This is a genomic window from Streptomyces sp. NPDC059850, from assembly GCF_042731515.1.
GTDB lineage: Bacteria > Actinomycetota > Actinomycetes > Streptomycetales > Streptomycetaceae > Streptomyces.
Genome location: NZ_JBHWJI010000017.1, coordinates 55,691 through 113,361, shown reverse-complemented (window position 1 = coordinate 113,361; position 57,671 = coordinate 55,691). Strand labels below are relative to the sequence as shown.

The window sequence follows — 57,671 nt, the reverse complement described above, 5'->3', positions numbered from 1 at the left end:
CTGGACAAGGAGCGCGTCGCGCTCGGTTCGGCCTCGCGGACCTCCGTACGCCTGGCCCAGCTGCTGCTCGCCGAGCGGTACGGGATCGAACCCGACTACTACACCTGCCCGCCCGACCTCAGCCTGATGATGCAGGAGGCCGACGCGGGGGTGCTGATCGGCGACGCCGCGCTGCGGGCCAACCTCCACCACGCCCCGAAGCTGGGCCTCCAGGTCCATGACCTGGGGCAGATGTGGAAGGAGTGGACCGGGCTCCCGTTCGTCTTCGCCGTCTGGGCCGCCCGCCGTGAGTACCTGGAGCGCGAGCCGGAGATCGTGCGCGAGGTGCACCGGGCGTTCCTGGAGTCCCGGAACCTGTCCCTTGAGGAGGCGGGCAAGGTCGCCGAGCACGCCGCGCGCTGGGAGGACCTGGAGGCGTCGGTGCTGGAGCGCTACTTCACCACCCTCGACTTCTCGCTGGGGGCGAAGCAGCTGGCGGGTATCGCCGAGTTCGCCCGGCTGACCGGCCCGACGACCGGCTTCCCGGCGGACGTCCGGGTGGATCTGCTGGACGCCCCCACGGTGAACGGCTAGCCGGACCGGACCGGACCGGCTAGCGGACCGGACAGGGCCTAAGCTGGGGCGGCGCAGTCGAGGGGGAGGCACATGCAGCCGCTGGGAGCGGAGGACCCGCAGGTCATCGGGGCGTACCGGCTACTCGGACGGCTTGGTTCCGGCGGCATGGGTGTGGTGTATCTGGGCCGCAGCGCGGGCGGGCGCACGGTTGCGGTGAAGGTGGTGCACGCGCAGTTCGCGCTCGACGAGCAGTTCCGCGCGCGCTTCCGGCGCGAGGTGGACGCCGCGCGCCGGGTCGGTGGCTCCTGGACCGCGCCGGTCCTCGACGCCGACCCGGAGGCACGCGTTCCGTGGGTGGCCACCGGGTATGTGGCGGGCCCCTCGCTCAGCGAGGCCATCAGTGACGAGGGCCCGCTGCCCGAGTCCCCGGTACGGGCCCTGGCCGCGGGGCTGGCGGAGGCGCTGGACGCCGTCCACGGGCTGGGCCTGGTCCACCGCGACGTCAAGCCGTCCAACGTGCTGCTCGCCCTCGACGGCCCGCGCCTGATCGACTTCGGGATCGCCCGGGCCACCGAGGGCACCGTCTCCCTGACCACCACCGGCGTCTCCATCGGCTCGCCCGGCTATATGTCGCCCGAGCAGATCCTCGGCCAGCCGGTGAGCGGTGCGGCCGACATCTTCTCGCTGGGCGCCGTGCTGACGTACGCGGCCACCGGTGAGCAGCCCTTCCCGGGCGACAGCTCGGCCTCGCTGCTCTACAAGGTGGTCCACGAGGAGCCGAAGCTCGGCCCGGAACTGACCGGTGAGCTGCGCGACCTGGTCGCCGAGTGCCTGGCCAAGGACCCGGCGGACCGCCCCACCCCCGAGCAGATCGCGCGCCGCATGGCCCCGGCGGACGGGGCCTCGGGGCTCGTACGGTCCGGCTGGCTGCCGGGGGCGCTGGTCGAGCGGGTGAGCCGACAGGCGGTCGAACTGCTCGACCTGGAGGCGGAGGCGGTCGCTCCGCCCAGCCCCGCGAGCCCGACCACCACGGGCCAGCCCGCCGCCCCGGCCGTGCTGGGAACGCCCGTGCCGGGAACCCCCGCGTCCGGTACGCCCGTACCCGGAACCCCCGCAGCCGGTACGCCCGCGTCCGGCACGCCGATACCCGGAACCCCCGCGTCCGGTACGCCCGTACCGGGAACGCCCGCCCCCGCGCTCGGCGCGTTCGGCCCGCCGCCCCCGTCGTACGTCAACCAGTCGGGCCACGGGCCGGGCGACCCCGCGACCCCGCCCCCCAGCCAGCCATCGAGCGATAACGAGCAGGGCGGCCGCGGCTTCTCGCTCTCCGCCGCACTCGGCGGCAAGAAGCGGCCCAAGGCGCTGAGTTGCTCGCTCGTGCTCTCCGTCGCGGGCGCGCTCGCGGTCGCCACGACCGCCGTGGTGCTCGTCCAGAACATGTCCGGCGACTCGGGCGGCGACTCGGCGGCCGACGGCGGCCCCGCCCACACCGGTCCGGCCAGCCCGGGGGCGTCGGACTCGTCCGGCGCGTCGGACGTGCCCAAGGGGTTCCTCGGCACCTGGCAGGGCGACCTCACCTCCCAGAACGGCATCCCCGTCGGCACCATGACCATCACCTTCCAGCGCGGCTCCACTGGCCAGCAGGTCGCGAGCGGCCGGGTGAAGCTCTCCGTGGTGCGCTGCGACTTCACCTGGAAGCTGCTCTCCGCCAAGCCCAAGGAGCTGCACCTCGACGCCAAGTTCCGGGGAGACCAGCCCCAGGCGGGGTGCAGCGACAGCTCGACGGACGAGCAGTACACCCTCGCCTCCGACGGCACCCTGAAGTACCGCGCGAAGGACCGGAAGGCGGGCGATCCGACCGGCACCCTGCGCAAACTGCGCTGACCGGCGGGGGCGTACCCTGGGCGGGTCCGCCCGTACACCTCCGAAAGGGACGCCCCGGTGACCGCACACGCCACGCTGCAGGCAGTCCTCGACCGCGCCGCCGCCGGGGGGCGCATCACCCCGGAGGAGGCGCTCGACCTCTACCGGTCCGCGCCGTTGCACGCCCTGGGCGCCGCCGCCGACGCCGTACGCCGCCGTCGCTACGCGGGCACCGAGCACATCGCGACGTACATCATCGAGCGGAACATCAACTACACCAACGTGTGCGTGACGGCGTGCCGGTTCTGCGCGTTCTACGCCGCGCCCAAGGACACCGCCAAGGGCTGGACCCGCGACCTCGACGACATCCTGCGGCGCTGCGCCGAGACCGTCGAACTGGGCGGCACCCAGATCATGTTCCAGGGCGGACACCACCCGGACTACGGCGTCGAGTACTACGAGAAGCACTTCTCGGCCATCAAGCAGGCGTTCCCGCAGCTGGTGATCCACTCGCTGGGCGCCTCCGAGGTCGAGCACATGGCGCGCATCTCGGGCGTATCGGTCGAAGAGGCGATCCGCCGCATCAACGCCGCCGGTCTGGACTCCTTCGCGGGCGCGGGCGCCGAGCTGCTGCCCGCGCGGCCGCGCAAGGCCATCGCCCCGCTCAAGGAGTCCGGCGAGCGGTGGCTGGAGATCATGGAGATCGCCCACAACCTCGGGGTCGAGTCCACCTCCACGATGCTCATGGGCACCGGTGAGACCAACGCGGAGCGGATCGAGCACCTCCGCATGATCCGCGACGTACAGGACCGGACGGGCGGCTTCCGCGCCTTCATCCCGTACACCTACCAGCCCGAGAACAACCATCTGAAGGGGCAGACGCAGGCGACCGTCTTCGAGTACCTGCGGATGATCGCGATCGCCCGGCTCTTCCTCGACAACGTGGCCCACATCCAGGGCTCCTGGCTGACCGTCGGCAAGGAGGCCGGACAGCTGTCGCTGCACTACGGGGCGGACGACCTCGGCTCGGTGATGCTGGAGGAGAACGTGGTCTCCTCGGCCGGTGCGAAGCACCGCTCCAACCGGATGGAGCTGCTCCACCTCATCCGCACGGCCGGTCGGGTGCCCGCGCAGCGCGCGACCACGTACGAGCACCTGGTGGTGCACGACGACCCGGCGAACGACCCGGTGGACGACCACGTCGTCTCGCACCTGTCCTCGACGGCGATCGACTCCGGCAAGGCCCACCCCGAGCTGAAGCTGATCGACGCCTCCTGATGCGCACGCTCCACGCGGCGCCGGTGGTCCGGGGCACCCTCGGCGACGGTGAGGTCCTGCACGACGGCGCGGTCCTGGTCGACGGCGGCCGCATCGCCGCCATCGGCCCGCTGGACGAGCTGCGGGCCGCGCATCCGCAGGCCCGGGTGCGGCAGTGGCCCGGCACCCTCGGCCCCGCCCTCGTCCACGACGGGCCGGTGCCGGACGCGCCGACGCCCCGGGAGCGCATCCACGCCCTGCTGCGGCTGGGCGCGACGGCGGTCCTGGCGGAGCACGTCGCCGAGCCCGGGCTGCGCGCCGCCGCGGAGCGCAACGAGGTCGCCGTCCTCGACCGGCCGCGCCCGGCCGCCCTGGCCGAGGCCGGACGGGCCGATCTGGCGGTCTTCGGCGCGGACGGGGCCTGCCTGGCCACCGTGCTCGCCGGGCGCCTGGTGCACCGCCGCCGCTGACCCCCGCACGGCGCGATGTGCGGGGAGGTGAACAATGGGCGGGTGACCCGAGCATCCCTGGACAAGCAGCCGCACGAAGTCGCCGCCATGTTCGACGACGTGGCGGCCAACTACGACCTGACCAACGACGTGCTGTCGCTCGGCCAGGCCCGGCTGTGGCGCAAGGCGGTCGCCCGCGCGGTGGACGCCCGCCCCGGGGACCGGGTGCTCGACCTCGCCGCCGGTACGGGCACCTCCTCGCTGCCGTACGCGGCGGCCGGTGCGTACGTGGTGCCCTGCGACTTCTCGCTCGGCATGCTCCGCGAGGGCAAGCGCCGCCACCCGCGGCTGCCGCTGACGGCGGGCGACGCGACCCGGCTGCCCTTCGCGGACGGGGTCTTCGACGCCGTCACGATCTCCTTCGGGCTGCGCAACGTGCAGGACACGGACGGCGCGCTGCGCGAGATGCTGCGGGTGACCCGGCCGGGCGGGCGGCTGGTCGTCTGCGAGTTCAGCCACCCCACCTGGGCGCCGTTCCGCACGGTCTACAGCGAGTACCTGATGCGCGCGCTGCCGCCGGTCGCGACGGCGGTCAGCAGCAGCCCGGACGCGTACGTCTACCTTGCCGAGTCCATCCGCGCCTGGCCCGACCAGCCCCAACTCGCCGCCCGCCTCCGCACGGCGGGCTGGGCCCGTCCGGCCTGGCGCAATCTGACCGGCGGCATCGTGGCCCTGCACCGCGCCACCCGCCCCTGACGCGGCGGCGTCCTCGGGGACGGGTACGCGGAGCCGTATCACAGGCTGAGTCACGGTCAGGGCAGGGCCGCCCTCCGCGAGCGCCCGAACCGCCCCCATAGACTGCACACGTCCAGTGCCCGGCGCGACCGGCACGCTGTTACCCAGGCCACGGGAGACCCTGCGTGAGCGAGACCGCACCCACCGCGAGCGCCACCGGAAGCGCACCCTCCGGGACCTCGGAGCGCAGCGCCGATGTGATCGTCGTCGGCGCCGGACCGGCTGGTTCCACTACGGCGTACCACCTGGCCAAGTCGGGACTCGACGTCCTGCTGCTGGAGAAGACGGCGTTCCCGCGCGAGAAGGTCTGCGGCGACGGTCTGACCCCGCGCGCGACCAAGCAGCTCATCGCGATGGGCATCGACATCTCCGAGGAAGCGGGCTGGCTGCGCAACCGAGGCCTGCGGATCATGGGCGGCGGGCACCGGCTGGAGCTGGACTGGCCGGATCTCGCGGCGTACCCCAACTACGGCCTGGTGCGTAAGCGCGACGACTTCGACGACCAGCTCGCGCGGCAGGCCCAGAAGGCCGGGGCGCGGCTGTACGAGCGCTGCAACGTGACCGCCCCCATCACCGACGACCGCACCGGCCGCATCACCGGCGTCGAGGCGAAGCTGGGCGAGGAGAAGACGCCCGTCACCTTCCACGCGCCGCTGGTCGTCGCCGCAGACGGCAACTCCACCCGGCTCTCGCTCGCCATGGGCCTGCACCGGCGCGAGGACCGCCCGATGGGCGTGGCGGTGCGCACGTACTTCACCTCGCCCCGTCACGACGACGACTACCTCGAATCCTGGCTGGAGTTGTGGGACCGGCGCGGCGCCGAGGACCGGCTGCTGCCCGGCTACGGCTGGATCTTCGGCATGGGCGACGGCACGAGCAACGTCGGCCTGGGCGTGCTCAACACCTCGTCCTCCTTCAAGGAGCTGGACTGGCGCGAGATCCTCAAGGCGTGGTGCGCGTCCATGCCGGAGGAGTGGGGCTACACCCCGGACAACATGACCGGCCCGATCCGCGGCGCGGCCCTCCCCATGGCCTTCAACCGGCAGCCGCACTACACCCGCGGCCTGCTGCTGGTCGGCGACGCGGGCGGCATGGTCAACCCGTTCAACGGCGAGGGCATCGCCTATGCGATGGAATCCGGGCAGATCGCGGCGGACGTGATCGTCCAGGCTCATTTCCGCGCCACCCCGGCGCAGCGCGAAATGGCCCTCCGGCGCTACCCGCAGGTCCTCAAGGACGTGTACGGCGGCTACTACTCGCTGGGCCGCGCGTTCGTGAAGCTGATCGGCAACCCGAAGGTGATGAAGCTGGCGACGCAGCGCGGGCTCACGCATCCGATGCTGATGCGCTTCACGCTGAAGCTGCTGGCCAACCTGACGGACCCGACGGGCGGCGACGCGATGGACCGCGTCATCAACGGCCTGACGAAGGTGGCCCCGCGCGCCTGACTCTTCCGCGCGTTTTCACGTGGCGTCCGGGCTCTCGCTGGTGATCACGCCGAACGGGGCGCCCGCCACGTCCGTCAGCCATGCCATCCGGCCGATGTCCTCCGCCGTCATGGCGGGCATCAGCACGGACCCGCCCAGCTCCTGACCCTTCGCGACCACCCGGTCGCAGTCCGCGACCTCGAAGTACGGCAGCCACTGCGGCGGCGTCGAATGCCCCTCCTGGAGCTGTGCGACGCCGCCGAAGGTGCCGTCCTTGCCGCCGCCCGCCGTCGACAGGACGGTGTACGAGCCCCCGGGGAACGACATCTCCTCGGCGTCCCAGCCGAACACGGTGCGGTAGAACGCGCGGGCCTCGGCGGGGTCGGGGGAGTGCAGCTCGGTCCAGCACAGCGAGCCGGGCTCGGTGACCGCCTCAAGACCGGCCGTCTTGCCGGGCTGCCAGACCGCGAACCGGGCGCCGCCGGGGTCGGTGAACTGCCCCATCCGCCCCTCGTCGAAGACGTCGAACGGCGCGGCGCGCACCTGCCCGCCCGCCTGTACGACGGAGCGCGCGGTGGCGTCGGCGTCGGGGGTCTGGAAGTACGGGGTCCAGGCGGCCCGGGACCCGGCGTCGGTGAGTGGGCCGAGGGCGGCGACGGTTCTGCGGCCATGGGTGAAGAAGCCGTATCCGCCCGCTTCGGGACCGGCCGATTCGAAGGCCCAGCCCAGCAGTCCGCCGTAGAAGGCCCGGGCCGCCTCGGTGTCGGGGGCGCCGAGATCCAGCCAGTTGGGTGCGCCGGGGACGAAATCGGTGGTGAGCATGGCTGCTCCTTCAACGATCGCTGACGACACTTCTCAGTCTGGCACCGGGCGGTCGCTGTCGCGCGGGCCCGCCGGCGGTGGTGACATGGAAGGAGGGGGCGCCGTGCGCGTCCGCCGCGGCGACGCCGGATCGATCGGGCCCACGGGCCGGTTCTCCGCCGGTGGGCCTTCAGGAGGTACACCATGACGAAGGCCGCAGACATCATGCACCCGGGCGCGCAGTGGATTCCGGCGACGGAGAACCTGGAACGCGCCGCGCAGTTGATGCGCGACCTGGACGTGGGCGCCCTGCCCATCAGCGACAGCCAGGAGCGGCTGTGCGGGATCCTCACCGACCGCGACCTCGTCGTCGGCTGTGTGGCCCAGGGCCGCGATCCGTCCCGGATGACGGCGGGGGACCTCGCCAAGGGCACTCCGCGCTGGATCAGCTCGGACGCCGACGTCTCCGAGGTGCTGCACGAGATGGAGGAGCACCGGATCCGCAGGCTGCCGGTGATCGACAAGAACAAGCGGCTGGTCGGCATGATCAGCGAGGCGGATCTGGCCCGGCATGTCTCCGAGCAGCAGATCGGCGAGTTCGTGGAGAAGGTCTACGCCACGTAGACAGGCGTGAGGCCGCCGTTCCGCTTCGAGCGGCGAGGAACGGCGGCCCCATGGCCGAAATCAGCTGACGTCAGCCTGTCAGAGGACGCGCACGGCCCCGGTCGGCTGGTCGTAGTCCAGCGGACGCTCCACGATGCCCGTGCTCGGGTTCTGGGCGCCGATGAACTTGCCGTCGCCGATGTAGACGCCGACGTGGTACGCGCTGCCGGAGCTGCCCCAGTAGAGCAGGTCACCCGCCTGCAGGTTGTCCAGCGACACCTGGGTGCCGGTGGCCGACTGGTCCTGCGAGACCCGCGGCAGGTCGATGCCGACCTGCTTGAACGCGGCCTGGGTCAGACTGGAGCAGTCGTACGAGGACGGGCCGCTGGACCCGAGCACATACGCCTTGCCGAGCTGTGCCTTGAGGAAGCTGATCACCGCGGCGGCGTTGCCGGTGGCGTTGGAGACCGAGGTGGTGGAGAGGGTGGCCCGCTCGGCGGAGCGGGACGCCTTCTCGGCCCGGGCCTCGGCGGCCTTCTTGGCGGCGGCGCGGCGCGCCTCGGCCTCGCGCTCCTTCTTGTCGGCCTCGGCCTTGGCCTTCTTGGCGGCGGTCTTCGCCTGGGCGGCTGCCTGGTCCTGCTGGGCCTGCAGCTCGTAGCCGGAGGCCGCCTGCTGGGTGGCGGCAGCAGTCTGGGCGGCCGTGCTCGCCAGCGTGTCGCTGACGGTCGGCATTTCGAGCGTCGCCTCGGGGGCGGCCGGCTCGGCGGCGGAGGCGGGCATGGCAGCGCCGGCCACCGCGAGGGTGAGGAAGCCACCGGTCACCCCTGCGCGGAGTGCACGCGTGGAAGCGGCGGCGCGGCGGGGCTTCCGGTGGCTGGGTATGTGTGCGATCGGGGACATAGGTCACTGGGTACCAGGGCCCAAAGGCCCGGATCAACAAAAGTGGTCTGCACCACATTTGGCGTGCACGCGCCCAAAATCCGGGCTAAATGATCTTCATCGCGGGTGCCGGAGCCATGTCCGAATTCCTCGATCATGTGCGTACGCATGGCATTTGGCGTCGCGCGGTAGCGGCGGGCGGCTTATCACTGATGCGGCCCGCATACCAATGGTTCCCGTCAAATCGAGATCCACAACTCTTTCCGGGGTGGGATACCTCACTGCTCCGTGTCCCATTTGTGACGCTCGTGAACGGAAGCGCGAACCGGCGATCAAGAGGGGTCGCTCGACCCCGATCCGAGCCTCGGTCGAGCGGGGTCACTCATGAGGATGGAGGGCCAATATCAGCTGACGATGTCCGGCTCAAATTTGCATGTATGTACCATGTCTTGGTAGGGGCGCACTGCGCTCACCTGTGATGACGTCCTCGATTGTCACGGCTCGTGACTGAATGGATGCTTCACGTACAAGATCACCGCTCATCCGACTTCATGATCCTTCGTCAGGTGGTGGAGATCACAAAGACGTTGCTGTACCCCGTGTCGCAGATCACAGGACGACGGGCATAAGATGCAGGCGAAACGGGCTTGTGAACTGCCTCACATGAGCGCGATCTTCGTGGGGCGGGGGCATGTCCGTACGGTCCGCCAGCCAGTCATCGTCGACTGAAGGGAGCGAGGACGGTGAACGCATACGCGCCCATCCTCGTACTGGGAGCACTCGGGGCAGGTTTTGCGATCTTCTCGGTGGTCATGGCCGCGATCATCGGCCCCAAGCGCTACAACCGGGCCAAGCTCGAGGCCTATGAGTGCGGCGTCGAGCCGACTCCGCATCCGGCCGGCGGTGGGCGCTTCCCCATCAAGTACTACCTGACGGCGATGCTCTTCATCGTCTTCGACATCGAGATCGTCTTCCTCTACCCCTGGGCCGTCACCTTCGACGCCCTCGGGTTGTTCGGGCTCGTGGAGATGCTCCTCTTCGTGCTCACCGTCTTCGTCGCCTACGCGTACGTCTGGCGGCGCGGCGGCCTGGAGTGGGACTAAAGGGGCTCAAGAGGAGATAGGGGAAACAGCGCATGGGTATCGAAGAGAAACTGCCGAGCGGCTTCATGCTCACCACGGTCGAACAGGCCGCCGGGCTGGCCCGTAAGTCCTCCGTCTTCCCGGCCACCTTCGGCCTGGCCTGCTGCGCCATCGAGATGATGACGACGGGTGCCGGGCGCTACGACCTCGCCCGCTTCGGCATGGAAGTCTTCCGCGGCTCGCCCCGGCAGGCCGATCTGATGATCGTCGCCGGGCGGGTCAGCCAGAAGATGGCCCCGGTGCTGCGCCAGGTCTACGACCAGATGCCGAACCCGAAGTGGGTCATCTCGATGGGCGTGTGCGCCTCCACCGGCGGCATGTTCAACAACTACGCCATCGTGCAGGGCGTCGACCACATCGTCCCCGTCGACATCTACCTGCCCGGCTGTCCGCCGAGGCCCGAGATGCTCATGGACGCGATCCTCAAACTGCACCAGAAGATCCGCGAGGAGAAGCTCGGCGTGAACCGCGAGCGTGCGGCCCGTGAGGCGGAGGAAGCGGCGATGAAGGCGCTCCCGACGATCGAGATGAAGGGGCTGCTGAGGTGACAGCGAACGGGAACGGGGTCAATCCCGACAAGGACCTCAACGCCGAGAACCTCCCCGGCCGCCGAGGTGACCAGGGCGAGGCCATCCGCGTCCAGCACGGCATGTTCGGCGCCAACAACGGCGGCGACACCACCGGCTACGGCGGACTGGTGCGCCCCGTACGGCTGCCAGGGCAGGCCAGCCGCCCGTACGGGGGCTGGTTCGACGAGGTCGCCGACGAGCTGGAGGGCGCGCTGGAGGAGCAGTCGCTGCTCCCTTCGAGCGCGATCGAGAAGACCGTCGTGGACCGCGACGAGCTGACCTTCCACATCGCCCGCGAACATCTGCCGCGCGTCGCCCGGACCCTGCGCGACGATCCGGCGCTCCGCTTCGAGCTGTGCACCGGCGTCAGCGGCGTGCACTTCCCTGGCGACAAGGGCCGTGAGCTGCACGCCGTCTACCACCTGCGGTCGATCACCCATAACCGGGTGCTCCGGCTGGAGGTGACCGCCCCGGACGGCGATCCGCACATCCCGTCGATCGTCGACGTCTACCCGACGAACGACTGGCACGAGCGGGAGACCTACGACTTCTTCGGCATCGTCTTCGACGGTCACCCCGCGCTGACGCGGATCATGATGCCCGACGACTGGCAGGGCTTCCCGCAGCGCAAGGACTACCCCCTCGGCGGCATCCCCGTCGAGTACAAGGGCGCCCAGATCCCGGCTCCGGACCAGCGGAGGTCGTACAGCTGATGTCTGCTCCCCACGCACCATCCTCCGCCTCCGCGCGCGAGACCACCGAGGGCACCGTCTACACCGTCACCGGCGGCGACTGGGACGAGGTCGTGGCCGCCACGGCGAAGGCCGACGACGAGCGGATCATCGTCAACATGGGTCCGCAGCACCCCTCCACCCACGGGGTGCTCCGGCTGATCCTGGAGATCGACGGCGAGACGGTCACCGAGGCCCGCTGCGGAATCGGCTACCTGCACACCGGCATCGAGAAGAACCTCGAATTCCGGAACTGGACGCAGGGCACCACGTTCGTGACGCGCATGGACTACCTGACGCCCTTCTCCAACGAGGCGGCGTACTGCCTGGGCGTCGAGAAGCTCCTCGGCATCGAGGACCAGATCCCGGACCGCGCGACCATCATCCGGGTGCTGATGATGGAGCTGAACCGGCTCTCCTCCCACCTGGTGTGCATCGCCACCGGTGGCATGGAGCTGGGCGCGACCACCGTCATGATCTACGGCTTCCGCGACCGCGAACTGATCCTGGACCTCTACGAGCTGATCACCGGCCTGCGGATGAACCACGCGTACATCCGGCCCGGCGGCCTCGCCCAGGACCTTCCGCCCGGTGCGGTCGACCAGGTCCGCGCGTTCCTGAAGACGATGCGCAAGAACCTGGTCGAGTACGACAAGCTCGCGACCGGGAACCCCATCTTCAAGGCCCGCCTCCAGGACGTCGGCTACCTCGACCTCGCGGGCTGCATGGCGCTCGGCGTGACCGGCCCGATACTGCGCTCCGCCGGGCTGCCGCACGATCTGCGCAAGGCCCAGCCGTACTGCGGCTACGAGACGTACGACTTCGAGGTGCCGACCGCCGACACCTGCGACGCGTACGGCCGCTTCCTGGTCCGGCTGGAGGAGATGCGCCAGTCGCTGCGCATCGTCGAACAGTGCCTGGACCGGCTGGAGCCCGGACCGGTGATGGTCGCGGACAAGAAGATCGCCTGGCCCGCGCAGCTCGCGCTCGGAGCCGACGGGCTCGGCAACTCCCTCGACCACATCAAGAACATCATGGGCACCTCCATGGAGGCCCTGATCCACCACTTCAAGCTGGTGACCGAGGGATTCCGGGTCCCGCCCGGACAGACGTACGTGGCCATCGAGTCACCCAAGGGCGAACTGGGCGTGCACATGGCCAGCGACGGCGGCACCCGCCCGTACCGCGTCCACTTCCGCGATCCGTCGTTCACCAATCTGCAGGCCGTGGCGGCCATGTGCGAGGGCGGCCAGGTCGCCGACGTCATCGTCGCCGTCGCGTCCATCGACCCCGTGATGGGAGGCGTCGACCGGTGAGTGATGTTCAGCTGGGCATGCCACAGCTGCCCGCCCCCGACTACCCGGCCGAGGTGCGTTCCCGGCTGGAGGCGGACGCCGCGGAGGTGATCGCCCGCTACCCGGACAGCCGCAGCGCCCTGCTGCCGCTGCTGCACCTGGTGCAGTCCGAGGAGGGCCATGTCACCCGCACCGGCATCCGCTTCTGCGCCGAGGTGCTGGACCTGACCACCGCCGAGGTGACCGCGGTCGCGACCTTCTACACCATGTACCGGCGCAAGGCCTCGGGCGACTACCAGGTCGGGGTGTGCACGAACACCCTGTGCGCGGTGATGGGCGGGGACGCGATCTTCGAGGAGCTGCAGCACCATCTGGAGCTGGGCAACGGGGAGACCACCGAGGACGGCAAGGTCACCCTGGAGCACATCGAGTGCAACGCGGCCTGCGACTTCGCGCCCGTGGTGATGGTCAACTGGGAGTTCTTCGACAACCAGACCGTCGGCTCCGCCAAGCAGCTGGTCGACGACCTCCGCGCGGGCCGCACCGTCACCCCGACCCGGGGCGCGCCGCTGTGCACGTTCAAGGAGACCGCGCGCATCCTCGCCGGTTTCCCCGACCCGCGCCCCGGAGCCGTCGAGGCCGGTGGCTCCGCGGGGCACGCCTCGCTCGTCGGGCTGCGGCTGGCCAAGGGCGAGGGCACGCCCGGCCGGGTCGTCTCGCCGAGGTACGGAGGCGCCCCGCAGGACGAGACGCCGCCGGCGCACCCCAGTTCGCACGACGCGCCGCAGCGGACCTCGGCCTCCGATCCGCACCACCCGGCAGGTCCGGTCGCCGAGGAGGGGGAGTGATGACCGTGACGACCGAGCGATCCGAGCACAGCCCCGAGAAGCTGCTGGCACCCGTGCTCTCCGCGCACTGGGACGAGGCCAACTCCTGGTCGCTGCGCGCCTATCTGCGGCACGAGGGCTACCAGGGCAGCGACAAGGCCCTCGCCATGGACCCCGACGCGGTGATCGCGCTGGTGAAGGACGCGGGACTGCGCGGCCGTGGCGGCGCGGGCTTCCCCACCGGAATGAAGTGGCAGTTCATCCCGCAGGGCGACGGCAAGCCGCACTATCTCGTCGTCAACGCGGATGAGTCGGAACCCGGCACCTGCAAGGACATCCCCCTTCTCTACGCCAATCCGCACGCCCTGATCGAGGGCATGATCATCGCCTGCCACGCCATCCGCTCCGAACACGCCTTCATCTACCTGCGCGGTGAGACCGTGCCGGTGCTGCGGCGGCTGCACGAGGCCGTCCGCGAGGCGTACGAGGCGGGCTACCTGGGCACGGCGGAGCAGCGCGGGCGGAAGTTCGGGGTGGACGGGCTTCCCGGCCTCGACATCACGGTGCACGCGGGCGCGGGCGCGTACATCTGCGGTGAGGAGACCGCGCTGCTGGACTCGCTGGAGGGCCGCCGAGGCCAGCCCCGGCTGCGGCCTCCCTTCCCCGCGGTCGCCGGTCTGTACGCGTGCCCCACTGTGGTGAACAACGTCGAATCCATCGCCTCGGTTCCCGCCATCCTGAACAAGGGCAAGGAATGGTTCCGTGCGATGGGCAGCGAGAAGTCCCCGGGCTTCACGCTCTACTCGCTGTCCGGGCACGTGGCCAACCCCGGCCAGTTCGAGGGCCCGCTCGGCATCACCCTGCGCCAGCTGCTCGACATGAGCGGCGGCATGCGCACCGGCCACCGGCTGAAGTTCTGGACGCCCGGCGGCTCGTCCACCCCGCTGCTCACCGAGGAGCACCTCGATGTCCCGCTGGACTACGAGGGCGTGGGCGCGGCCGGGTCGATGCTGGGCACCAAGGCGCTCCAGTGCTTCGACGAGACCACCTGCGTGGTGCGGGCGGTGACCCGCTGGACCGAGTTCTACGCGCATGAATCCTGCGGCAAGTGCACACCCTGCCGCGAGGGCACGTACTGGCTGGTGCAGCTGCTGCGCGACGTGGAGGCGGGCAAGGGGCGGATGGCCGACCTCGACAAGCTGGCCGACATCGCCGACAACATCAACGGCAAGTCGTTCTGCGCGCTGGGCGACGGCGCGGCCAGCCCCATCTTCTCCTCGCTGAAGTACTTCCGGGAGGAGTACGAGCAGCACATCACCGGCGGGGGCTGTCCCTTCGACCCGGCCAAGTCCACCGTCTGGGCCGACGAGCCGCGCACCACCTTGGGGGTGACCGCATGACCGTGACCACCAACGCGCCCTCGGGAGGCGGGGAGGCGGCGGTGCCGCGAGAGGACCTGGTCTCCGTCACCATCGACGGGATCGAGATCTCCGTCCCCAAGGGGACGCTGGTCATCCGCGCCGCCGAACTCCTCGGGATCGAGATCCCGCGCTTCTGCGACCATCCGCTGCTCGACCCCGCTGGCGCCTGCCGCCAGTGCATCGTCGAGGTGGAGGGCCAGCGCAAGCCGATGGCCTCCTGCACCATCACCTGCACCGACGGCATGGTCGTGAAGACGCAGCTCACCTCGCCGGTCGCCGAGAAGGCGCAGCGCGGGGTGATGGAGCTGCTGCTGATCAACCATCCGCTGGACTGCCCGGTCTGCGACAAGGGCGGTGAATGCCCGCTGCAGAACCAGGCGATGAGCGCCGGGCAGGCCGACAGCCGCTTCGAGGGCCAGAAGCGCACGTTCGCCAAGCCGGTCCCCATCTCGGCCCAGGTGCTGCTGGACCGCGAGCGCTGTGTGCTGTGCGCGCGCTGCACCCGCTTCTCCAACCAGGTCGCGGGCGACCCGATGATCGAGCTGCTGGAGCGCGGCGCGCTCCAGCAGGTCGGCACGGGGGAGGGCGACCCGTTCGAGTCGTACTTCTCCGGCAACACCATCCAGATCTGCCCGGTGGGCGCGCTCACCTCGGCCGCGTACCGCTTCCGCTCCCGCCCCTTCGACCTGGTCTCCTCGCCGAGCGTGTGCGAGCACTGCTCCAGCGGCTGCGCGACCCGCACCGACCACCGGCGCGGCAAGGTGATGCGGCGCCTCGCGGCGGACGACCCCGAGGTCAACGAGGAGTGGATCTGCGACAAGGGCCGCTTCGGCTTCCGCTACGCGCAGCTCCCGGACCGGCTCTCCACCCCGCTGGTGCGCGACCGCGAGTCGGGGAAGCTGGAACCGGCGGGCTGGCCCGAGGCCCTGGCGGCGGCGGCCGAGGGGCTGGCCGCGGCGCGCGGCCGCACCGGCGTGCTGACCGGCGGGCGGCTGACCGTCGAGGACGCGTACGCGTACGCCAAGTTCGCGCGGACCGTCCTGGAGACCAACGACATCGACTTCCGGGCCCGTGCGCACAGCGACGAGGAGGCCGACTTCCTGGCCGCCCACATCGCGGGCCGAGGCCGTGACCTGGACGGCAGCGGGCTGACGTACACCGCGCTGGAGAAGGCACCGGCGGTGCTGCTGGCCGGGTTCGAGGCCGAGGAGGAGGCGCCCGGCGTCTTCCTGCGGCTGCGCAAGGCCTACCGCAAGCACGGCCAGCGCACCTTCTCGCTCGCCACCCACGCCACCCGGGGCCTGACGAAGGCGGGCGGCACCCTGCTGCCCGCCGCGCCCGGCACCGAGACCGAGTGGCTGGACGCGATCGCGGGACGCACGGGTCTCGACGAGGACGGCGAGTCGGCCGCCGAGGCGCTGCGCCAGGAGGGCGCGGTCATCGTCGTGGGCGAGCGGCTGGGGTCGGTGGCGGGCGGACTGACCGCCGCCGTACGGGCCGCCGCCGCCACCGGCGCCACGCTCGCGTGGATTCCGCGCCGCGCGGGCGAGCGGGGCGCGATCGAGGCGGGCGCCCTGCCCGGGCTGCTGCCCGGCGGCCGCCCGGCGCACGATCCGCGGGCCCGCGAGGAGACCGCCGCGGTGTGGGGGAGCGCCGACCTGCCGCACCAGGTGGGCCGCGACACCGGCCAGATCGTGGAGGCCGCGGCGACCGGCGGGCTCGGCGCGCTGCTGGTCGGCGGGGTCGAGGTGGCGGATCTGCCCGATCCGGCGCGGGCCCTGGCGGCCCTGGACGCGGCGGAGTTCGTGGTCAGCCTGGAGCAGCGGCCCTCGGAGGTCACCGAGCGGGCGGACGTGGTGCTTCCGGTCGCGGCGGTCGTCGAGAAGTCCGGCACGTTCCTCAACTGGGAGGGCCGGGCCCGGCCGTTCGAGGCCGCGCTCAAACCGGACCAGATGACCCGCCGTCACACCCTCCCGGACGGCCGGGTGCTGCACATGCTGGCCGACGCCCTCGACACGGACCTGGGCCTGCCGGACGTGGCGGCCGCCCGCGCCGAGCTGACCCGGCTCTCCACCTGGCAGGGGCTGCGCGCCACCGCTCCGCTGGAGACCGGGGGCCCGCTGCCCCGGCCCACCGAGGGGGAGGCGGTGCTCGCCGGTCACCGGCTGCTGCTCGACCAGGGACGGCTCCAGGAGGGCGACAAGGCGCTGGCGGCGACCCGGCACGCCGCGGTGGCCCGCCTCTCGGCGGCGACCGCCGAGGAGGCGGGGGTGCGCGACGGCCAGCCGCTGCGCGTCACCGGCCCGGACGGTTCCGTCCAGCTGCCCCTGTGTGTGACGCCGATGCCCGACCGGGTCGTCTGGCTGCCGCTGGCCTCCACGGGCGGCGGTGTGCGGCGCGATCTGGGGGCGTCCCCCGGTGACGTCGTCACGATCACCGCTCCCGCGACGGAGGTGACCGCATGAAGTACCTCGCCGCAGAGGACCTGTCGATGTTCGGCAGCGATCCGTGGTGGCTGATCCTGATCAAGGCCGTGTTCTGCTTCGCGTTCCTGATGCTGACGGTGCTGATCTCCATCGTCATGGAGCGCAAGGTGATGGGCTGGATGCAGCTGCGCATCGGGCCCAACCGGCACGGCCCCTGGGGCATGCTGCAGTCCCTCGCGGACGGCGTGAAGCTGATGCTCAAGGAGGACGTGGTCGTCAAGGGCGCCGACAAGGTGGTCTACGTCCTGGCGCCGATCGTCGCGGCCATCCCGGCCTTCATGGCGGTCGCGGTGATCCCGTTCGGCCCGTCCGGCGGCGAGGTGTCGGTCTTCGGGCACCGCACCGCGATGCAGCTGACCGATCTGCCGATCGCCGTCCTCTATATCCTCGCCACCGCCTCGGTCGGCATCTACGGCATCGTGCTGGCGGGCTGGTCGTCCGGGTCGACGTATCCGCTCCTCGGCGGCCTGCGCTCCTGCGCCCAGATGATCAGCTACGAGATCGCGATGGGCCTGTCCTTCGCGGCGGTGTTCCTCTACTCCGGGTCGATGTCGACCTCGCAGATCGTCGCGTCCCAGGAGGACCGCTGGTACGTGGTGCTGCTCCCGGTCTCGTTCCTCATCTACATCGTGGCGATGGTCGGGGAGACCAACCGGGCGCCGTTCGACATGCCGGAGTCCGAGGGCGACCTGGTGGGTGGCTTCAACACCGAGTACTCGTCGATCAAGTTCGCGCTGTTCATGCTCGCCGAGTACGTCAACATGGTCACCGTCTCGATGGTCGCCGTCACGCTCTTCCTGGGCGGCTGGCGGGCGCCCTGGCCGATCAGCACCTTCTGGGAAGGCGCCAACCACGGCTGGTGGCCGCTGCTGTGGTTCCTCGGCAAGGTCGTCGCGTCGCTGTTCGTCTTCATCTGGATCCGCGCCTCGCTGCCCCGGGTGCGCTACGACCAGTTCATGAAGCTGGGCTGGAAGGTCCTCATCCCGATCTCGATGGTCTGGCTGATGCTGGTCGCCACCGTGCGGGCGCTGCGCAACGAGAACTACGACAACCAGTCGATCGTGCTGTACGTCGGCGGCGCGGTGATCGCGCTGCTGCTGCTGTCCTTCGTCGTCGACATCTTCCGCGACCGCGGAGCGGCGGCGGCGAAGGGCGAGGCCGGACCGGTGGTGGAGGAGGGCCCCGAGCCCGCCTTCGACCCGATGGCGGGCGGATTCCCGGTGCCGCCGCTGCCCGGCCAGTCCCTGCCGCCCGTACCGCGACGGCGCTCCCGACAGGACCGGGAGCTGATTGTCAGTGGTGGCCCCGACACTGTAAGTGACGGAAAGGAGGCCGATGGTGTCTGACTTCCAGAACCCGGTGGCCGGCTTCGGCGTGACCTTCAAGGCCATGTTCAAGAAGCGGCTGACCGAGCAGTACCCCGAGGAGAAGAAGCCCACCGCGCCCCGCTTCCACGGACGTCACCAGCTCAACCGGCATCCGGACGGGCTGGAGAAGTGCATCGGATGCGAACTGTGCGCCTGGGCCTGCCCGGCGGACGCGATCTACGTGGAGGGCGCGGACAACACCGACGAGGAGCGCTACTCGCCGGGTGAGCGCTACGGCCGCGTCTACCAGATCAACTATCTGCGCTGCATCCTGTGCGGCCTGTGCGTCGAGGCGTGCCCCACCCGGGCGCTGACCATGACCAATGAGTACGAACTGGCCGACCGCACCCGCGAATCGCTCATCTACACCAAGGAGGAGCTGCTCGCCGGACTGCAGGACGGCATGGTCGACAGCCCGCACGCCATCTACCCGGGCACGGACGAGCAGGACTACTACCGGGGTCTTGTGACCGAGGCCGCGCCCGGGACCACCCGGCAGGTCGCGGTCAGCAAGGGCGAGACCTCTGAGACCTCCGAGACCTCCGAGACCTCCGAGACCTCCGAGACCTCCGAGACCGACGGTGAGCAGGCCGAAGAGGGGGTGCAGGCATGAGCGGCGCACTGGCCGCCGCGGCCTCCACCACCTCCACCGGTGAGGCCGTCCAGTTCTGGGTGCTCGGCACGGTCGCCGTGATCGGCGCGCTGTGCACGATCCTGATGCGCAAGGCCGTGCACAGCGCCCTGAGCCTGGCCGGGACCATGATCGTCCTGGCGGTCTTCTACCTCGCCAACGGGGCGTACTTCCTGGGCGTCGTCCAGATCGTCGTCTACACCGGCGCGGTCATGATGCTCTTCCTCTTCGTCGTGATGCTGGTCGGCGTCACCGCCGCCGATTCGCTGAAGGAGACCCTGAAGGGGCAGCGCTGGCTCGCCGCCCTGTGCGGGCTCGGCTTCGGCATCCTGCTGTGCGCCGGAATCGGGAACGCCTCGCTGACGACGTTCGACGGGCTGGCGCGGGCCAACTCCGGCGGCAATGTGGAGGGCTTGGCGGCCCTGGTCTTCACCAAGTACGTCTTCGCCTTCGAGATCACCGGCGCGCTGCTGATCACCGCGGCGGTCGGCGCGATGGTGCTCACCCACCGCGAGCGCATCGAGCGCGCGCGCAGCCAGCGCGAGCAGTCCGAGGCGCGGGTGCGCACCGGCAAGCACGTCCCGCCGCTGCCCGCCCCCGGCGTCTACGCCCGGCACAACGCGGTGGACATCCCCGGTCTGCTGCCCGACGGCACGACGTCCGAGCTGACCGTCAACGCGACGCTGCGCGGCCGAGGCCAGGTCCGGGACGTCTCCGGTGAGGCGCTGGCGGAGCTGGCGGCGCTGGAGCGGCGCTCGGAGCGCTGGCTCGGGCGCGTCCCCAAGGGCTCCAAGGGCGACGACAGCGCCTCTGAGGACGCCGAGCACCACAAGGGAGCCGCCAAGTGAATCCGGTCAACTACCTCTACCTGGCCGCCCTGTTGTTCACCATCGGTGCGGCCGGGGTCGTGATCCGGCGGAACGCGATCGTCCTCTTCATGTGCGTCGAGCTGATGCTGAACGCGTGCAACCTCGCGTTCGTCACCTTCTCCCGGCTGCACGGCAACCTCGACGGCCAGATCATCGCGTTCTTCACGATGGTCGTCGCGGCGGCGGAGGTCGTGGTCGGCCTCGCGATCATCGTGACCGTCTTCCGCTCCCGCCATTCGGCCTCGGTCGACGACGCCAGCCTGATGAAGCTCTAGAAGGGGTCGCGTTCAAGTGGAGAACCTCATCGGATTGCTCGTCGCGGCCCCGCTGCTCGGCGCGGCCCTGCTGCTGTGCGGGGGGCGGCGGCTGGACCGCACGGGCCACTACCTGGGCACGGCGTTCGCGGGCGCCTCCTTCGTGATCGGCGCCGTGCTCTTCGCCGACATGCTGGGCCGGGGCGAGCACGACCGCGCCCTGCACAGCCAGGTCTTCAGCTGGATTCCGGTGGGCGGCTTCCGCGCGGACGTCGCCTTCCAGCTCGATCAGCTGTCGATGACCTTCGTCCTGCTGATCTCGGGTGTGGGCACGCTGATCCACATCTACTCGATCGGCTACATGGAGCACGACGAGCGGCGCCGCCGCTTCTTCGGCTATCTCAATCTGTTCCTCGCGGCCATGCTGCTGCTCGTCCTCGCCGACAACTACCTGCTGCTGTACGTCGGCTGGGAGGGCGTCGGCCTCGCCTCGTACCTGCTCATCGGCTTCTGGCAGCACAAGCCGAGCGCGGCGACGGCGGCGAAGAAGGCGTTCATCGTCAACCGCGTCGGCGACATGGGCCTGTCCATCGCGATCATGCTGATGTTCACGACCTTCGGGTCCTTCGCCTTCGCCCCCGTGCTGTCGACGGCGGACCACGCGAGCGAGGGCAAGCTCACCGCCATCGGGCTGATGCTGCTGCTCGCCGCGTGCGGCAAGTCGGCCCAGGTGCCGCTGCAGTCCTGGCTCGGCGACGCGATGGAGGGCCCGACCCCGGTCTCGGCCCTGATCCACGCGGCGACCATGGTGACCGCGGGCGTCTACCTGATCACCCGCTCCGGCGCCATCTTCAACGCCGCGCCCGACGCACAGGCCGCGGTGGTCGCGGTCGGCGCGGTCACGCTGCTCTTCGGTGCGATCGTCGGTTGCGCGAAGGACGACATCAAGAAGGCCCTGGCCGGGTCGACCATGTCGCAGATCGGTTACATGATCCTGGCCGCCGGGCTCGGCCCGATCGGCTATGTCTTCGCGATCATGCACCTGGTCACCCACGGCTTCTTCAAGGCGGGGCTCTTCCTCGGCGCCGGATCGGTCATGCACGGCATGAACGACGAGGTCGACATGCGCAAGTACGGCGGCCTGCGGAAGTACATGCCGGTCACCTTCGCCACCTTCGGGCTCGGCTACCTCGCCATCATCGGCTTCCCCGGGCTCTCCGGCTTCTGGTCCAAGGACAAGATCATCGAGGCGGCCTTCGCCAAGGGCGGCACCGAGGGCTGGATCCTCGGCGGCGCGGCCCTGCTGGGCGCGGCCATCACCGCGTACTACATGACGCGCGTGATGCTGATGACCTTCTTCGGCGAGAAGCGGTGGGAGCGCGACGCCCAGGGCAACGAGCCGCATCCGCACGAGTCGCCGAAGTCCATGACCATCCCCATGGTCGTCCTGGCCTTCGGATCGGTCTTCGCGGGCGGTCTTTTCAGCCTGAACGACGCGTTCCTGAAGTGGCTGGAGCCGGTCACCGGCCACAGCCACGGCCACTCCCCGCTCAGCGCCGCGACCGTCACCGCCGGGACGATGGTCGTCCTCGTGATCGGCGTCGCCCTCGCCTGGGCGCAGTACGGGCGCAAGCCCGTGCCGCGCACCGCTCCGCGCGGCTCCCTGCTCACCCGGGCCGCCCGCCGCGACCTGCTCCAGGACGACTTCAACCATGTCGCGCTCGTCCAGCCCGGCCGCTACCTCACCCGCGGTCTGGTCTACGTCGACCACACGCTGGTCGACGGGGTGGTCAACGGCACCGCGGCCGGGGTCGGCGGACTCTCCGGCCGATTGCGCAAGCTCCAGAACGGCTACGCCCGTACGTACGCGGTCTCGATGTTCGGCGGTACGGCGGTCCTCATCGCCGCGACCCTGCTGATGAGGGCGGTCTGAGTCATGTCCTTTCCCCTGCTGACGGCCACGGCCGTGGTGCCCGCGCTCGGCGCGATCGCCACCGCCGCGGTGCCCGCCGCCCAGCGTGCCGCCGCCAAGTGGGTGGCGCTGGCCTTCTCCCTGGTCACCCTCGCCCTCGCGGCGGTCATCCTGGTCCGCTTCGACCCGGACGGCGGCCGCTTCCAGCTCACCGAATCCCACGCCTGGATCAAGGACTTCGGGGTCCGCTACGAACTGGGCGTGGACGGCATCGCGGTCGCCCTGATCGCGCTCACCGCCGTGCTCATCCCCTTCATCATCCTGGCGGGCTGGCATGACGCCGACCCGCTGGAAGGCACCCGGCCCAACCGCCGCTGGCGGCCCACCCAGGGCTTCTTCGCGCTGATCCTGCTGGTCGAGGCGATGGTGGTGATCTCCTTCGAGGCCACCGACGTCTTCGTCTTCTACATCTTCTTCGAAGCCATGCTCATCCCGATGTACTTCCTCATCGGCGGCTTCGGGGACCGGGCCGGGGAGCGGTCCGAGGAGGAGACGGCCACCCAGCGCTCCTACGCCGCCGTGAAGTTCCTGCTGTACAACCTGGCGGGCGGGCTGATCATGCTGGCCGCGGTGGTCGGGCTCTACGCGGTCACCGCCGACGACCTGGGCACCGGCACCTTCTCGCTCCAGCAGATCGTGGACGCCCGGGCGAGCGGACAGCTCGACATGGCGACCAGCACCGAGCGGCTGCTGTTCCTCGGCTTCTTCTTCGCCTTCGCGGTGAAGGCCCCGCTGTGGCCGCTGCACACCTGGCTGCCCAACGCGATGGGCGAGTCCACCGCGCCCGTCGCCGTGCTGATCACCGCGGTCGTCGACAAGGTCGGCACCTTCGCGATGCTCCGCTTCTGCCTCCAGCTCTTCCCCGAGGCCAGCAAGTGGGCCACCCCGGTGATCCTCGTCCTCGCGCTCATCAGCATCATCTACGGCGCGCTGCTGGCGATCGGCCAGCGGGACATCAAGCGGCTGATCGCCTACGCGTCGATCTCCCACTTCGGCTTCATCGTCCTCGGCATCTTCGCCATGACCACCCAGGGCCAGGGCGGCGCCACCCTCTACATGGTCAACCACGGCATCTCGACCGCCGCGCTGATGCTGGTGGCCGGGTTCCTCATCACCCGGCGCGGCTCCCGGCTCATCGCCGACTACGGAGGCGTGCAGAAGGTCGCCCCGGTGCTGGCCGGGACCTTCCTGATCGGCGGTCTCGCCACCCTCTCGCTGCCCGGGCTCGCGCCCTTCATCAGCGAATTCCTGGTGCTCGTCGGCGCGTTCGCCCGCTATCCGGTGGTCGGGGTGATCGCCACCCTCGGCATCGTGCTGGCCGCGCTGTACGTCCTGATCCTCTACCAGCGGACCATGACCGGCCCGGTGAAGGAGGAGGTGCGCACCATGCCCGATCTGCGGCCGCGCGAGGTGCTCGTCGTCGCGCCGCTGATCGCGCTGCTGCTCTTCCTCGGCGTCTACCCCAAGCCGCTGACCGAGATCGTCAACCCGGCGGTCGACCACACGCTGTCCGTGGTGGACGAGAAGGATCCCAAGCCCGATCACCCCGTCACTGACGCGGGCTGGTTCCACTACAGCCCCAAGCCCGAGGGTGCTTCCCACGACGGTGCTTCCGGAGGTGCCAAGTGACCCACGCGGCCACTGTCCACAGCCTGTGGACGACAGCGGCGGCGGCGCCCGACAAGATCCCCGCGCCGCACATCGAGTACGGGCAGCTGGCCCCCACCCTGATCGTGCTCGGCGCCGCGATCATCGGTGTACTCGTCGAGGCGTTCCTGCCGCGCGCCCAGCGTTACGCGGCTCAGCTGTTCGTCTCCGTCGTCTCCCTCGCCGCGGCCTTCGCGGCCGTCATCGGCCTCGCCGCCAGCGACTACGGCACCGGGAAGGCCCATGTCGCGGCCATGGGTGCCATCGCCGTCGACGGGCCCGCGCTCTTCCTCCAGGGCACCATTCTCCTGGTCGCGCTGGTCTCGGTGTTCACCTTCGCCGAGCGGCGGCTCGACCCGGTCGTCCACGGCAACCGCGTCGACTCCTTCGCGGCCCAGGCCGCCGCCGTGCCCGGCGGCGACGCCGAGAAGTCCGCCGTCAAGGCCGGGTTCACCACCACCGAGGTCTTTCCGCTGGTCCTCTTCGCGGTGGGCGGCATGCTCGTCTTCCCCGCCGCGAACGATCTGCTGACCCTGTTCGTGGCGCTGGAGGTCTTCTCCCTCCCGCTGTACATCCTGTGCGCGCTCGCCCGGCGCCACCGGATGCTGTCCCAGGAGTCCGCCGTCAAGTACTTCCTGCTCGGCGCCTTCTCCTCCGCGTTCCTGCTCTTCGGGATCGCCCTGCTGTACGGGTACGCGGGCACCGTGGCGTACGCCGGTATCGCCGACGTCGTCAACGGCCAGGTCCGCAACGTCACCCCGGCGCTCGCCGGGACCATGGGCAACGACGTGCTGCTGCTCCTCGGCGGGGCGCTGGTGCTGATGGGGCTGCTGTTCAAGATCGGCGCCGTGCCGTTCCACATGTGGACCCCGGACGTCTACCAGGGCGCCCCCACCCCGGTCACCGGCTTCATGGCCGCGGCCACCAAGGTGGCGGCCTTCGGCGCGCTGCTGCGGCTGCTGTACGTCGTCCTGCCGGGGCTCCGCTGGGACTGGCGGCCGGTCATGTGGGGCGTCGCCATCGTCACCATGCTGGGCGGCGCGATCGTCGCCGTCACCCAGACCGATGTGAAGCGGCTGCTGGCCTACTCCTCCATCGCCCACGCCGGGTTCATCCTCGCCGGTGTCATCGCCACCACGCCGGAGGGCATCTCCTCCGTCCTCTTCTACCTCGCCGCGTACTCCTTCGTGACCCTCGGCGCCTTCGCCGTGGTCACCCTGGTGCGCGACGCGGGCGGCGAGGCCACGCATCTGTCGAAGTGGGCCGGTCTGGGGCGCCGTTCGCCCCTGGTGGCCGCCGTCTTCGCGATCTTCCTGCTGGCCTTCGCCGGTATCCCGCTGACCAGTGGTTTCGCGGGGAAGTTCGCGGTCTTCAAGGCGGCGGCGGACGGGGGCGCGGGTGCGCTGGTCGTGGTCGGTGTGATCTCGTCGGCGATCGCGGCCTTCTTCTACATCCGCGTCATCGTGCTGATGTTCTTCAGCGAACCCCGCACGGACGGCCCCTCGGTGGCCGTCCCGAGCCCCCTGACGTCGTCGGCGATCGCGATCGGCGTGGCGGTGACGGTGGTCCTGGGCGTGGCCCCGCAGTACTTCCTGGACCTGGCGGGCCAAGCAGGCGTCTTCGTCCGCTAGCCGTTCCCGGGGACCGCCCCCGCCCCGGCCGGACCACCGAGAGGTGCCCCGGCCGGGGCGGCGTTGTGTCCCCCACCCCGCCCCTCCCCGAACCAGGGGCTCCGCCCCTGGGCCCCCGCCCCGGCGCGGGCGCCGGGGCGTGTCCGGCCACGTGGCCGAGCCCGGGTGGCTGGGGACTTCGGCCATGGCTGGGGCACCGCGGCGGCAGCCATACGCGCGGCCCGCGTGGCCCGGCCCGCGGTGGCGGGCAGCGGCCCAGGGCTTGGCTCACCGGCACGCAGCCCGGCGGGGCGGTGGGACGTGGCAGCCCGGCCGCCACGGCGGCTCGGCCTTGCCATGGCGCGGGCGCGGTGGGGTCCAGGGGGCGGAGCCCCCTGGGATCGGGTAGGGGCGGGGTGGGGAAACGCACCCTCTGGGCGCGCCCAGCCCGGCGCGGACGGTGGCGGGAGCCCGTTTGGGCGGAGCCCCGGGTTGGGGTGCCGGGGCTGCCTGCCCCGGGGGCGGGGATCAGCCCTTGGGGAGGTCCTTCGGCAGGTCGGTGGGGAGGCCGGAGGGCAGCGAGGTCGGCATGCCGGAGGGGACGTCGCCGGGGGTGGCCCGGGTGAACGTGTCGTTCTCGGAGAGCGCGTCCCAGTCGACGGTGAGCGTCTTGCCGTCGCCGCTCGGGGCCACCTTGCCCATGGCGCGGTCGGTGTTGCCGTCGGCGCACTTGAACATCAGCATCTTCTCGCCGGTGTCGGTGTACTCACCGTTGCAGACGTGCTTGCCCGCGATCAGGGAGGCCTTCTCGCCGCCGATGGACAGGATGAGCGTCTGGTCGCCGTTCTTGGCGAGGTAGGCGCCGGTGATCGTGGAGTCCGCGCCCCCCTCCGCCGGGGCGCTCGACTCCTGCGCCGACGGCGTGTCCTTGGAGGTGTCCTTCGTCCCCTCGTCGCTGTCGCTGCCGCACGCCGTCAGCACAAGGGCGGCCGCGGCCACCGTTCCGGCGATACTCGCTGCCTTCTTCACGCGCTTCTCCTTGGATATTGGATATCAGGGCCATCGGGGCAAGGAGCACGACAAATTAGCAGCCGCTCATGACGCCGCCGGGACAACCTGGCCGGTCACCTCGCCCATACCGATGCGGACCCCGTCCGGGCCGGGCGCCCAGGCGGTGAGGGTCACCTCGTCGCCGTCCTCCAGGAAGGTGCGGGTGCCGTCGGGGAGGCGGAGGGGATCGCGGCCGCCCCAGGTGAGTTCGAGCAGACAGCCCAGCTCGTCCGGGCGCGGGCCGCTGACCGTGCCGGAGGCGAAGAGGTCGCCGGTGCGCAGCGAGGCGCCGTTCACGGTCAGGTGGGCGAGCTGCTGGGCCGCGGTCCAGTACATGGCGGAGAACGGGGGCCGGGAGACGGTGTGGCCGTTGACCGCCACGTCGAGGCGGAGATCGAACCCGCCGGGCTCGGCGGCCGAGTCGTCGAGGTAGGGGAGCGGCGGGACATCGCGGGCGGGCGGGGCGGTACGGGCCGCGGCGAGCGCGTCCAGCGGGGTGACCCAGGCGGCGAGGGAGGTGGCGAAGGACTTGCCGAGGAAGGGGCCGAGGGGGCGGTACTCCCAGGACTGGATGTCGCGGGCGGACCAGTCGTTGAGGAGACAGACGCCGAAGACGTGATCGTGGAACCCGGCGAGCGGCAGCGGTGTATTCAGAGGTGAGGGGGCACCGACGACGAACGCGACCTCGGCTTCGAAGTCGAGGCGCAGCGAGGGGCCGAAGACCGGCCGGGGAGGAGCGGGCGATGAGGGAGCGGACGATGCGGGGGCGGGGGCTTCGGCCGGGGGCAGGTGCTGGCCCTGGGGGCGGACGATGGGCGAGCCCGAGACGAGCACGGTACCGGCCCGGCCGTGGTAGCCGATCGGCATGTGCTTCCAGTTGGGGGTGAGGGCGTCGCCGTCCGGGCGGAAGATCCTGCCCGCGTTGGAGGCGTGGTGCTCGCTGGCGAAGAAGTCGACATAGTCCGCCACCTCGATCGGGAGGTGGAGGGCCACGGTGGCGAGGGGGTGCATCAGGGGCTCGATGGTGTGCCGGTGCGCCGGGTCGGTCAGCCAGTCGCGCAGCTCCGCGCGGACGGCCTGCCAGGCAGGACGGCCCGCGGCCATCAGCGGGTTGAGCGAGGAGGCGCCGAGCAGCTCGGCGTGTGGGGAGGCCGAGGCCGCCGCGGCGGCCCCCGCGTCCAGCACATGACTGCCGTAGCGCACGCCGATTTTCCGCAGATGAGGGGCTTCGGAGGTGGTGAAGACGCCATAGGGGAGGTTGTCCGGGCCGAAGGGGTCGCCTTCGGGCAGGTCGAGCGGGCTTCGCTGCGCCATGGGTGGGGTGCCTCGCCTTCTCGTCGTCGCCACCGCTGTTGTCACGGTGGGGGCGCCACGGTGGGGGTGTCGCCACGGTCGGGGCTCACCCTATGGCCCGGGGCATGCCACCCCTGTGGGGTGACTGCCACCTAAAGGGATGGCAATGTCCGGAAAATCCTTGCTGAAGGAGGTAAATCCGAAGTAGCGTCCTGAATCAGGTCACGCACAGTGGGGGGACCACTGCGGTGGGGTGACCGAGGGGGACTCGTGGCGAGCAGTGCTGTGCCGTTCGCGGTGGACCGTTCCGTGCCGGGGCTGATCGTGAAGATAGGCGATTACCCGCTGCACCACGGGGGTGTGGGGGCCATCCGTTCCCTGGGCCGTCTCGGCATCCCCATGTACGCGGTCACCGAGGACCGTTGGACCCCGGCCGCCCAATCGCGCTATCTGAAGCGGGCCTTCGTCTGGCCGACCACCGGCAGGGAGCGGCCGGAGCGGCTGGTCGAGGGGTTGCTGCGGGCGGCGCGGGCGATCGGCCGTCCGGCGGTCCTGCTGCCCACGGACGAGGAGGCGGCGGTGCTGATCGGCGAGCATGCCGATGTGCTCGCCGGGGAGGGCCGGTTCCTCTTCCCGCGCACCGAGCCGGGGCTGCCCCGGCGGCTGGCCAGCAAGCAGGGGCTGCACGAGCTGTGCGTCGAGCACGGGGTGCCCACCCCGGAGGCGGTGTTCCCCGCTTCGTACGCCGACGTCAAGGCGTTCGCGGTGAGCGCGCGGTTTCCGGTCGTCGCCAAGAACCGGGAGGCGTTCGAGCGGCGGGCGAAGCCCGCGGTGGGCGGCACCACCCGGATCGCCGGGCCGCGCGAGCTGCTGGCGCTGGCCCGCGACTGGGGGCCACGGCCCGGGGTGGTCCTCCAGGAGTACCTGCCACGGGAGTCCGCCGAGGACTGGATCGTGCACGCCTACTTCGACGCGGAGTCCTCGCCACTGGCGATGTTCACCGGCGTCAAGGTGCGCTCCTGGCCGCCGCACGCGGGCATGACGGCGTGCGCCTACACGGTGGACAACGGGGAGCTGGCCCGGATGACGGCCCGGTTCATCAAGCGGATCGGCTTCAGCGGCATCGTCGATCTGGACTGGCGCTTCGACCGGCGGGACGGGCGGTACAAGCTGCTGGACTTCAACCCCCGGATGGGCGCGCAGTTCCGGCTCTTCGAGAACGAGGCGCGGCTCGACGTCGTCCGGGCGCAGCACCTCGATCTGACGGGGCGCAGGGTGCCCGAGGCCGCGCAGCTGGCGGCCCGGCGGTTCGTCGTCGAGAACATTGACCTGCCCGCCCTGCTCGCCTACCGCCGCAGTGGATACACCACGCCGCACGCGCCCGCCCGGGCGAGCGGGACCGAGCTGGCCTGGGCCGCGCGCGACGACCTGCGGCCGTTTTTCACCATGCTCGCGCGCTGCGTGCGGCCCGGTGCGACGCATCTGTACCGGATGTGGCGCGCCAAGAACAGGTAACGCCTTGGGGAGGGGATTCGTGAACGATCCGGTAGCAGTCATCGGGGCCGGTCCATACGGTCTGTCGGCCGCCGCCCACTTACGCGCCCGCGGCCTGCCGGTCCGCGTCTTCGGCGAGCCGATGGTGAGCTGGCGCGAGCAGATGCCCGCGGGCATGCTGCTCAAGTCCACCCCGGTCGCGTCGACCATCGACGCACCGCAGCCGGGGCACACCCTGCTCGACTACTGCCACGCGGTGGGCGGCACGCCCTATCAGTCCGACTGGGACATCATCCCCGTCGAGACCTTCGCGGGGTACGGGCTGTGGTTCCAGGAGCGGCTGGTGCCGGAGCTGGAGCGGACCCGGGTGGTGGCCGTCGACCGGCGGGGCGGCCGCTTCGAGCTGAAGCTGGATTCGGGGGAGCAGTTCACGGCGCGGGCCGTCGTGGTGGCCAGCGGGCTCAGCGGGCTGGCCCATCTGCCCGCCGAGTTCGCCGCCGCCGTCCCCGGCGGCCCGTCCGCGGCCGGGCCGGTGTCGCACAGTTCGCACCACCATGACCTCGGGCGGTTCGCGGGCCGCGAGGTCGTCGTGGTCGGGGCCGGGCAGTCGGCGCTGGAGAGCGCGGTGCTGCTGGCCGATGCGGGCGCCGCGTCGGTGCGGGTGGTGGCCCGGGGGAGGGCCGCCGTCGCCTTCGGCTCCCCGCCGGACCGTCAGCCCCGGCTGCGGCCCGTATCGCCCTTCGGCCGCGCCTGGTCGCTGTACGCGCTGTCGTACCACGCGGCGGGCTTCCGGCGGCTGCCCGCACCGGCCCGGGAGTATCTGGTGCGCACCGTGCTCGGGCCCAAGGGTGCCTGGTGGCTGCGCGGTCGCTTCGCCGGGCGGGTGAAGGTCACCCAGGGGGTGAAGGTCACCCGGGTCACCGTGGAGAGCGGCGGCAGGCCGGTGCTCACGCTGGGCGGCGGCGGCCGGGTCGGCGAGCTGGCCGCCGACCATGTGATGGCCGCGACCGGCTACCGGATGGATCTGGCCGCGCTCGGCTTCCTCGGCCCCGAGCTGCGCGCCGGGGTGGTCACCGGCGCCGGTGGTCCCCGACTGGACGCCGGGTACGGCTCGTCGGTGCCGGGGCTCTATTTCACCGGGCTCCCGGCGGCGGCTTCCTTCGGCCCGGTGATGCGGTTCGTGTGCGGCACGGAGTACGCGTCGCCCCGGCTGGCGAAGGCGGTGGCGGCCGCGCACGGATGAGTGATCCGGGGCCCGTACGGGGTGTGCGGACACCCCCGTACGGACACCCCCGTGCGGACACCCCGGAATCGGGCCTGGGCCCGGTTCCGGCCCCCGATCGGTGAACGGTCGGGGGCCACATGATGAATGATCTGCTCGCGATCGCGGTACCGCGTGGGTAACCGGTCGATTCGGGGTGAGGGCGTTGTGCTGCGCACAAGGCGGGAAGGCGCCCACAGCGATCGATACCCGACCGGATACGCTGCCTTTTGGTGGAGGCGGCGACACATCGACATTCCGCGTGAACGTAGGCAGACAGGAGTACCCCGTGAGCGTCATCGGGCCCTTCGGGCTGAGCGTGCGGGACCAGACTCTGGAAGCCGACACCCAAGCCGGGCTGGCGGCTGTCGAAGAGGGCCTGCTGGAGGCCACCAAGAGCGACGTGCCGTTCATCACCGAGGCCGCCCAGCATCTGGTGCGCGCGGGCGGCAAGCGTTTCCGGCCCCTGCTGGTGCTGCTGGCCGCCCAGTTCGGTGACCCGTACGCCCCCGGTGTGGTGCCCTCGGCGGTCGTCGTCGAGCTGACGCATCTGGCCACGCTCTACCACGACGACGTCATGGACGAGGCGGAAGTGCGGCGCGGGGTGCCCAGCGCCAATGCCCGCTGGGGCAATTCGGTCGCGGTGCTCACCGGTGACTTCCTCTTCGCCCGCGCCTCCCACATCCTGGCCGATCTGGGTCCCGAGGCGGTGCGGGTCCAGGCCGAGGCGTTCGAGCGGCTGGTCACGGGCCAGATCCTGGAGACCGCCGGACCGCGCGGCCGCGACCCCATCGAGCACTATCTGGACGTCCTCGCGGGCAAGACCGGCTCGCTGATCGCCGTCTCGGGGCGGTTCGGCGCGATGATGTCGGGCGCCGACGAGTCCATCGTCAACATCCTGACCCAGTACGGCGAGCGGCTCGGCATGGCCTTCCAGCTGGCCGACGACGTGCTGGACATCGCCAGCGACAGCCATGAGTCCGGCAAGACCCCCGGCACCGATCTGCGCGAGGGCATCGCCACCCTGCCCGTCCTGCATCTGAGAGCGCGGACGGAGGCGACCGGTGCGCCGGAGGACCGGGAGCTGTGCGAGCTGCTCGCGGGCGACCTCACCGACGACGCCCGCCACGCCGAGGTGCTGCGGCGGCTGCGCGTCCACCCCGCCCTGGAGCAGGCCCGCCGGGACACGCTGCGCTATGCGGCGGAGGCCCGCTCGATGCTGGCACCCCTGCCGGAGGGCCCGGCGAAGTCGGCCCTGGAGGGTCTGTGCGACGCGGTGGCCCACCGGGCCGGCTGATCTCCACCCCGCGCTGCCCCGGGGCCCGTGGCCCCTACGGGATACCCCGAGGGGGATCCGCCTCGCGGCGCGGACCGTCATACCGGAGCAGTACGCGGACTTGATCCTGCGGGCTGACGTATCGGCTCTCCCGATTTGGTGGGATGAAAAGACCACCACATGGCGGGATCGGGAGACAATGGCCCGAGAGGTGGACGAGTGCAGGCTGACGACCGCCGCCGACGACGGAGGTAGAGCACACATGGCACGGATCCGACCGATACAGGTCGCCGACGACGGCTTCTGGGACGAGGAACGGCCCACACGACGCACCAAGACGCTCCGCTACGGGGCTCCGGTCGCGGTCGCGGGCATCGCGGCCGCGACGATCGGGCTCGTCCCGGCGCTGGCCAGCAGCGGCGCCCCGGACCTGCCGAAGATCACGGCACAGCAGCTGATCAGCAAGATGGCCGCATCGGACCAGCAGCAGGTGTCCGGCTCGGTGAAGATCACCACCGATCTGGGACTCCCCACGCTCCCGGGCGGCGGCTCCCTCGCCGGTGCCGCGAACGGCCTCGCGGGCGAGAAGGGCGAGGGCACCGCGCCGGAGGCCAAGCTCACCGAGCTGGCGTCCGGCACCCACACCCTGCGGGTGGCCGCCGACGGCCCCGACAAGCAGCGGGTGTCGATCGTCGAGAACGCCGCCGAGTACAGCATGATCCACAACGGCGACGAGCTGTGGGCGTACGACAGCGGCAGCAACTCCGTCTTCCACTCCACCGCCCCCAAGGGCGCCGGGGGCAAGGGCGACCACCGTGGCGAGGCCCCCAAGGACCTGGAGGGTGCCACTCCGCAGCAGCTCGCGAAGCAGATGCTGGCCGCCGTGGACGACACCACCGACGTGACGGTCGACGGCACCACCCAGGTCGCCGGGCGGGACGCCTACGAGCTGCTGATCAAGCCCAAGCAGAGCGCGTCCACGGTCGGCTCGGTCCGGATCGCGGTCGACGCGGACAACGGTGTGCCGCTGAAGTTCACCCTCACCCCGAAGAGCGGCGGCAAGGCAGCCGTCGACGTCGGCTTCACCAAGGTCGACTTCGGCAAGCCCGCCGCGGGCACCTTCGACTTCACGCCGCCCAAGGGCGCCAAGGTCACCGAGGACAGCGCCGACGGCCCGGGCCATGGGGAGAAGGGCTTCAAGGGCCAGCCGGGCGGCGCGGACGCCATGGCGGGTTCGCTGTCCGGGCTGAACGTCACCGGGAAGGGCTGGGCCACCATCGCCCGCCTCGACGACGGCCAGAAGTCCGGGGTGACCGGAGAGACCCCCTCCGCGCCGGGCGGCGACGGCGGAGCGGCCTCCGACCTCCTCGGCAGCTTCGGCAAGAAGGTCAAGGGCGACTTCGGCTCCGGCACGGTGTTCAGCACCCGCCTGGTCAACGCGCTGATGACCGACGACGGCAAGGTCTTCGTCGGCGCGGTCGACAAGGACGCCCTGGTCGCGGCCGCCAACAAGGCCAAGTAGGAGCAGAGGGAAGGAGAGCCCGTGGACGAGCGGTCCGCCGATGCCGTGGTGGAGACCCGCGGGCTCACCAAGCGCTACCGGGGCGGGCAGCTCGCCGTCGACGGGCTCGACCTGACCGTCCCGCGCGGCAGCGTCTTCGGCTTCCTCGGGCCCAACGGCTCGGGGAAGACGACGACGATCCGCATGCTCATGGGCCTGATCGAGCCCACCTCGGGCGGCGCCCGGCTGCTGGGCCTGCCGATGCCGCGCGCCGCCCGCAGCGTGCTGCCCAGGGTGGGTGCCCTCATCGAGGGACCCGCCCTCTACCCGTATCTGAGCGGCCGGGACAATCTGCTGCGCTACGACGCCGCCGACCCGACCGCCGACCCCCGTACCCGGGCCGCCCGCGCCGCCTCGGCGCTGGACCGGGTCGGGCTCGGGGCCGCGGCGGGGAAGAAGGCGCGGGCGTACTCGCTGGGGATGAAACAGCGCCTCGGCCTGGCCGCCGCCCTGCTCCAGCCGCGTGAGCTGCTGGTTCTCGACGAGCCGACCAACGGGCTCGACCCCCAGGGCATGCGCGAGATCCGTACCCTGGTGCGCGCGCTGGCCCAGGAGGGCACCACGGTCTTCCTCTCCTCGCATCTCCTGGACGAGATCGAACAGGTCTGCACCCATGCGGCGGTCATGACCCGGGGCCGCCTGATCGCCCAGGGCACGGTCGCCGAGCTGGCGGCGGGCAGCCGCGGCAGGCTGTCCGTCACCACCCCGGACCCGGCCGACGCCGTCCGCGTCCTCAAGGAGCACGGGGTGACGGACCTGGTGGTCCTGGCGGAACGGGTCTCCGGCGAGCTGCCCACGCCCGCGCCCGAGCCCGCCGACCTGAACGCCGCCCTGGTGCGCGCCGGGGTGCGGGTACGGGCCTTCGGCGCCGAGGGCGCCTCGCTGGAGGACGCCTTCGTCGCGCTGACCGGGGAGGGATTCGATGTCGCGGGCTGAAGCGGCTGAAGCGGCTGAAGCGGCTGAAGCGGCTGAAACGGCTGGGGTCGGAGGGACGTACGAGACGCCCCGGGCGCGGCCGCTGTGGGCCCTGGACCTCTTCCGCAGCGAGCTGTCCACCACCTTCCGCCGCTGGCGGACCCTGGCGCTGCTCGGGGTGCTCGCGGCCGTCCCGGTCCTCATCGGCGTCGCCGTGAAGATCGAGACCAGCGACGGCGGCGGCTTCGGCCGGGGTGGCGGCGGAGGCGGAGGCGGCGGAGCCGGTGGCGACGGGCCCGCCTTCTTCTCGCAGATCACCAACAACGGGATCTTCCTCGTCTTCGCCGCGCTGGCGGCGACGCTGCCCGTCTTCCTGCCGATGGCCATCGGCGTGATCGCCGGGGACTCCATCGCCGGTGAGGCGGGTCCGGGGACGCTGCGCTATCTGCTGGTCGCCCCCGCCGGGCGCACCCGGCTGCTGCTCGCCAAGTTCGTCACCATCCTGGCGTTCTGCCTGGCCGCGACCCTCACGGTGGCCGCCGCCGGGCTCGCGACCGGGGCGATGCTGTTCCCGCTCGGCGATGTCACGCTGATCTCCGGCACCTCGGTGTCCTTCGGTGACGGGCTGGTACGGGCGCTCGGCGTGGCGGGCGTCGTGGCGCTGTCACTGGTGGGGATCGCGACGGTGGGCCTGTTCATCTCCACCCTCACCAACAGCGGCATCGCGGCCATGGCGACCACCGTCGGGCTCGTGGTCACGGTGCAGATCCTGGACACGATCCCGCAGCTGCACGCGATCCATCCGTATCTCTTCCCGCACTACTGGCTCAGCTTCGCGGATCTCCTCCGCCAGCCGGTCTACTGGGACCAGCTCATCAAGAACGCCGAGCTGCAGGGGCTGTATCTGGCCGTGTTCGGCTCGGCGGCCTGGGCCCGGTTCACCGCGAAGGACATCACGGTCTGAGCGGTCCGAGTGGTCCGAGCGGTCCGTACGCTTCCGTACGGACCGCTCAGGAATGCCGGTGCGTCAGGCGGACAGCGTCCAGACGGCGTACGCGATGGCGTCGCTGTTGCGGTCCAGCGCGGTGTCGTTGATGTTGGTCGTGGTGTCGCACGAGCGGTGGTAGCAGCGGTCGAAGGCCTGACCGGAGGTGCCGCCCCACTTCTGGGCCTGGGCGGCGGTCTTGATGTAGTCGGCGCCGCTGAACAGGCCGCCCACCGGGATGCCCACGTTCTTGAACGGAGCGTGGTCGGAGCGGCCGTCGCCCTCGGTCTCTATCTCCGTCGAGACGCCCTTGGTCGCGTAGAAGTCCTTGAAGACCCCTTCGATCCGGGCGTCGTCGTCATAGACGAAGTAGCCCGGGTTGGGCGAGCCGATCATGTCGAAGTTGAGATAGCCGTCGATCTTCGCCCGGTTGGCGGACGACAGGCCGTTGACGTAGTTCCGCGACCCGACCATGCCCAGCTCCTCGGCGCCCCACCAGGCGAACCGCAGGTGCTTGGCGGGCTTCAGCCCTGAGCGGGCGACGGTGAGCGCGGTCTCCAGGATGGCGGCGGACCCCGAGCCGTTGTCGTTGATGCCGGGTCCCGCGCTGACGGAGTCCAGGTGGGCGCCGGAGAACACCACGTTGTCGGCGTCGCCGCCGGGCCAGTCGGCGATGAGGTTGTAGCCGGTGGCGCCGCCGGAGGTGAACTGCTGGACCGTGGTGGTGAACCCGGCCGAGTCCAGCAGTCCCTTGATGTAGTCGAGCGACGCCTTGTAGCCGGGGCGGCCGTGGGCGCGGTTGCCGCCGTTGGCGGTGGCGATGGACTGGAGCTTGGTCAGATGCGCCTTGACGTTGGCGAGCGGCACATCCGGTACGGCGAGCGCGGCGGCCGCCGGAGGCGGGGGAGCCGCGGCCGCGGAGGTGGCGGGGGCGGCCGAGACCAGGGCGGCGATCGCCGTCCCGGCGGCGACTGCGGCCGCCGTGCGGCGGGTCATGGATCTTCGGGGGGTGTGGCGGGGCTCAGCACATGACGACATGGGGGGCTCCGATTCCGAACGGGGACTGCACGGAATGACGTGACGCTGTGTGATGCACGAGGTGATGCACAAGGTGATGCACGTACGTACGTACCCATGGGGGTGGTGGAGCGGTACGACAAGATGACGCCGAAATGGCGCGAGGCTGATGCTCCGGGTGTGGCTGACCCTCCGTCAAGGGCAAAATCCGGACATCAGCCGCCGGATATCGGGCCGGGCTGTGGCTCCGCCGCCTTGGCCGGTGCCGCGGCCGCCAGCGCCGCCGCGTCCGCCAATTGGCGGCGTGCCCGGTGCCCGGTCCGCAGCGCGTCCCAGGTGAGCAGCGCGAGCGCGAGCCAGACGAGGGAGAACCCCGCCCACCGCTCGGGCGGCATGGACTCGTGGAAGACGGCCACCCCGAGGATGAACTGGGAGGTGGGTGTGAGGTACTGGAGCATCCCGATGGTCGACAGCGGTAGCCGTACCGCGGCCGCCCCGAACAGGCTCAGCGGCACCGCCGTGATCAGCCCGCAGCTCACCAGCAGCACCGAATGGCCCGTCCCGCCGCTGCCGAACGTGCTGTCGCCGCTCATCGCGAGGAAGCCGATGAAGCCGAGCGCGGGCAGGAACTGGACGGCGGTCTCGGCGGCCAGCGACTCCAGCCCGTCCAGCCCGATCCGCTTCTTGACCAGGCCGTACGTGGCGAAGGAGAAGGCCAGCGTGAGGGCGATCCAGGGCAGCTTGCCGTAGCCGACGGCCAGCACGCCCACCGCCACCACGCCGACGCCGACCGCCACCCACTGCACCGGGCGCAGCCGCTCGCGCAGCAGCAGAACGCCGAAGCCGATGCTGACCAGCGGGTTGATGAAGTAGCCGAGCGCCGTCTCGACGACGTGTCCGCTGTTGACGCCCCAGATGTAGAGGCCCCAGTTGAGGGAGATGGCGGTCGCGGCGAGCGCGACGAGACCGAGCCGCCGGGGCTGCCGCAGCAGCGGGCCGACCCAGGACCAGCGGCGCAGGACCAGCAGGATGAGCCCGACGACCACCAGCGACCAGACCATGCGGTGGGCGAGGATCTCGACCGCCCCGGCGGGCTCCAGCAGCGGCCAGAAGAGCGGGGCGAGACCCCACAGCCCGTACGCGGTGAAGCCGTAGAGGAGACCGGTGCGGTCCTGTTGGTGCTGCGGCTGCATAAGGGCCTCCCCGACGGCGTGGCGGCCCTGGTGCAGGGGCCTGTCCGACGGTAGCGCCGGGCGGCCCGGCTGTCATCACCGTATCCACGATACGGAACTGACAGCCGGGCCGCCCGGGCTGATGGGTCCGGGTCAGCCCTTCAGGGCCAGCGCGAGGGAGTCCGCGATCGGGGTGGTCGGGCGGCCGGTCAGGCGGGACAGGTCGCCGGGGGTGGCGGCCAGGCGGCCGCGCTCGATCGCCGTGTCGACGTCGGCCAGGATGGCGGCGAAGGGCTCGGGCAGGCCCGCGCCGGTCAGGATCTGCTGGACCTCCCCGGCGGAGACGGCGCGGTAGGCGATCTCCTTGCCGGTCTGCCGGGCGATCTCGGCGGCGTATTCGGCGAAGCTCCAGGCGGTGTCGCCGGACAGCTCGTACGCGGTGTTCTCGTGTCCCTCACCGGTCAGTACGGCGACGGCGGCCGCCGCGTAGTCGGCGCGCGAGGCGGAGGCGACCCGGCCCTCGCCCGCGGCGGCGACGACGGCGCCGTGCTCCAGCACGGGGGCCAGCCGCTCGGTGTAGTTCTCGTTGTACCAGCCGTTGCGCAGCAGCGAGTACGGCAGACCGGACTCGGTGATCGCCTGCTCGGTGGCCCGGTGCTCATCGGCGAGCGTGAAGTCGGCGGCCGGGCCGCCCAGCACGCTGGTGTACGCGAGCAGCGCGACCCCGGCCTCCTTGGCGGCGTCGATGACGGCCTGGTGCTGCGGAACGCGCTGCCCGACCTCGCTGCCGGAGATCAGCAGCACCTTGTCGCCCGCCGCGAAGGCGCCGCGCAGCGTCTCGGGCCGGCTGTAGTCGGCCACCTTCAGGGTGACGCCGCGGGCGGCGAGGGCGGCGGCCTTGTCGGCGTCGCGCACGACGGCGGTGACCCGGTCGGCCGGAACCTTCTCCAGCAGGCCGTCGATGACAAGGCGGCCGAGGTGTCCGGTGGCTCCGGTGACGACGATGCTCATGGGGGTGTCTCTCTTCTGGTCGCGTTGTCCGATTCGCTCACCACCTTAGACGCAGCGCTAACTTTTTGAAAGTATCCCTGCGGGCATACGAAACGGCCAGGCCGGGGATCAACCCCGGCCTGGCCGCGTACAGGCAGACGGACGGCTCAGCCGACGACGGTCCAGGTGTCGTTCCCCGCGAGCAGCGCGCCGAGGTCGCCCTTGCCCTCGCGCTCGACGGCGGCGTCGAGCTGGGTCGTCATCTGGTCGTCGTAGACCGGGCGCTGGACGTCGCGCAGCACCCCGATGGGGGTGTGGTGCAGCGTGTCCGGGTGGGCCAGCCGGGACAGGGCGAACGCGGTGGTGGGGGAGGCCGCGTGGGCGTCGTGGACCAGGACGCTGCCCTCGTTCTCCGGGGTGACCGCGACGACCTCCAGGTCACCGGTGGCCTGGTTCCGTACGACGCCCTTGGCGTTGTCCGCGCCGAAGCGGATCGGGCGGCCGTGCTCCAGCCGGATCACGGCTTCCTCCGCCTGCTCCTTGTCCTTGAGCGCGTCGAAGGCGCCGTCGTTGAAGATGTTGCAGTTCTGGTAGATCTCCACCAGCGCGGTGCCCGGGTGGGCGGCGGCCTCGCGCAGCACCTGGGTGAGGTGCTTGCGGTCGGAGTCCACGGTGCGGGCGACGAAGCCCGCCTCGGCGCCGATCGCCAGCGAGAGGGGGTTGAACGGCGCGTCCAGGGACCCCATCGGCGTGGACTTGGTGATCTTGCCGACCTCGGAGGTCGGGCTGTACTGGCCCTTGGTGAGGCCGTAGATCCGGTTGTTGAAGAGCAGGATCTTCAGGTTCACATTGCGGCGCAGCGCGTGGATGAGGTGGTTGCCGCCGATGGACAGCGCGTCGCCGTCACCGGTGACCACCCACACCGACAGGTCGCGCCGGGCGGCCGCGAGGCCGGTGGCGATCGCCGGGGCGCGGCCGTGGATCGAGTGCATCCCGTAGGTGTTCATGTAGTACGGGAAGCGGGAGGAGCAGCCGATGCCGGAGACGAAGACGATGTTCTCCTTCGCCAGCCCCAGCTCGGGCATGAAGCCCTGCACGGCGGCGAGGATCGCGTAGTCACCGCAGCCGGGGCACCAGCGCACCTCCTGGTCGGACTTGAAGTCCTTCATGGACTGCTTGCCCTCGGCCTTGGGCACCAGGGACAGCGCCTCGGACAGCGCGAGGGGCGGCGTGGTGGGCGGCTGCGAGAGGATCTCAGTCATCGATGGCCTCCTTGAGGGCCGTCGCCAGCTGCTCGGCCTTGAACGGCAGTCCCCGCACCTGGGTGAAGGAACGGGTGTCGACGAGGTACTTGGCGCGGATGAGGGTGGCGAGCTGGCCGAGGTTCATCTCGGGCACGACGACCTTGTCGTAAGCGGCCAGCACCGCGCCCAGGTTGGCCGGGAAGGGGTTGAGGTGGCGCAGATGGGCCTGGGCGATCCGGTCGCCCGCCCGCCGTACGCGCCGCACGGCGGCGGTGATCGGCCCGTACGTCGAGCCCCAGCCCAGCACCAGGGTGCGGGCGTCGCCGGTGGGGTCGTCCACCGTCAGCTCCCCGACCTCGACGCCGTCGACCTTGGCCTGCCGGACGCGGACCATGTGGTCGTGGTTGGCCGGGTCGTAGGAGATGTTGCCGGAGCCGTCCTGCTTCTCGATGCCGCCGATGCGGTGTTCGAGCCCCGGGGTGCCGGGCACCGCCCACGGGCGCGCCAGGGTCAGCGGGTCGCGCTTGTACGGCCAGAAGACCTCGGTGCCGTCCTCGGTGGTGTGGTTGGGGCCGGTCGCGAACTGGACCCGCAGGTCCGGCAGGTCGTCGACCTCCGGCACCCGCCACGGCTCCGACCCGTTGGCCAGATAGCCGTCGGAGAGCACGAAGACCGGGGTGCGGTAGGTGAGCGCGATCCGCGCCGCGTCCAGCGTGGCGTCGAAGCAGTCGGCCGGGGTCTTCGGCGCCACGATCGGCACCGGCGCCTCGCCGTTGCGCCCGTACATCGCCTGCAGCAGATCCGCCTGCTCGGTCTTGGTCGGCAGCCCGGTGGACGGCCCGCCGCGCTGGATGTCGATCACCAGCAGCGGCAGCTCCAGGCTGACCGCGAGCCCGATGGTCTCCGACTTCAGCGCCACCCCGGGACCGGATGTGGTGGTCACCGCGAGCGCCCCGCCGAACGCGGCGCCCAGCGCCGCGCCGATGCCCGCGATCTCGTCCTCGGCCTGGAAGGTGCGCACGCCGAAGTTCTTGTGCTTGCTCAGCTCGTGCAGGATGTCGGAGGCCGGGGTGATCGGGTACGAGCCCAGGAACAGCGGCAGGTCCGCCTGCCGGGACGCGGCGATCAGGCCGTACGACAGCGCCAGGTTGCCGGAGATGTTCCGGTACGTACCCGAGGGGAAGGCGGTGGAGGCGGGCGCCACCTCGTAGGAGACCGCGAAGTCCTCGGTGGTCTCGCCGAAGTTCCACCCGGCCCGGAAGGCCGCCACGTTCGCCTCGGCGATCTGCGGCTTCTTGGCGAACTTCTGGCGCAGGAACTTCTCGGTGTTCTCGGTGGGCCGGTGGTACATCCACGACAGCAGGCCGAGCGCGAACATGTTCTTGCTGCGCTCCGCCTCCTTCCGGGACAGCCCGAACTCCTTCAGGGCCTCGATGGTCAGCGTCGTCAGCGGCACCGGGTGGACCTGGTACGCGTCCAGCGAGCCGTCTTCGAGCGGGCTGCGCTCGTAGCCGACCTTCGCCATGGGCCGCTTGGTGAACTCGTCGGTGTTGACGATGATGTCGGCGCCGCGCGGGACGTCGCCCAGATTGGCCTTGAGCGCGGCCGGGTTCATCGCCACCAGGACGTCCGGCGCGTCGCCGGGGGTGAGGATGTCGTGATCGGCGAAGTGGAGCTGGAAGCTCGACACTCCGGGCAGGGTGCCGGCGGGGGCACGGATCTCCGCCGGGAAGTTCGGCAGGGTCGACAGGTCGTTCCCGAACGACGCCGTCTCCGAGGTGAACCGGTCTCCGGTGAGCTGCATACCGTCACCCGAGTCACCGGCGAATCGGATGATGACGCGATCCAGACGGCGGACCTCCTTGCCGCCGTCCGGTGTTCCCCGTTCCCCTGCGAGCCCCCGCTCGCCCTGCTGATCGGCTGGTTCGGCCTGCTCGGCCGGGCTGCTGACCTGGCTGGTCACTGCTTCGGACCTCCCTCGAGGCGGCGCACCTGGACCGTTCGGTGCCGACCGGTTGTCCCACGGCCATCGTACGTCGGTAAGGTTCGCCTTCCCTGGGTGGATCACCCAGGAAATCGCACATCACGTGTCCGTTATGTCATGGTGTGGCATGACTTTCCCGGGCTCCGGGGTGTGATGTCTGGTGATCCCCTCACTCGGCCTTTGGTCCCGCTTTGGCCCCGCCGGGGGGCCTACGACCTCCGCCGGGCCGCCGGTCGGCCACCGCCGTCAGGAGTTGAGGTAGGTGAGCACCGCGAGCACGCGACGGTGATCCCCGTCACTCGGCGACAGGCCCAGCTTCAGGAAGATGTTGCTGACGTGCTTCTCGACCGCGCCGTCGCTCACCACCAGCTGCCGGGCGATCGCCCCGTTCGTCCGGCCCTCGGCCATCAGGACCAGGACCTCCCGCTCCCGTGGGGTGAGCCCGGCCAGCACGTCCTGCTTGCGGCTGCGGCCCAGCAGCTGGGCGACGACCTCCGGGTCCAGCGCCGTACCGCCCCGGGCCACCCGGACCACCGCGTCCACGAACTCGCGCACGTCGGCCACCCGGTCCTTGAGCAGATAGCCGATGCCGCGGCTGTTCCCGGCCAGCAGCTCGGTCGCGTACTGCTCCTCCACGTACTGCGAGAGCACCAGCACCCCGATCCCCGGGTGGTCGTGGCGCAGCCGGATCGCGGCCCGCACCCCCTCGTCGGTGTGGGTGGGCGGCATCCGTACGTCGGCGACCACCACATCCGGCAGCGCGCCCTCGTCGGCCAGCTCGCGGATCGCCTTGATCAGCGTCTCCGCGTCCCCCACCCCCGCGACGACGTCATGGCCCCGGTCGGTCAGCAGCCGGGTCAGGCCCTCCCGCAGCAGCACCGAATCCTCGGCGATGACCACCCGCACTCTGTCCTCCACCACGATGCCCCCGGCCCCAGTCGTGTCCGCGTTGTTCCGCGTTGTCGGGGCCAGCATTCCAGGATTCGGACGGATCCGTCGCGCACCTCGACCGGTCCGCTCGACGGGTCCGCCGTCTCAGCGCCCGTCTCAGCGCCAGGGCAGCTCGACCGTCACCGTCGTCGGGCCGCCGGGCGGGGAGTGGACGACCAGCGCCCCGTCGACCGCCTCGACGCGCTCGGCCAGCCCGGACAGCCCGCTGCCCCCGCCCGAGGTGCCCGCCCCGCCGCGCCCGTCGTCGCCGACCCGCAGCATCACCCGGTTCTCGGTGCGCCACACGTCGACGTCGGCCGTGCGGGCGGCGCTGTGTTTGCTGATGTTCTGGAGGAGTTCGGAGACGGTGAAGTAGGCGATGCCTTCGATGGCGGGTGCGGGTCGCTGGGGGAGGTCGACGGTGACGGTGACGGGGACGGTGCAGCGGGCGGCGAGTGCGGAGAGGGCGGGGCCGAGTCCTCGGTCGGTGAGGATGGCGGGGTGGATGCCGCGGGCGAGGTCGCGGAGTTCCTGGAGGGCGAGTTTGATCTCGCCGTGGGCTTCGTCGACCATGCGGGCGGCCGCTTCGGGGTCTTCGTCGAGTTTTTCCTTGGCGAGGCCGAGGCCCATGGCGAGGGTGACGAGGCGGGCTTGCGCTCCGTCGTGGAGGTCGCGTTCGATACGGCGCAGATCGGCGGCGGCGGTGTCGACCACCGTGCCCCGGTCCGACTCCAGCTCCCACACCCGGGTCGCCAGCCGGGACGGCCCCAGCAGCCCGAGGACCAGCAGCCGGTCGATGGCGGTCAGCGCCCGCATCGCCCACGGGGTCGCCAGCAGGACCAGCACCCCGAGGACACAGGACGCGGTGACCTCGAACGGGGTGTCGAGGTAGAAGTGGCGCCCTCTGCTGTCGTCCCCGAACAGCTCGATACCGGGCTGATCGATGTACGCGGGGAAGACCCACCGCCACAGCGGATACGTCGCGAAACCCCAGCCGTAGCAGGTGAACACCATCGCGACGGTGAAGGCGAAGATCGCCCACGGCAGGTGCAGCAGCGCGTACAGGACATGCCGCCACGAGGTGCCGCTCTTGAGCAGCGCGCCCACCCACGACACCGGCCCCCGCTTGCCGCTCGCCGGGCGCACCGGCTCCGGCTCGGCGATCCTGAGCCCCAGCAGCGCGCGGGCGCGGGCCCGCTCCACGACCCCGATCCCCCGGCAGCCCGCCAGGGCGGCGCCCAGCACCGGGACGCCGAGGAAGGTGATCAGGAGCCCGGCGCCGAGGGAGAGCATGATGGCCGCGTACGAGAAGGTCAGGACCGCCATCGGCAGGCTGATCACCAGATAGAGGAACTCGCGCCAGACGCGGCCCTCGAACGGCGCGCGCAGTACCGGTGGCACCAGGCCGCGCCGGGGTTCGCTGCCCGGCTCGTACGGCTCGTACGGTCCGTATGCGGTGGCCATCTCGTCGTCCGTCCTCCCGAGCCGAAGCCGAAGCCGGAGCTGGTGCCCGGCTCGGCCGCTGTCGTCGTACTCCAGATTCCCCGGCACCGGCGGGCCGGGCCATGAAGCGGGTCGGCGTCTTCACCCGGGGGTTAGCCCCACCCCCCGAGCGGCTTACGGGGTGCGGCGGGCCGCCGCCGTGCGGCGGGGGACTCCGCCGGTGTGGCTCGTGCCGTCGCGGTCGCGCCACGGCAGCTCGGCGTCCACCGAGGTCGGGCCGCCGGGCGGGGACTCCACCTCGAACCGGCCGTCGACCGCCTCGATGCGCTCGGTCAGCCCGGCCAGCCCGGTACCGCCGCCCGCCGTGCCCGCGACTGAGGTGCCCGCGCCGCCGCGGCCGTCGTCCCGCACCCGGATCAGCAACCGGCTGCCCGACCGGGCCAGGGTCACCGAGGCGGTGCGGGCGGCGCTGTGTTTGCTGATGTTCTGGAGGAGTTCGGAGACGGTGAAGTAGGCGATGCCTTCGATGGCGGGTGCGGGTCGCTGGGGGAGGTCGACGGTGACGGTGACGGGGACGGTGCAGCGGGCGGCGAGTGCGGAGAGGGCGGGGCCGAGTCCTCGGTCGGTGAGGATGGCGGGGTGGATGCCGCGGGCGAGGTCGCGGAGTTCCTGGAGGGCGAGTTTGATCTCGCCGTGGGCTTCGTCGACCATGCGGGCGGCCGCTTCGGGGTCTTCGTCGAGTTTTTCCTTGGCGAGGCCGAGGCCCATGGCGAGGGTGACGAGGCGGGCTTGCGCTCCGTCGTGGAGGTCGCGTTCGATACGGCGCAGATCGGCGGCGGCGGTGTCGACCACCGTGCCCCGGTCCGACTCCAGCTCCGCGATACGCCGCTCCAGCTCATCCGACGGCGACAGCAGCCCCCGCACCATCAGCCGGTCGACATTGGTCAGCGCCCGGGCGATCCACGGCAGCACCGGCCAGGCGATGAACAGCGAGATCAGCGCCACGGTGAAGGTGAGGACGCCCCAGGGCAGCCGGATGGCCGCGTACAGCGTGGACCGCCAGCCCACCGGGTCCCGCAGGCTCCGCCACACCCAGCCGAAGAAGCCGTCGTCCCCCCGGCCCGGCATCCGGCTGGGCTCGTCCACCCGGACCGCCAGCAGCGCCCGGGCGCGGGACCGCTCGAACCGGGCGAACCCCCGGCTCCCCAGCAGGCCCACGGCCAGCACGGGCAGACCGGCGATCGTGACCGCCATGCCCACGCCCACGGCCAGCCAGGTCAGCCCGTAGACGAAACCGAAGATGCCCATCGGCAGATTGATCAGGAGATGCGTGATCTCCTTCCACGTCTGCGCGGGATAGGCGAAGGCGGGCGGGCGCGGCAGTCGCTCGCCGCCGCTCGCACCGGGGGAACTGGAGGTCATGGCAGCCAAGACTGCCGCCCTGCGGCGGGCGGCGCCATGGGGCGCGTCGCCGGGCGTGAGTAGGGCTATCCCCACCCACCCGCTGTCCACCGCGGGCTCCGCATGCCGGACGGGCGGATCACCCCACCGCCGGTAGGGCCTAGACTCCCGTGCGTACGGATCGTCGAACACACGACGTCGGCGAGCAGCAGGCAGGACAGGGAGCGAGGGGCGGACGTGCCGGAGGCGACGACCGTACGTGCGGCCAGTAGCGTCCCGCTCGCGGCCGACTATTTCCACGCCTATACGCTGGTGGGTCTGGTCGCGGCGGTCGGGGTGATCTTCGTCGCCGTGGCCTTCGGGGCAGGGCGGCTGCTGCGGCCGGTGGTGCCGACGCCGGAGAAGCTGCTCACGTACGAGTGCGGCGTGGATCCCGTGGGCGAGAGCTGGGCACACACCCAGGTCCGCTACTACGTCTACGCTTTCTTGTACGTGATTTTCGCGGTGGATTCGATCTTCCTGTTCCCGTGGGCGACGGTCTTCGCCGCGCCCGGTTTCGGCGCCGCGACCCTGGTGGAGATGTTCATCTTCCTCGGGTTTCTCGCCGTAGGTCTGCTGTACGCATGGAAGAAGGGCGTCCTGGAATGGACGTGACACCGACCCCCGCGCAGGCTCCCGTGGATCTCCCGGAGCCGCGCCGCCTCGGCCCGCTCGCCCGGCTGGCGCCTGAACCGATGAAGGTGGTCCTGAACTGGGGCCGCCGCTACAGCCTGTGGGTGTTCAACTTCGGGCTGGCCTGCTGCGCCATCGAGTTCATCGCCGCCTCGATGGCCCGCCACGACTTCATGCGGCTCGGCGTGATCCCGTTCGCGCCCGGGCCGCGCCAGGCCGACCTGATGGTCGTCTCCGGCACCGTGACGGACAAGATGGCGCCCGCGGTCAAGCGGCTCTACGAGCAGATGCCGGAGCCGAAGTACGTGATCTCCTTCGGCGCCTGCTCGAACTGCGGCGGCCCGTACTGGGACTCGTACGCCGTGACCAAGGGCGTCGACCAGATCATCCCGGTCGACGTCTACGTCCCCGGCTGCCCGCCCCGGCCCGAGGCGCTGCTCCAGGGGATCCTCAAGCTCCAGGAGAAGATCGCCCGCGAGTCGCTGGGGGAGCGGTACGCGACGGAAGGCGGCCGCCGCCCGTCCACGGCCGCGCTGCGCAGCGGCCTGGTCACGCCCCCGGACGCCGGGGAGGACGCGCGATGACGGAGCCGACGGAGCCGACGCAGCCGACTGAGCCTGCGGAGCCTGACGCTGTGGTGGGCTGGCTCCCCACCCCCGCCCCCGAACTGTTCGGCGAGGGCGCGACGGCCGAGGAGGCCTACGGCCTGCTCACCGTCGACGTGCCCGCCGAGGCCTGGATCACGGCGCTGGAGACCGCCCGCTCCACCCTCGGCTGCACCTACTTCGACTGGCTGAGCGCGGTGGACGAGCCCGGCCAGGGCTTCCGGGTGGCCGCCCACGTCGTCGCCCTCGCCGCCCTCGCCCCGGGGGCCGCCATACGCCGCCTCCTGGTCCGCACCACCGTGCCGCACGACGCGGCCACGCTGCCCACCGCCGTGGGCGTCTACGCGGGCGCGGCCTGGCATGAGCGCGAGACCCACGAGATGTTCGGGATCGGCTTCAGCGGCCACCCCGACCTCGCGCCGCTGCTGCTGCCCGACAACTTCGAGGGCCACCCGCTGCGCAAGGACTTCGTGCTGGCAGCCCGGGTCGCCAAGGCCTGGCCGGGCGCGAAGGAGCCGGGCGAGTCCGATCACGGCGGCCCCAAGCGCCGCCAGATGCTCCCGCCGGGCGTGCCCGACCCCAACGAATGGGGCCCCCTCAAGGGCCAGCTCCCCCCGGCCCCCGCCCGCCCGGCCCGCGGCGCCCGAGCGGCAGGCGACCGCCCCGCCCGCCGCCGCCCGGCCCCCGGCGACACCCCAGCAGCAGAGCGCCCCACCCGCCGCACCCGCACCGCGAGCGAGGGCTCGGCGAGCCAGCAGTCCGCGGCCGACACCGCGCCGACCCCGGACGCCCCGGCCCCCGAGCACCCCACGAGGCGTGCACGCGGCGCGGGCGAGGGCTCGGCGAGCCCGCAGCCCGAGGCGGCCCCGGCGACGGACGCCCCGGCGCGGCGCACGCGCAGCGCGTCGGCCGCCGAGCCGACGCCATCGGAGCAGCCCCCGGCGCCGGAGCGCGCCGAGGCCACGTCCGGCGATGCGCAGTCCGGCACCACGCCGCCCGAGCGCCCGGATCGCCATACCCGCAGCGCGGCGGAGGGCTCGGCGAGTGAGCAGGCCGACGCGGGCAAGGGCACGCAGAGCGAGCCGTCCGAGGCGGCCCCGACGACGGCCGACCCAGCGGCGGAGCGCCCGGCGCGGAGCGCATCGACGGCATCGGAGCAGACCCCGGCGCCGGAGCGGACGGCCGCTGAGCCGACGACGCCCGGCACGTCGGGCCCGACCCCGGCCGAGAAGCCGAGCCGCAGCGCGGGCGAGGACTCGGCGAGCCAGCGAGCTGCTGCCGAGACGACGGCGGATGCCGCGCCGAGCGCGGAGCCGGAGCGCCCCGCCCGCGGCACTGGCGGAACAGGCGAGGGTACGGCCGCAGGCCGTCCCTCCGCCCGCCCGGCGCGGCGGACCCGGTCGTCCGACGCCCCCTGGCACAACCCGCGCCCGGCGCGGGACGACACGGCCGAGTCCGGCCGTGAGCCGGGAGCGGACGAGGTGCGGCCCGGTGCCGCGAAGCAGGGCACCCCGGAGCAGGATGCCGCGAAACCCGGCGCCCCGGAGCAACCGGACGACGCGCAACCCGGCACCGGCGACCCCGAAGCGGCGCAACCCGGCACCGACAAACCCGGCGCCGCGAAACCCGGCGACCACGAGACGACGACCCACCCCGACGGCCCACCAGGAGGCACCGCGTGAACGACGTCCTCGACGTCGCGCTGCGACTGCTCGCCCTCCTCGTCGCGTTCCTGGTTCTCCCGCTGCTCGTCGGTCAGACCGAGCACAAGGTCATGGCCCATATGCAGGGCCGCCTCGGGCCGATGTACGCGGGTGGGTTCCACGGGTGGGCCCAGCTGGTCGCGGACGGCGTGAAGTTCGCGCAGAAGGAGGACGTCGTTCCGGCCGGGGCCGACCGGCGGATCTTCCAGCTCGCGCCCGCCGTCGCCCTGCTGCCGTATCTGCTGGTCCTGGTCGCGATCCCGATCGGCCCGAGCGGGGCGGTCGGGGAGACCATCGACGCGGGCATCTTCTTCGCGCTCGCCGTGATGGGCGTCGGCGTGCTGGGCTCGCTGATGGCGGGCTGGGCATCGGCCAATAAGTTCTCCCTGCTCGGGGGCCTGCGCACCGCCGCCCAGCTCATGGCGTACGAGCTGCCGATGCTGCTCGCCGCCGCGTCCGTGGCGATGGCCGCGGGCACGGTGTCGCTGCCGGGCATCCTCGACGCGTTCGAGTGGTGGTGGGTGCCGTGGCAGATCGTCGGCGGGCTGGTGTTCTTCACCGCCGGGCTGGCCGAGCTGCAACGCCCGCCGTTCGACGCCCCGGTGGCCGACTCCGAGATCATCTTCGGTGCGTACACCGAGTACACCGGGCTCCGCTTCGCGCTCTTCCTGCTCGCCGAGTACGCGGGCATTGTCATCCTCTGCGGGCTGACCACCGTCCTCTTCCTCGGCGGCTGGCACGGTCCGTTCTCGGGCGACGTGGGCTGGCTGTGGACGCTGCTCAAGACGGCCGTCCTCGCCTTCGTCGTGATCTGGCTGCGGGTGAGCTATCCGCGGCTGCGCGAGGACCAGCTGCAGAAGTTCGCCTGGACCTGCCTCATTCCGCTCTCCCTCGCCCAGATCGCCCTCACCGGCGTCGTCAAGGTGGTGATCTCCTGATGGGTATTCCCGGTTCCGGCCTGGCCAAGGGCCTGGCCGTCACCCTGCGCACGATGACCCGCAAGTCGCACACCGCGCAGTATCCGGAGGTCCAGCCCGAACTGCCGCCGCGCACCCGCGGGGTGATCGGGCTGTTCGAGGAGAACTGCACGGTCTGCATGCTGTGCGCGCGCGAGTGCCCGGACTGGTGCATCTACATCGACTCCCACAAGGAGACGGTGCCCCCGGCGGCACCCGGCGGACGCGAGCGCAGCCGCAATGTGCTGGATCGCTTCGCCATCGACTTCGCCCTGTGCATGTACTGCGGTATCTGCATCGAGGTGTGTCCTTTCGACGCGCTGTTCTGGTCGCCGGAGTTCGAGTACGCGGAGGAGGACATCCGCGACCTCACCCATGAGCGGGACAAGCTCCGCGAATGGATGTGGACGGTGCCCGCGCCGCCCGCGCTCGACCCGGCCGCCGAGGAGCCGAAGGAGATCGGCGCCGCCCGCAAGGCAGCGGAGAAGCAGGCCGCGGCCGAAGCGAAGGCAGCGGAAGAGGCGAAGGCAGCGGAAGAGGCCAAGGCGGCCGACGCGAACGGGGCCGACGGGACGAACGGGGCCGCCTCGTGAGCACCGCGGTCCACCTCGCGGCCGCCACCGGCCACGGGTTCCTGTCGCCCACCGGCGTCGAGATCGCCTTCCTCCTCGTGGGCATCGCGACGCTCGGCGCGGCCATCGTCTCCGTCACCACCAAACAGCTGGTGCACGCCGCCCTGTGGCTGGTGGTGGCGCTCGGCGGCATCGCCGTCGAATACCTCCTGCTCACCGCGGAGTTCATCGCCTGGGTGCAGGTGCTGATCTACGTCGGCTCCGTCGTCGTACTCCTCCTCTTCGGGCTGATGCTGACCAGGGCCCCCATCGGCCGCTCCCCGGACGCCGATTCGGGCAACCGCCCGGCCGCCCTCGCGGTGGCCATCGCCGCCGCGGCCGCGCTGGTGTGGGTGGTCGTGGACGCCTTCCGGGCCACCTGGATCGACCTGGACAAGGGCGTACAGGGCTCCACCGCGGTCTCCGGCGAGAGCCTCTTCCGGCACTGGGTGCTGCCCTTCGAGGCGCTGTCCGTGCTGCTCCTCGCCGCGCTCGTCGGCGCGATCGTGCTGTCCCGCAAGAAGGTTGAGGAGAAGCGCTGATGCACCTCGCCTACCCCGCCGTGCTCGCCGTCCTCCTCTTCTGCACCGGCCTGTACGGCGTCCTGGCCCGCCGCAACGCGATCCTGGTGCTGATGTCGGTCGAGCTGATGCTCAACGCCGTCAACCTCAACCTCGTCGCCTTCGACGTCTGGCTCCGCGACACCCTGCACGCGGGCCAGGCGCTCACCCTGTTCACCATCGCCATCGCCGCCGCCGAGATCGGCATCGGGCTCGCCATCGTCCTGCTCGTGTACCGCAACCGGGGCACCTCCGACGTCGACCGGCTCCGGGACCTGGCCGACCCCCCGCCGGGCGGCCAGGTGGTCCCCACGGACGAGAGCGACGACAGCATGGCAGCCGCTCCTGACAACGGCCCTGACCAGGGAACTCCCGCCCGGAGGCAGACCGCGTGACGACCACGACCGCCGCCGTTCTCGTCCCGCTCCTGCCCTTCCTCGGCGCCGCCGCGGGACTGCTGCTGGGCCGCCGCGCCCCCGGCTTCGTACGCCCCCTCGCCATCCTGCCCGTCCTCGCCGCGGCCGCGATCGCCGTGCTCGTCGCCGTACGCCAGGGCGGCGGCCAGGGCGCCGGGAAGGCGCCGCTGACCATCGCGACCCGGCTCGCCGACACCGGCTCGGTCCCGATCGACCTCGCGTTCCACATCGACGGGTTCGCCGCCCTGGTCGCGGTCCTCGTCGCCGTCGTCGCGTCCTGTGTGCAGATCTACTCGACCGGCTATCTGCGGGACGACCCCCGCTACGCCTCGTACGCCGCGCTCGTCTCCCTCTTCACCGCCGCGATGCTCCTCGTCGTCTACTCCGACGACCTGATCGTGCTGCTCGTCGGCTGGGAGATCATGGGCATCTGCTCGTACTTCCTGGTCGGCCACTACTGGGAGACCGCGGCCGCCCGGTCCGCCTCCCTCAAGGCGTTCCTCGTCACCAAGCTCGGCGACGTCCCGTTCCTGATCGGCATCTTCGCGCTCGCCGGGGACACCGGCACGTTCCGCATCAGCGAGATCTACGCCCGGCTCACCGCCACCACCTCCGGCATCCCGCTGGACCACCCCACCCTGATCGCGCTGCTGCTGCTGGCCGGGGTCGCGGGCAAGTCGGCCCAGTTCCCGCTGCACACCTGGCTGCCGGACGCGATGGCCGGTCCCACCCCGGTGTCCGCGCTGATCCACGCCGCCACCATGGTCGCCGCCGGTGTCTACTTCATCGCCCGGCTGCTGCCCGTCTTCGCGTCCTCGGCCGCGGCCCTCGCCGTCCTCGCCGTCATGGCGGCCATCACCATGGTCGGCTCGGCGCTCGCCGCGCTCGCCCAGGACGACATCAAACGCGTCCTCGCCTACTCGACCGTCGGCCAGCTCGGCTACATGACCGGCGCGCTGGCCGTCGACGACCGCGGCGCGGCCGTCTTCCACCTCATCGCCCACGGCGCGTTCAAGGCGCTGCTCTTCCTCGGCGCGGGCGTGATCATCCACGCGGCGGGGACGAACTCCCTCGCCGCCATGTCCCGGATGAGCGGCCTCGCGAAGCGCATCCCCGACGCCTACTGGACGACCACGGTCGCGCTGCTCGCGCTCGCAGCCATCCCGCCGTTCGCGGGCTTCTTCTCCAAGGAAGCCGTCCTCGGCGCCGCCGAGCACGCCGCCACCGGCCACACCGCCGCCGTGCCCACGGGCGTCGGCTGGACCGTGCTGGTGGCCGGGGTGCTCACCGCGCTCCTCACCGCCGCGTACGCCGGACGGATGTGGCTGCTGGCCTTCCGCGGCAAGGGCGAACAGGCCCCCGACCACGGCCGGCAGCCCGCCGCCCTGAACGTCGTCCTGTGGGTGCTCTTCATCCCCACCGTCGCCCTCGGCCTGTCCTACGGCACCCTCCCCGACTGGTTCGACGGTGAGACCCTCACCCCGACCCTCACCACCTCCGTCCTCGGCACCGGCGCCGCCCTCATCGGCGTGCTCGTCATGTACGCCGCGTGGCGGCACACCTCGGCGCGGGCCGCCCGCGTACCGATCGGCGCCGTGGCCGCCCACCCGGACGCCGCCGACGCCGTCTCCGAGGTCGAGGCCATCGCCACCCACGAGGCCGCCTACGGCTCCATCGCCGGGGCCACCGACCCCGCCGACCCCGGCCGTCTCCTCCTCGGCCCCCTCCACCGCCACGCGGCAGCGGGCTTCCACCTCGACGCCGTCTACAGCGCCCTGTTCGTCCGCCCCGTGCGCGCCGCCGCCGCCCTCGTCCGCTTCCTCGACCGCGAGGTCGTCGAGACGTACGTACGCGGCGCGGCCGGTGCCCCCCGCCTGCTCGGCGCGGCCGTCCGCCGCGCCCAGACCGGCAATGTGCAGACCTACCTCGGCGCGCTGCTCGCGGGCTCCCTCGTCCTGGCCGTGGCCGCCGTCCTCGTCGCAGCGGGAGCCTGACCCGTGAACCACACCGTCCTGCAATACCTCCTCGCGGCCGTCGTCGTGCTCCCCCTGCTGGGCTCCGTCGCCGCCCTGCTCCCGGCCCCGCCCGGCCTGCGGGGCCGCGACCCGGGCCAGGCCGTGCTGCGGCACGGCGTCACCGTCACCGGCGCCGTGCTCATCGCCGCCGTCGCGCTCGCCGCGGGCTTCGACCACGGCCGCCCGGCCACGATGCAGGCCCAGACCGACATCAGCTGGATTCCGGCGCTGGACATCCGCGTCCACCTCGGCGTGGACGGCGTCTCGCTGCCCCTCCTGGTCCTGACCGCGCTGCTGTCGTTCCTCTGCGCGCTCTACTCGTACAAGAAGATGCCCGCCGGCGGCTCCGCCAAGGGTTTCGTCTCGCTGCTGCTCCTCCTGGAGTGCGGCACCCTGGCCAGCTTCGCGGTCCTCGACCTGATGCTGTTCTTCCTGGCGTTCGAGATGACGCTCATCCCGATGTACTTCCTCATCAACCAGTGGGGAGGCGCCGAACGGGAGCGCGCCGCCTGGCGGTTCATCCTCTACACGCTGCTCGGCTCCGTCGTCATGCTGCTCGGCCTCCTCCTCATCGGGGTCAAGGGCGGCACCTTCGACATGGTGGCACTCGCCACTGACAGTGGCGCCAAGCTGACCCACACCACCCAGCTCATCGCGGCCCTTGCCCTCATCGTCGGACTCGCCGTCAAGGCCCCGATGTGGCCGCTGCACAGCTGGCTGCCGGACGCCCACACCGCCGCCCCCACCGTCGGCTCGGTCCTCCTCGCGGGCGTCCTCCTCAAGATGGGCACGTACGGACTGGTCCGCATCGTGCTGCCGATCGTCCCCGAGGGCGCCCACACCTTCGCGCCCTACCTCGCGGCGTTCGCCGTCGTCGGCATCATCTACGGATCCCTCGCCTGCCTCGCCCTGGCGCGCAGCGGCGCGGGCGGCGACCTCAAGCGGCTCATCGCCTACTCCTCCGTCGGCCACATGGGCTTCGTACTGCTCGGCATCGCCACCCTCACCCCCACCGGGGTGAACGGCGCGCTGTTCGCCAACATCGCCCACGGCCTCATCACCGGCCTGCTCTTCTTCCTGGTCGGCGCCCTCAAGGACCGCTCCGGCACCACCGACCTGGACCAGCTCTCGGGCGTCAGCGGCGCCGCCCTCTACGGCCGGGCGCCCCGGCTCGGCGGGCTGCTCGCCTTCGGCGCCGTCGCCTCCCTGGGGCTGCCCGGACTCGCCGGGTTCTGGGGCGAGATGCTCGCCATGTTCGGCGCCTTCGAACCCGCCGACGGGCTCAGCCGCCCCGCCTACCTCACCTATATGGCGCTCGCGGGCTTCGGCACCCTGCTGACCGCCGCCTACATGCTCATCGTCGTACGGCGCGTCTGCATGGGCGACCACCCCGTGGAACCCGGCGCCGAGCACGGCGCCGCCCGGCCCGCCCTGGCCGACGTCCAGGGCTACGAATTCGCCGCCTGGAGCCCCCTGGTGGCCCTCACCGTCCTCGCCGGACTGTGGCCCGCGGCCCTCCTCGGCCTCACCGACCCGGCCGTGCAGCAGCTCCTCGCGGGAGGCAACTGATGACACCGATCGCCTCTGATCTCGCCGCGGGGCTCGTCCAGTCCGTCGACTGGCTCGCCGTCGCGCCGCCCACCATCGCCGCCGTGGCCGGTCTCGTCGTCCTCGTCGCCGACCTCTTCCTGCCCGAGCAGCGCAAGCCTCTCCTGGGCTGGCTGGCGACGGCTGGGCTGGCCCTGGCCGGGCTCAGCCTGCTGCCCCTGCTGAACGGCGACCGCTCCACCTTCTGCCTCACCTCCGGCGACGGGGCGTGCAGCTACACGGCCGACACGTTCGCCCTCGTCATCCAGCTGCTGGTGCTCGGCGGGGCGCTGCTCACCGCGCTGCTTTCCATCAGCGGCGTCAAGGACCTGCGGCTCCCCGCGGGCGAGTTCTGGTTCCTGCTGCTGTCCTCCGCCGCGGGCGCGGCCCTGCTGCCCGCCTCCCGGGACCTGGCGACCCTCGTCGTCGCCCTGGAGGTGGCCTCCCTGCCCGCCTTCGCGCTCGTCGGAATGCGCCGGGAGAGCCGGCTCTCCTCCGAGGCCGCGCTGAAGTTCTTCCTCTCCTCGGTCACCGCGACCGCCGTCATGCTGCTCGGCGTCAGCTTCGTCTACGCCGCCACCGGCAGCATGCACCTGTCCCGGATCGCCGACGGCCTCGCCCACGTCGACCCGCGCCTCGACACGCTCGCCCAGGCGGGCGTCGTCCTCACCCTGGTCGGCTTCGCCTTCAAGACCGCCGCCGTGCCCTTCCACTTCTGGGTCCCCGACACCTACGTCGGCGCGCCGATCCCGGTGGCCGCCTATCTCTCCGTCGTCGGCAAGGCGGTCGGCTTCTCCGGCCTCATCCTGGTGACCGTCCTCGCCTTCCCGGCCTACGACGACGTATGGGGCCCGGCCATCGCCGTCCTCGCCGCCCTCACCATGACCGCGGGCAACGTCGCCGCGCTGCGCCAGCGCCCCGAGCGCGCGCACAGCGCCGTACGCGTGCTGGCCTGGTCCTCCGTCGGCCAGGCTGGCTATCTGCTGGTCCCGATCGCGGCCGCCGGATACGCGGGCTCCGACCGGGACGCGGCCCACGCCATCGGCTCGACCGTCGCGTACGCCCTCATGTACGCGGCCGTGAACCTCGGCGCCTTCGCGGTCGTCGCCCTGGTCGCCCGTACGCACGCCAGCGGCCGTATCACCGACTACCGGGGCCTGTACGCCACCCGCCCGGCCGCCGCCCTCGCGCTCGGCTTCTTCCTGCTGTGCCTGGCCGGGCTGCCGCCGGGCATCATCGGGCTCTTCGCCAAGGTGACCGTCTTCCAGACGGCCGTCGACGCGGGGCTCGGCTGGCTGGCCGTCGTGATGGCGCTCAACGTGGTGATCGCCCTCTACTACTACCTCCAGTGGACGGCGACCCTCTTCCGCGCCCCGGAGCCCGCACCGGACACCACGGGCGTGGCATCCGTCACCCCCGTGGCCGCCACCGCCCCCCTGACGGCTGCCATCGCCCTGGCCGCCGTCCTCGGCATAGCCCTCTCCGGCGCCCCCCAGCTCGTCCTGCGCTTCGCCTCCGGCGCGCTGCTCTAGCCGCGCCCGAGGTGCACACGGGTGCACAAGGGAACTAGTGACCCTCACCTGGCGTTGACCAGTTCAGGAGGGTCCCACTGAAAGGTGGAGACACCAGTCAAGGGGTTCCCCTGCGGCACATTGGGAGGGCGTACCGTGCATCGCCGGCACAACGGGCTGAAGACCGCCGTACTCCTCGGGGGACTGTCGGCGCTCATCATCCTCATCGGCGGCTTCTTCGGCCGGATGGGGCTGGTCATCGCGGTCTTCGTCGCCCTCGGGACGAACGCGTACGCCTTCTGGAACAGCGACAAGCTCGCCCTGCGGGCCATGCGGGCGCGTCCCGTCAGCGAGTTCGAGGCGCCGGGGCTCTACCGGATGGTGCGCGAGCTGTCGACCGCCGCCCGTCAGCCCATGCCGCGGCTGTACATCTCCCCGACCGAGGCGCCCAACGCCTTCGCGACCGGCCGCAACCCGCGCAAGGCGGCGGTCTGCTGCACGGACGGCATCCTGCGGCTGCTCGACGAGCGTGAGCTGCGCGGGGTCATCGGGCATGAGCTGAGCCATGTCTACAACCGCGACATCCTCATCTCCTCCATCGCGGGCGCGCTCGCCAGCGTGGTGGTATTCCTGGTCAACTTCGCCTGGCTGATCCCCATCGGCCGGTCCGACGACGACGAGGGCCCCGGCTTCCTCGGGATGCTGCTGATCATGATCCTCGGCCCGCTCGCGGCCGCCATCATCCAGCTCGCGGTCAGCCGCTCCCGTGAGTACGAGGCGGACGCGTCCGGCGCCCAGCTCACCGGCGACCCCCTGGCGCTCGCCAGCGCCCTCCGTAAGCTGGAACAGGGCACCCGGCAGCTCCCGCTGCCCCCGGAACCCCGGCTGGAGACCGCCAGCCATATGATGATCGCAAACCCGTTCGGGGGCGGGATCGGCATGGCCAGGCTCTTCTCCACCCACCCGCCCATGCGGGAGCGCATCGCACGACTCGAAAAGATGGCGGGGGAGCAACCGTGAAAACCATTCTGAACATCATCTGGCTCGTATTCAGCGGCTTCTGGATGGCCTGCGCCTATGTCCTGGCCGGTCTGCTGCTGTGCGTCACCATCATCGGCATCCCCTTCGGGATCGCCTCGTTCCGCATCGCGGGCTACGCCCTGTGGCCCTTCGGCCGCATGGCCGTCCCCCGCCGCGACGCGGGCGCCGCCTCCTGCGTGGGCAACGTCCTGTGGCTCGTCCTCGCGGGCTGGTGGCTCGCCCTCGGCCACATCATCACCGGCGTCCTGCTGTGCGTGACGATCATCGGCATCCCGCTGGGCATCGCCAACTTCAAGCTGATCCCGATATCCCTGACCCCCCTCGGCCACGACATCGTCCCCACGGACCAGCCCTTCATCGGCCGCTGACCCGGTTCCGGCCCGGATCTCGGATCTCGTTCAGGCCGCTGTCGCCGTCGCCGTCTGCCGCGCGAGGTCCGAGAGCCACGGGGGCGTGCCGGGCCCGTGGGTCAACTCGCGCAGCGTGCCGCTCAGCCGGTGGCGGCTGCGCGCCGAGGTGACCGTCTCC

At 71.5% G+C, this 57,671-nt stretch carries 52 protein-coding genes (2 of these 52 running past the window's edge); 39 read left to right on the top strand and 13 right to left on the bottom strand.

Annotation, left to right across the window (positions count from 1 at the left end; all coding sequences use genetic code 11):
• The 6 genes from ACFV9T_RS16680 to ACFV9T_RS16655 all read left to right on the top strand — a co-directional run.
• Window positions 1–573, top strand: partial view of a menaquinone biosynthetic enzyme MqnA/MqnD family protein gene (locus ACFV9T_RS16680; RefSeq protein ID WP_385440881.1) — the 3' portion only. 300 nt of this gene lie to the left of the window's left edge; only the last 573 of its 873 coding nucleotides appear in the window; the start codon falls outside the window, past its left edge; the stop codon is at window positions 571–573.
• Window positions 574–645: 72 nt separating this feature from the next.
• Window positions 646–2,439 carry a serine/threonine protein kinase gene (locus ACFV9T_RS16675; protein ID WP_385440732.1) on the top strand — a complete coding sequence of 598 codons (1,794 nt, stop codon included), beginning with the start codon at window positions 646–648 and terminating at the stop codon, window positions 2,437–2,439.
• A 57-nt stretch (window positions 2,440–2,496) separates the two neighbouring features.
• Entirely contained in the window at window positions 2,497–3,696 is a 1,200-nt protein-coding gene (gene mqnC / locus ACFV9T_RS16670) for a cyclic dehypoxanthinyl futalosine synthase (protein ID WP_385440729.1), read from the top strand.
• Window positions 3,696–4,145, top strand: a complete 450-nt coding sequence (locus ACFV9T_RS16665) for a hypothetical protein (RefSeq protein WP_385440727.1) — start codon at window positions 3,696–3,698, stop codon at window positions 4,143–4,145. The genes mqnC and ACFV9T_RS16665 overlap by 1 nt, the downstream gene beginning before the upstream one ends.
• A 42-nt stretch (window positions 4,146–4,187) precedes the next feature.
• A complete protein-coding gene (locus tag ACFV9T_RS16660) occupies window positions 4,188–4,880 on the top strand; it encodes a demethylmenaquinone methyltransferase (protein ID WP_385440725.1) in 693 nt (230 codons plus the stop codon).
• A 164-nt stretch (window positions 4,881–5,044) separates the two neighbouring features.
• Window positions 5,045–6,367 carry a geranylgeranyl reductase family protein gene (locus tag ACFV9T_RS16655; RefSeq protein ID WP_385440722.1) on the top strand — a complete coding sequence of 441 codons (1,323 nt, stop codon included), beginning with the start codon at window positions 5,045–5,047 and terminating at the stop codon, window positions 6,365–6,367.
• A gap of 15 nt (window positions 6,368–6,382) precedes the next feature.
• On the opposite strand, the gene ACFV9T_RS16650 is transcribed toward ACFV9T_RS16655, so the two are convergent.
• Entirely contained in the window at window positions 6,383–7,168 is a 786-nt protein-coding gene (locus tag ACFV9T_RS16650; RefSeq protein WP_385440721.1) for a VOC family protein, read from the bottom strand.
• Between the two features lie 183 nt (window positions 7,169–7,351).
• On the opposite strand from ACFV9T_RS16650, the gene ACFV9T_RS16645 reads away from it, so the two are divergent.
• Entirely contained in the window at window positions 7,352–7,771 is a 420-nt protein-coding gene (locus tag ACFV9T_RS16645; protein ID WP_385440719.1) for a CBS domain-containing protein, read from the top strand.
• A gap of 78 nt (window positions 7,772–7,849) precedes the next feature.
• Here the strand turns inward: ACFV9T_RS16645 and ACFV9T_RS16640 are convergent, their stop codons facing one another.
• Entirely contained in the window at window positions 7,850–8,650 is an 801-nt protein-coding gene (locus ACFV9T_RS16640; protein WP_385440717.1) for a C40 family peptidase, read from the bottom strand.
• Window positions 8,651–9,372: 722 nt separating this feature from the next.
• Between ACFV9T_RS16640 and ACFV9T_RS16635 the strand changes: the two genes are divergently transcribed.
• Genes ACFV9T_RS16635 through nuoN form a run of 14 tightly spaced genes read left to right on the top strand, consistent with a single transcriptional unit; the run spans window position 9,373 to window position 25,471 of the window.
• Window positions 9,373–9,732, top strand: a complete 360-nt coding sequence (locus ACFV9T_RS16635) for an NADH-quinone oxidoreductase subunit A (protein ID WP_385440714.1) — start codon at window positions 9,373–9,375, stop codon at window positions 9,730–9,732.
• A gap of 32 nt (window positions 9,733–9,764) precedes the next feature.
• The gene (locus tag ACFV9T_RS16630; protein WP_385440712.1) at window positions 9,765–10,319 is read left to right on the top strand and encodes a NuoB/complex I 20 kDa subunit family protein; all 555 of its coding nucleotides are present in this window, start codon (window positions 9,765–9,767) and stop codon (window positions 10,317–10,319) included.
• Window positions 10,316–11,053 carry an NADH-quinone oxidoreductase subunit C gene (locus ACFV9T_RS16625; RefSeq protein ID WP_385440711.1) on the top strand — a complete coding sequence of 246 codons (738 nt, stop codon included), beginning with the start codon at window positions 10,316–10,318 and terminating at the stop codon, window positions 11,051–11,053. Before ACFV9T_RS16630 ends, ACFV9T_RS16625 begins: the two co-directional genes overlap by 4 nt.
• Entirely contained in the window at window positions 11,053–12,387 is a 1,335-nt protein-coding gene (locus tag ACFV9T_RS16620; protein ID WP_385440708.1) for an NADH-quinone oxidoreductase subunit D, read from the top strand. Before ACFV9T_RS16625 ends, ACFV9T_RS16620 begins: the two co-directional genes overlap by 1 nt.
• A 17-nt stretch (window positions 12,388–12,404) precedes the next feature.
• A complete protein-coding gene (nuoE, locus tag ACFV9T_RS16615; RefSeq protein ID WP_385440879.1) occupies window positions 12,405–13,214 on the top strand; it encodes an NADH-quinone oxidoreductase subunit NuoE in 810 nt (269 codons plus the stop codon).
• Window positions 13,214–14,593, top strand: a complete 1,380-nt coding sequence (gene nuoF, locus ACFV9T_RS16610; protein ID WP_385440706.1) for an NADH-quinone oxidoreductase subunit NuoF — start codon at window positions 13,214–13,216, stop codon at window positions 14,591–14,593. Before nuoE ends, nuoF begins: the two co-directional genes overlap by 1 nt.
• Window positions 14,590–17,079 (top strand): NADH-quinone oxidoreductase subunit G, encoded by a 2,490-nt coding sequence (locus ACFV9T_RS16605; protein WP_385440704.1) that lies wholly within the window; start codon window positions 14,590–14,592, stop codon window positions 17,077–17,079. The genes nuoF and ACFV9T_RS16605 overlap by 4 nt, the downstream gene beginning before the upstream one ends.
• Entirely contained in the window at window positions 17,076–18,446 is a 1,371-nt protein-coding gene (gene nuoH / locus ACFV9T_RS16600; RefSeq protein ID WP_385440702.1) for an NADH-quinone oxidoreductase subunit NuoH, read from the top strand. Before ACFV9T_RS16605 ends, nuoH begins: the two co-directional genes overlap by 4 nt.
• On the top strand, window positions 18,436–19,080 hold the full coding sequence (gene nuoI, locus ACFV9T_RS16595; RefSeq protein WP_385440699.1) for an NADH-quinone oxidoreductase subunit NuoI: 645 nt from the start codon (window positions 18,436–18,438) through the stop codon (window positions 19,078–19,080). Before nuoH ends, nuoI begins: the two co-directional genes overlap by 11 nt.
• Window positions 19,077–19,946 (top strand): NADH-quinone oxidoreductase subunit J, encoded by an 870-nt coding sequence (locus ACFV9T_RS16590; RefSeq protein WP_385440697.1) that lies wholly within the window; start codon window positions 19,077–19,079, stop codon window positions 19,944–19,946. Before nuoI ends, ACFV9T_RS16590 begins: the two co-directional genes overlap by 4 nt.
• On the top strand, window positions 19,943–20,242 hold the full coding sequence (gene nuoK, locus ACFV9T_RS16585) for an NADH-quinone oxidoreductase subunit NuoK (RefSeq protein WP_009715954.1): 300 nt from the start codon (window positions 19,943–19,945) through the stop codon (window positions 20,240–20,242). The genes ACFV9T_RS16590 and nuoK (ACFV9T_RS16585) overlap by 4 nt, the downstream gene beginning before the upstream one ends.
• Before the next feature lie 16 nt (window positions 20,243–20,258).
• Window positions 20,259–22,154: an NADH-quinone oxidoreductase subunit L gene (nuoL, locus tag ACFV9T_RS16580; RefSeq protein ID WP_385440695.1), complete on the top strand. Its 1,896-nt coding sequence runs from the start codon at window positions 20,259–20,261 to the stop codon at window positions 22,152–22,154.
• Between the two features lie 3 nt (window positions 22,155–22,157).
• A complete protein-coding gene (locus tag ACFV9T_RS16575; RefSeq protein ID WP_385440693.1) occupies window positions 22,158–23,822 on the top strand; it encodes an NADH-quinone oxidoreductase subunit M in 1,665 nt (554 codons plus the stop codon).
• Window positions 23,819–25,471 carry an NADH-quinone oxidoreductase subunit NuoN gene (gene nuoN / locus ACFV9T_RS16570; RefSeq protein ID WP_385440690.1) on the top strand — a complete coding sequence of 551 codons (1,653 nt, stop codon included), beginning with the start codon at window positions 23,819–23,821 and terminating at the stop codon, window positions 25,469–25,471. The genes ACFV9T_RS16575 and nuoN overlap by 4 nt, the downstream gene beginning before the upstream one ends.
• A gap of 507 nt (window positions 25,472–25,978) precedes the next feature.
• Here the strand turns inward: nuoN and ACFV9T_RS16565 are convergent.
• Window positions 25,979–26,479, bottom strand: coding sequence for a hypothetical protein (locus tag ACFV9T_RS16565; RefSeq protein ID WP_385440689.1), 501 nt, complete (start codon window positions 26,477–26,479; stop codon window positions 25,979–25,981).
• Window positions 26,480–26,545: 66 nt separating this feature from the next.
• Complete coding sequence (fahA, locus tag ACFV9T_RS16560; protein WP_385440688.1) at window positions 26,546–27,814, bottom strand: fumarylacetoacetase; 1,269 nt, start codon at window positions 27,812–27,814, stop codon at window positions 26,546–26,548.
• 249 nt (window positions 27,815–28,063) lie between these two features.
• On the opposite strand from fahA, the gene ACFV9T_RS16555 reads away from it, so the two are divergent.
• The 6 genes from ACFV9T_RS16555 to ACFV9T_RS16530 all read left to right on the top strand — a co-directional run bounded on the left by ACFV9T_RS16555 (window position 28,064) and on the right by ACFV9T_RS16530 (window position 35,264).
• Window positions 28,064–29,308 carry an ATP-grasp domain-containing protein gene (locus tag ACFV9T_RS16555; RefSeq protein WP_385440685.1) on the top strand — a complete coding sequence of 415 codons (1,245 nt, stop codon included), beginning with the start codon at window positions 28,064–28,066 and terminating at the stop codon, window positions 29,306–29,308.
• Between the two features lie 19 nt (window positions 29,309–29,327).
• Window positions 29,328–30,530: an FAD-dependent oxidoreductase gene (locus ACFV9T_RS16550; protein ID WP_385440683.1), complete on the top strand. Its 1,203-nt coding sequence runs from the start codon at window positions 29,328–29,330 to the stop codon at window positions 30,528–30,530.
• A 307-nt stretch (window positions 30,531–30,837) separates the two neighbouring features.
• On the top strand, window positions 30,838–31,845 hold the full coding sequence (locus ACFV9T_RS16545; protein ID WP_385440682.1) for a polyprenyl synthetase family protein: 1,008 nt from the start codon (window positions 30,838–30,840) through the stop codon (window positions 31,843–31,845).
• A 241-nt stretch (window positions 31,846–32,086) separates the two neighbouring features.
• On the top strand, window positions 32,087–33,346 hold the full coding sequence (locus ACFV9T_RS16540) for an outer membrane lipoprotein carrier protein LolA (RefSeq protein ID WP_385440679.1): 1,260 nt from the start codon (window positions 32,087–32,089) through the stop codon (window positions 33,344–33,346).
• 21 nt (window positions 33,347–33,367) lie between these two features.
• Window positions 33,368–34,321: an ABC transporter ATP-binding protein gene (locus ACFV9T_RS16535; RefSeq protein ID WP_385440678.1), complete on the top strand. Its 954-nt coding sequence runs from the start codon at window positions 33,368–33,370 to the stop codon at window positions 34,319–34,321.
• Window positions 34,308–35,264 carry an ABC transporter permease gene (locus ACFV9T_RS16530; protein WP_385440677.1) on the top strand — a complete coding sequence of 319 codons (957 nt, stop codon included), beginning with the start codon at window positions 34,308–34,310 and terminating at the stop codon, window positions 35,262–35,264. The genes ACFV9T_RS16535 and ACFV9T_RS16530 overlap by 14 nt, the downstream gene beginning before the upstream one ends.
• Window positions 35,265–35,327: 63 nt before the next feature.
• On the opposite strand, the gene ACFV9T_RS16525 is transcribed toward ACFV9T_RS16530, so the two are convergent.
• The 8 genes from ACFV9T_RS16525 to ACFV9T_RS16490 form a co-directional block, all read right to left on the bottom strand.
• Window positions 35,328–36,281 (bottom strand): M28 family metallopeptidase, encoded by a 954-nt coding sequence (locus tag ACFV9T_RS16525; protein WP_385440675.1) that lies wholly within the window; start codon window positions 36,279–36,281, stop codon window positions 35,328–35,330.
• Window positions 36,282–36,517: 236 nt separating this feature from the next.
• Complete coding sequence (gene rarD / locus ACFV9T_RS16520; RefSeq protein ID WP_385440673.1) at window positions 36,518–37,495, bottom strand: EamA family transporter RarD; 978 nt, start codon at window positions 37,493–37,495, stop codon at window positions 36,518–36,520.
• A gap of 132 nt (window positions 37,496–37,627) precedes the next feature.
• Window positions 37,628–38,485: an SDR family oxidoreductase gene (locus ACFV9T_RS16515; protein WP_385440671.1), complete on the bottom strand. Its 858-nt coding sequence runs from the start codon at window positions 38,483–38,485 to the stop codon at window positions 37,628–37,630.
• A 146-nt stretch (window positions 38,486–38,631) separates the two neighbouring features.
• Complete coding sequence (locus tag ACFV9T_RS16510; RefSeq protein WP_385440669.1) at window positions 38,632–39,726, bottom strand: 2-oxoacid:ferredoxin oxidoreductase subunit beta; 1,095 nt, start codon at window positions 39,724–39,726, stop codon at window positions 38,632–38,634.
• Window positions 39,719–41,671 (bottom strand): 2-oxoacid:acceptor oxidoreductase subunit alpha, encoded by a 1,953-nt coding sequence (locus tag ACFV9T_RS16505; RefSeq protein ID WP_385440667.1) that lies wholly within the window; start codon window positions 41,669–41,671, stop codon window positions 39,719–39,721. Before ACFV9T_RS16505 ends, ACFV9T_RS16510 begins: the two co-directional genes overlap by 8 nt.
• Window positions 41,672–41,938: 267 nt before the next feature.
• A complete protein-coding gene (locus ACFV9T_RS16500; protein WP_385440877.1) occupies window positions 41,939–42,598 on the bottom strand; it encodes a LuxR C-terminal-related transcriptional regulator in 660 nt (219 codons plus the stop codon).
• 141 nt (window positions 42,599–42,739) lie between these two features.
• The gene (locus ACFV9T_RS16495) at window positions 42,740–44,086 is read right to left on the bottom strand and encodes a sensor histidine kinase (RefSeq protein ID WP_385440664.1); all 1,347 of its coding nucleotides are present in this window, start codon (window positions 44,084–44,086) and stop codon (window positions 42,740–42,742) included.
• A 153-nt stretch (window positions 44,087–44,239) separates the two neighbouring features.
• Entirely contained in the window at window positions 44,240–45,487 is a 1,248-nt protein-coding gene (locus tag ACFV9T_RS16490) for a sensor histidine kinase (protein ID WP_385440662.1), read from the bottom strand.
• Window positions 45,488–45,703: 216 nt separating this feature from the next.
• Between ACFV9T_RS16490 and ACFV9T_RS16485 the strand changes: the two genes are divergently transcribed.
• From ACFV9T_RS16485 to ACFV9T_RS16430, 12 genes are all read left to right on the top strand, one after another.
• A complete protein-coding gene (locus ACFV9T_RS16485) occupies window positions 45,704–46,120 on the top strand; it encodes an NADH-quinone oxidoreductase subunit A (protein ID WP_385440661.1) in 417 nt (138 codons plus the stop codon).
• Window positions 46,111–46,722 (top strand): NADH-quinone oxidoreductase subunit B, encoded by a 612-nt coding sequence (locus ACFV9T_RS16480; protein WP_385440659.1) that lies wholly within the window; start codon window positions 46,111–46,113, stop codon window positions 46,720–46,722. The genes ACFV9T_RS16485 and ACFV9T_RS16480 overlap by 10 nt, the downstream gene beginning before the upstream one ends.
• The gene (locus ACFV9T_RS16475) at window positions 46,719–48,425 is read left to right on the top strand and encodes an NADH-quinone oxidoreductase subunit C (protein WP_385440657.1); all 1,707 of its coding nucleotides are present in this window, start codon (window positions 46,719–46,721) and stop codon (window positions 48,423–48,425) included. The genes ACFV9T_RS16480 and ACFV9T_RS16475 overlap by 4 nt, the downstream gene beginning before the upstream one ends.
• Entirely contained in the window at window positions 48,422–49,384 is a 963-nt protein-coding gene (locus ACFV9T_RS16470; protein ID WP_385440656.1) for an NADH-quinone oxidoreductase subunit H, read from the top strand. The genes ACFV9T_RS16475 and ACFV9T_RS16470 overlap by 4 nt, the downstream gene beginning before the upstream one ends.
• The gene (locus ACFV9T_RS16465; RefSeq protein WP_385440654.1) at window positions 49,384–49,995 is read left to right on the top strand and encodes a NuoI/complex I 23 kDa subunit family protein; all 612 of its coding nucleotides are present in this window, start codon (window positions 49,384–49,386) and stop codon (window positions 49,993–49,995) included. Before ACFV9T_RS16470 ends, ACFV9T_RS16465 begins: the two co-directional genes overlap by 1 nt.
• Window positions 49,992–50,555 carry an NADH-quinone oxidoreductase subunit J gene (locus tag ACFV9T_RS16460; protein ID WP_385440652.1) on the top strand — a complete coding sequence of 188 codons (564 nt, stop codon included), beginning with the start codon at window positions 49,992–49,994 and terminating at the stop codon, window positions 50,553–50,555. The genes ACFV9T_RS16465 and ACFV9T_RS16460 overlap by 4 nt, the downstream gene beginning before the upstream one ends.
• Window positions 50,555–50,968: an NADH-quinone oxidoreductase subunit NuoK gene (gene nuoK, locus ACFV9T_RS16455; RefSeq protein WP_385440649.1), complete on the top strand. Its 414-nt coding sequence runs from the start codon at window positions 50,555–50,557 to the stop codon at window positions 50,966–50,968. Before ACFV9T_RS16460 ends, nuoK (ACFV9T_RS16455) begins: the two co-directional genes overlap by 1 nt.
• A complete protein-coding gene (locus ACFV9T_RS16450) occupies window positions 50,965–52,983 on the top strand; it encodes an NADH-quinone oxidoreductase subunit L (RefSeq protein ID WP_385440647.1) in 2,019 nt (672 codons plus the stop codon). The genes nuoK (ACFV9T_RS16455) and ACFV9T_RS16450 overlap by 4 nt, the downstream gene beginning before the upstream one ends.
• A gap of 3 nt (window positions 52,984–52,986) precedes the next feature.
• A complete protein-coding gene (locus tag ACFV9T_RS16445) occupies window positions 52,987–54,573 on the top strand; it encodes a NuoM family protein (RefSeq protein WP_385440645.1) in 1,587 nt (528 codons plus the stop codon).
• A complete protein-coding gene (locus ACFV9T_RS16440) occupies window positions 54,573–56,123 on the top strand; it encodes an NADH-quinone oxidoreductase subunit N (protein WP_385440642.1) in 1,551 nt (516 codons plus the stop codon). Before ACFV9T_RS16445 ends, ACFV9T_RS16440 begins: the two co-directional genes overlap by 1 nt.
• Before the next feature lie 135 nt (window positions 56,124–56,258).
• Complete coding sequence (htpX, locus tag ACFV9T_RS16435; RefSeq protein ID WP_385440640.1) at window positions 56,259–57,122, top strand: zinc metalloprotease HtpX; 864 nt, start codon at window positions 56,259–56,261, stop codon at window positions 57,120–57,122.
• On the top strand, window positions 57,119–57,511 hold the full coding sequence (locus tag ACFV9T_RS16430) for a YccF domain-containing protein (protein WP_385440638.1): 393 nt from the start codon (window positions 57,119–57,121) through the stop codon (window positions 57,509–57,511). Before htpX ends, ACFV9T_RS16430 begins: the two co-directional genes overlap by 4 nt.
• A gap of 30 nt (window positions 57,512–57,541) precedes the next feature.
• Here ACFV9T_RS16430 and ACFV9T_RS16425 read toward each other — a convergent pair whose 3' ends face one another.
• Window positions 57,542–57,671, bottom strand: partial view of a multiprotein-bridging factor 1 family protein gene (locus ACFV9T_RS16425; RefSeq protein WP_385440635.1) — the end only. It continues 1,013 nt past the right edge of the window; the window shows 130 of its 1,143 coding nt (coding positions 1,014–1,143); the start codon falls outside the window, past its right edge — the gene reads right to left on this strand; it ends in the stop codon at window positions 57,542–57,544.

Coding starts and splice junctions, on each gene's coding strand:
- ACFV9T_RS16675 (WP_385440732.1), top strand. CDS start 646: ATGCAGCCGCTGGGAGCGGAGGACCCGCAGGTCATCGGGGCGTACCGG.
- ACFV9T_RS16665 (WP_385440727.1), top strand. CDS start 3,696: ATGCGCACGCTCCACGCGGCGCCGGTGGTCCGGGGCACCCTCGGCGAC.
- ACFV9T_RS16650 (WP_385440721.1), bottom strand. CDS start 7,168: ATGCTCACCACCGATTTCGTCCCCGGCGCACCCAACTGGCTGGATCTC.
- ACFV9T_RS16645 (WP_385440719.1), top strand. CDS start 7,352: ATGACGAAGGCCGCAGACATCATGCACCCGGGCGCGCAGTGGATTCCG.
- ACFV9T_RS16640 (WP_385440717.1), bottom strand. CDS start 8,650: ATGTCCCCGATCGCACACATACCCAGCCACCGGAAGCCCCGCCGCGCC.
- ACFV9T_RS16630 (WP_385440712.1), top strand. CDS start 9,765: ATGGGTATCGAAGAGAAACTGCCGAGCGGCTTCATGCTCACCACGGTC.
- ACFV9T_RS16620 (WP_385440708.1), top strand. CDS start 11,053: ATGTCTGCTCCCCACGCACCATCCTCCGCCTCCGCGCGCGAGACCACC.
- nuoE (WP_385440879.1), top strand. CDS start 12,405: ATGCCACAGCTGCCCGCCCCCGACTACCCGGCCGAGGTGCGTTCCCGG.
- nuoF (WP_385440706.1), top strand. CDS start 13,214: ATGACCGTGACGACCGAGCGATCCGAGCACAGCCCCGAGAAGCTGCTG.
- ACFV9T_RS16605 (WP_385440704.1), top strand. CDS start 14,590: ATGACCGTGACCACCAACGCGCCCTCGGGAGGCGGGGAGGCGGCGGTG.
- nuoH (WP_385440702.1), top strand. CDS start 17,076: ATGAAGTACCTCGCCGCAGAGGACCTGTCGATGTTCGGCAGCGATCCG.
- nuoI (WP_385440699.1), top strand. CDS start 18,436: ATGGTGTCTGACTTCCAGAACCCGGTGGCCGGCTTCGGCGTGACCTTC.
- ACFV9T_RS16590 (WP_385440697.1), top strand. CDS start 19,077: ATGAGCGGCGCACTGGCCGCCGCGGCCTCCACCACCTCCACCGGTGAG.
- ACFV9T_RS16575 (WP_385440693.1), top strand. CDS start 22,158: ATGTCCTTTCCCCTGCTGACGGCCACGGCCGTGGTGCCCGCGCTCGGC.
- fahA (WP_385440688.1), bottom strand. CDS start 27,814: ATGGCGCAGCGAAGCCCGCTCGACCTGCCCGAAGGCGACCCCTTCGGC.
- ACFV9T_RS16540 (WP_385440679.1), top strand. CDS start 32,087: ATGGCACGGATCCGACCGATACAGGTCGCCGACGACGGCTTCTGGGAC.
- ACFV9T_RS16530 (WP_385440677.1), top strand. CDS start 34,308: ATGTCGCGGGCTGAAGCGGCTGAAGCGGCTGAAGCGGCTGAAGCGGCT.
- ACFV9T_RS16525 (WP_385440675.1), bottom strand. CDS start 36,281: ATGACCCGCCGCACGGCGGCCGCAGTCGCCGCCGGGACGGCGATCGCC.
- rarD (WP_385440673.1), bottom strand. CDS start 37,495: ATGCAGCCGCAGCACCAACAGGACCGCACCGGTCTCCTCTACGGCTTC.
- ACFV9T_RS16515 (WP_385440671.1), bottom strand. CDS start 38,485: ATGAGCATCGTCGTCACCGGAGCCACCGGACACCTCGGCCGCCTTGTC.
- ACFV9T_RS16510 (WP_385440669.1), bottom strand. CDS start 39,726: ATGACTGAGATCCTCTCGCAGCCGCCCACCACGCCGCCCCTCGCGCTG.
- ACFV9T_RS16495 (WP_385440664.1), bottom strand. CDS start 44,086: ATGGCCACCGCATACGGACCGTACGAGCCGTACGAGCCGGGCAGCGAA.
- ACFV9T_RS16490 (WP_385440662.1), bottom strand. CDS start 45,487: ATGACCTCCAGTTCCCCCGGTGCGAGCGGCGGCGAGCGACTGCCGCGC.
- ACFV9T_RS16480 (WP_385440659.1), top strand. CDS start 46,111: ATGGACGTGACACCGACCCCCGCGCAGGCTCCCGTGGATCTCCCGGAG.
- ACFV9T_RS16475 (WP_385440657.1), top strand. CDS start 46,719: ATGACGGAGCCGACGGAGCCGACGCAGCCGACTGAGCCTGCGGAGCCT.
- ACFV9T_RS16465 (WP_385440654.1), top strand. CDS start 49,384: ATGGGTATTCCCGGTTCCGGCCTGGCCAAGGGCCTGGCCGTCACCCTG.
- nuoK (WP_385440649.1), top strand. CDS start 50,555: ATGCACCTCGCCTACCCCGCCGTGCTCGCCGTCCTCCTCTTCTGCACC.
- ACFV9T_RS16440 (WP_385440642.1), top strand. CDS start 54,573: ATGACACCGATCGCCTCTGATCTCGCCGCGGGGCTCGTCCAGTCCGTC.